The organism is Nonomuraea sp. NPDC051191, from assembly GCF_044455665.1.
In the GTDB taxonomy this organism is placed as follows: Bacteria; Actinomycetota; Actinomycetes; order Streptosporangiales; family Streptosporangiaceae; genus Nonomuraea.
The window spans coordinates 276450-332790 of record NZ_JBITEZ010000014.1; the positions used below are offsets into that span (position 1 = coordinate 276450).

General features: G+C 73.2%; 51 protein-coding genes and 1 pseudogene (2 of these 52 only partly in view). 29 read left to right on the plus strand and 23 right to left on the minus strand.

The annotated features are described in order from the left end of the window. Positions 1-1254, minus strand: partial view of a hypothetical protein gene (locus ACIA8R_RS37340; protein WP_364090461.1) — the 5' portion only. The gene continues 582 nt to the left of window position 1, outside the view; the window shows 1254 of its 1836 coding nt (coding positions 1-1254); it begins with the start codon at positions 1252-1254; the stop codon falls past the left edge of the window. A 210-nt stretch (positions 1255-1464) separates the two neighbouring features. Between ACIA8R_RS37340 and ACIA8R_RS37345 the strand changes: the two genes are divergently transcribed. After that, positions 1465-1932, plus strand: coding sequence for a GNAT family N-acetyltransferase (locus ACIA8R_RS37345; RefSeq protein ID WP_364090458.1), 468 nt, complete (start codon positions 1465-1467; stop codon positions 1930-1932). A 62-nt stretch (positions 1933-1994) separates the two neighbouring features. Here the strand turns inward: ACIA8R_RS37345 and ACIA8R_RS37350 are convergent, their stop codons facing one another. After that, positions 1995-2285, minus strand: a complete 291-nt coding sequence (locus ACIA8R_RS37350; protein WP_397042359.1) for a hypothetical protein — start codon at positions 2283-2285, stop codon at positions 1995-1997. A 214-nt stretch (positions 2286-2499) separates the two neighbouring features. Between ACIA8R_RS37350 and ACIA8R_RS37355 the strand changes: the two genes are divergently transcribed. From ACIA8R_RS37355 to ACIA8R_RS37390, 8 genes are read left to right on the plus strand one after another with little or no spacing between them, the layout of a single operon-like run. Continuing rightward, complete coding sequence (locus ACIA8R_RS37355; RefSeq protein ID WP_397042360.1) at positions 2500-3810, plus strand: MFS transporter; 1311 nt, start codon at positions 2500-2502, stop codon at positions 3808-3810. Between the two features lies 1 nt (position 3811). Continuing rightward, complete coding sequence (locus ACIA8R_RS37360) at positions 3812-5824, plus strand: molybdopterin oxidoreductase family protein (RefSeq protein WP_397042361.1); 2013 nt, start codon at positions 3812-3814, stop codon at positions 5822-5824. Continuing rightward, positions 5821-7215 (plus strand): FAD-dependent oxidoreductase, encoded by a 1395-nt coding sequence (locus ACIA8R_RS37365; protein WP_397042362.1) that lies wholly within the window; start codon positions 5821-5823, stop codon positions 7213-7215. Before ACIA8R_RS37360 ends, ACIA8R_RS37365 begins: the two co-directional genes overlap by 4 nt. Then, positions 7212-9641 carry a nitrite reductase large subunit NirB gene (gene nirB, locus ACIA8R_RS37370; RefSeq protein WP_397042363.1) on the plus strand — a complete coding sequence of 810 codons (2430 nt, stop codon included), beginning with the start codon at positions 7212-7214 and terminating at the stop codon, positions 9639-9641. The genes ACIA8R_RS37365 and nirB overlap by 4 nt, the downstream gene beginning before the upstream one ends. Then, positions 9638-9958: a nitrite reductase small subunit NirD gene (gene nirD / locus ACIA8R_RS37375; protein WP_397042364.1), complete on the plus strand. Its 321-nt coding sequence runs from the start codon at positions 9638-9640 to the stop codon at positions 9956-9958. The genes nirB and nirD overlap by 4 nt, the downstream gene beginning before the upstream one ends. A gap of 52 nt (positions 9959-10010) precedes the next feature. Beyond that, positions 10011-10742: a class I SAM-dependent DNA methyltransferase gene (locus tag ACIA8R_RS37380; protein ID WP_397042365.1), complete on the plus strand. Its 732-nt coding sequence runs from the start codon at positions 10011-10013 to the stop codon at positions 10740-10742. Then, positions 10742-11725, plus strand: coding sequence for an iron-containing redox enzyme family protein (locus ACIA8R_RS37385; RefSeq protein ID WP_397042366.1), 984 nt, complete (start codon positions 10742-10744; stop codon positions 11723-11725). The genes ACIA8R_RS37380 and ACIA8R_RS37385 overlap by 1 nt, the downstream gene beginning before the upstream one ends. Continuing rightward, positions 11722-12810 carry a glycosyltransferase gene (locus ACIA8R_RS37390; RefSeq protein WP_397042367.1) on the plus strand — a complete coding sequence of 363 codons (1089 nt, stop codon included), beginning with the start codon at positions 11722-11724 and terminating at the stop codon, positions 12808-12810. Before ACIA8R_RS37385 ends, ACIA8R_RS37390 begins: the two co-directional genes overlap by 4 nt. Here ACIA8R_RS37390 and ACIA8R_RS37395 read toward each other — a convergent pair. Further along, positions 12774-12887, minus strand: a pseudogene (locus tag ACIA8R_RS37395) (hypothetical protein); the annotation flags it as partial. The gene ACIA8R_RS37390 and the pseudogene ACIA8R_RS37395 sit on opposite strands and share 37 nt — an antisense overlap. A gap of 356 nt (positions 12888-13243) precedes the next feature. Here ACIA8R_RS37395 and ACIA8R_RS37400 point away from each other — a divergent pair. The 3 genes from ACIA8R_RS37400 to ACIA8R_RS37410 all read left to right on the plus strand — a co-directional run bounded on the left by ACIA8R_RS37400 (position 13244) and on the right by ACIA8R_RS37410 (position 14855). Then, positions 13244-13819: a nuclear transport factor 2 family protein gene (locus ACIA8R_RS37400; RefSeq protein WP_357698341.1), complete on the plus strand. Its 576-nt coding sequence runs from the start codon at positions 13244-13246 to the stop codon at positions 13817-13819. Positions 13820-13889: 70 nt separating this feature from the next. Beyond that, the gene (locus ACIA8R_RS37405; RefSeq protein WP_352322745.1) at positions 13890-14171 is read left to right on the plus strand and encodes a metal-sensitive transcriptional regulator; all 282 of its coding nucleotides are present in this window, start codon (positions 13890-13892) and stop codon (positions 14169-14171) included. Positions 14172-14213: 42 nt separating this feature from the next. Then, positions 14214-14855, plus strand: a complete 642-nt coding sequence (locus ACIA8R_RS37410) for a class I SAM-dependent methyltransferase (protein ID WP_357698339.1) — start codon at positions 14214-14216, stop codon at positions 14853-14855. A 202-nt stretch (positions 14856-15057) separates the two neighbouring features. Here the strand turns inward: ACIA8R_RS37410 and ACIA8R_RS37415 are convergent, their stop codons facing one another. Next, positions 15058-15408 carry a hypothetical protein gene (locus tag ACIA8R_RS37415; protein ID WP_397042368.1) on the minus strand — a complete coding sequence of 117 codons (351 nt, stop codon included), beginning with the start codon at positions 15406-15408 and terminating at the stop codon, positions 15058-15060. Between the two features lie 204 nt (positions 15409-15612). Here ACIA8R_RS37415 and ACIA8R_RS37420 point away from each other — a divergent pair, with 204 nt between their 5' ends. From ACIA8R_RS37420 to ACIA8R_RS37460, 9 genes are all read left to right on the plus strand, one after another. Continuing rightward, a complete protein-coding gene (locus ACIA8R_RS37420) occupies positions 15613-16500 on the plus strand; it encodes a hypothetical protein (protein WP_397042369.1) in 888 nt (295 codons plus the stop codon). A 197-nt stretch (positions 16501-16697) separates the two neighbouring features. After that, positions 16698-17036 (plus strand): NADH-quinone oxidoreductase subunit A, encoded by a 339-nt coding sequence (locus tag ACIA8R_RS37425; RefSeq protein WP_364090425.1) that lies wholly within the window; start codon positions 16698-16700, stop codon positions 17034-17036. Between the two features lie 266 nt (positions 17037-17302). Further along, positions 17303-18169, plus strand: a complete 867-nt coding sequence (locus tag ACIA8R_RS37430; RefSeq protein WP_397042370.1) for a hypothetical protein — start codon at positions 17303-17305, stop codon at positions 18167-18169. 85 nt (positions 18170-18254) lie between these two features. Next, positions 18255-19121 (plus strand): NADH-quinone oxidoreductase subunit H, encoded by an 867-nt coding sequence (locus ACIA8R_RS37435; RefSeq protein WP_397042390.1) that lies wholly within the window; start codon positions 18255-18257, stop codon positions 19119-19121. After that, positions 19118-19615 (plus strand): NADH-quinone oxidoreductase subunit J, encoded by a 498-nt coding sequence (locus tag ACIA8R_RS37440; protein WP_357698326.1) that lies wholly within the window; start codon positions 19118-19120, stop codon positions 19613-19615. Before ACIA8R_RS37435 ends, ACIA8R_RS37440 begins: the two co-directional genes overlap by 4 nt. Further along, a complete protein-coding gene (gene nuoK / locus ACIA8R_RS37445; protein WP_357698325.1) occupies positions 19612-19917 on the plus strand; it encodes an NADH-quinone oxidoreductase subunit NuoK in 306 nt (101 codons plus the stop codon). Before ACIA8R_RS37440 ends, nuoK begins: the two co-directional genes overlap by 4 nt. Then, positions 19914-21791: a proton-conducting transporter membrane subunit gene (locus ACIA8R_RS37450; protein WP_397042371.1), complete on the plus strand. Its 1878-nt coding sequence runs from the start codon at positions 19914-19916 to the stop codon at positions 21789-21791. Before nuoK ends, ACIA8R_RS37450 begins: the two co-directional genes overlap by 4 nt. 3 nt (positions 21792-21794) lie before the next feature. Beyond that, on the plus strand, positions 21795-23258 hold the full coding sequence (locus ACIA8R_RS37455; RefSeq protein ID WP_397042372.1) for a NuoM family protein: 1464 nt from the start codon (positions 21795-21797) through the stop codon (positions 23256-23258). Beyond that, the gene (locus tag ACIA8R_RS37460; RefSeq protein ID WP_397042373.1) at positions 23255-24604 is read left to right on the plus strand and encodes an NADH-quinone oxidoreductase subunit N; all 1350 of its coding nucleotides are present in this window, start codon (positions 23255-23257) and stop codon (positions 24602-24604) included. Before ACIA8R_RS37455 ends, ACIA8R_RS37460 begins: the two co-directional genes overlap by 4 nt. 25 nt (positions 24605-24629) lie before the next feature. Here ACIA8R_RS37460 and ACIA8R_RS37465 read toward each other — a convergent pair whose 3' ends face one another. Further along, positions 24630-25289: a FadR/GntR family transcriptional regulator gene (locus ACIA8R_RS37465; protein ID WP_364090404.1), complete on the minus strand. Its 660-nt coding sequence runs from the start codon at positions 25287-25289 to the stop codon at positions 24630-24632. A gap of 31 nt (positions 25290-25320) precedes the next feature. Then, the gene (locus ACIA8R_RS37470) at positions 25321-26310 is read right to left on the minus strand and encodes an ADP-ribosylglycohydrolase family protein (RefSeq protein WP_397042374.1); all 990 of its coding nucleotides are present in this window, start codon (positions 26308-26310) and stop codon (positions 25321-25323) included. Between the two features lie 76 nt (positions 26311-26386). On the opposite strand from ACIA8R_RS37470, the gene ACIA8R_RS37475 reads away from it, so the two are divergent. Then, entirely contained in the window at positions 26387-28309 is a 1923-nt protein-coding gene (locus ACIA8R_RS37475; RefSeq protein ID WP_397042375.1) for a Xaa-Pro dipeptidyl-peptidase, read from the plus strand. 31 nt (positions 28310-28340) lie between these two features. Here the strand turns inward: ACIA8R_RS37475 and ACIA8R_RS37480 are convergent, their stop codons facing one another. From ACIA8R_RS37480 to ACIA8R_RS37500, 5 genes are all read right to left on the minus strand, one after another. Further along, positions 28341-30176, minus strand: a complete 1836-nt coding sequence (locus tag ACIA8R_RS37480) for a hypothetical protein (RefSeq protein ID WP_397042376.1) — start codon at positions 30174-30176, stop codon at positions 28341-28343. A gap of 27 nt (positions 30177-30203) precedes the next feature. Then, on the minus strand, positions 30204-31388 hold the full coding sequence (locus ACIA8R_RS37485) for an FAD-dependent oxidoreductase (RefSeq protein ID WP_357697782.1): 1185 nt from the start codon (positions 31386-31388) through the stop codon (positions 30204-30206). Then, positions 31385-32125 carry a hypothetical protein gene (locus ACIA8R_RS37490; protein ID WP_357697784.1) on the minus strand — a complete coding sequence of 247 codons (741 nt, stop codon included), beginning with the start codon at positions 32123-32125 and terminating at the stop codon, positions 31385-31387. Before ACIA8R_RS37490 ends, ACIA8R_RS37485 begins: the two co-directional genes overlap by 4 nt. Before the next feature lie 37 nt (positions 32126-32162). Next, complete coding sequence (locus tag ACIA8R_RS37495; protein ID WP_364090389.1) at positions 32163-32363, minus strand: hypothetical protein; 201 nt, start codon at positions 32361-32363, stop codon at positions 32163-32165. A 495-nt stretch (positions 32364-32858) separates the two neighbouring features. Then, positions 32859-33590 (minus strand): hypothetical protein, encoded by a 732-nt coding sequence (locus tag ACIA8R_RS37500; protein WP_357697788.1) that lies wholly within the window; start codon positions 33588-33590, stop codon positions 32859-32861. A gap of 222 nt (positions 33591-33812) precedes the next feature. Here ACIA8R_RS37500 and ACIA8R_RS37505 point away from each other — a divergent pair, with 222 nt between their 5' ends. Both ACIA8R_RS37505 and ACIA8R_RS37510 read left to right on the plus strand, forming a co-directional pair. Continuing rightward, on the plus strand, positions 33813-35069 hold the full coding sequence (locus ACIA8R_RS37505) for a Scr1 family TA system antitoxin-like transcriptional regulator (RefSeq protein ID WP_364090385.1): 1257 nt from the start codon (positions 33813-33815) through the stop codon (positions 35067-35069). Between the two features lie 190 nt (positions 35070-35259). Continuing rightward, positions 35260-36069 carry an SAM-dependent methyltransferase gene (locus ACIA8R_RS37510; protein ID WP_397042377.1) on the plus strand — a complete coding sequence of 270 codons (810 nt, stop codon included), beginning with the start codon at positions 35260-35262 and terminating at the stop codon, positions 36067-36069. 50 nt (positions 36070-36119) lie between these two features. Here the strand turns inward: ACIA8R_RS37510 and ACIA8R_RS37515 are convergent, their stop codons facing one another. From ACIA8R_RS37515 to ACIA8R_RS37530, 4 genes are read right to left on the minus strand one after another with little or no spacing between them, the layout of a single operon-like run. Further along, the gene (locus tag ACIA8R_RS37515; protein ID WP_397042378.1) at positions 36120-37739 is read right to left on the minus strand and encodes an MFS transporter; all 1620 of its coding nucleotides are present in this window, start codon (positions 37737-37739) and stop codon (positions 36120-36122) included. Between the two features lie 37 nt (positions 37740-37776). After that, a complete protein-coding gene (locus tag ACIA8R_RS37520; RefSeq protein ID WP_357697796.1) occupies positions 37777-38196 on the minus strand; it encodes a hypothetical protein in 420 nt (139 codons plus the stop codon). Next, positions 38193-39710: a hypothetical protein gene (locus ACIA8R_RS37525; protein ID WP_357697798.1), complete on the minus strand. Its 1518-nt coding sequence runs from the start codon at positions 39708-39710 to the stop codon at positions 38193-38195. The genes ACIA8R_RS37520 and ACIA8R_RS37525 overlap by 4 nt, the downstream gene beginning before the upstream one ends. Before the next feature lie 53 nt (positions 39711-39763). Further along, complete coding sequence (locus ACIA8R_RS37530; RefSeq protein ID WP_364090374.1) at positions 39764-40582, minus strand: DUF4253 domain-containing protein; 819 nt, start codon at positions 40580-40582, stop codon at positions 39764-39766. A 126-nt stretch (positions 40583-40708) separates the two neighbouring features. On the opposite strand from ACIA8R_RS37530, the gene ACIA8R_RS37535 reads away from it, so the two are divergent. Beyond that, entirely contained in the window at positions 40709-41293 is a 585-nt protein-coding gene (locus ACIA8R_RS37535) for an HAD-IA family hydrolase (RefSeq protein ID WP_364090371.1), read from the plus strand. Positions 41294-41348: 55 nt separating this feature from the next. Here ACIA8R_RS37535 and ACIA8R_RS37540 read toward each other — a convergent pair whose 3' ends face one another. Then, a complete protein-coding gene (locus tag ACIA8R_RS37540) occupies positions 41349-41711 on the minus strand; it encodes a hypothetical protein (RefSeq protein WP_364090368.1) in 363 nt (120 codons plus the stop codon). A gap of 244 nt (positions 41712-41955) precedes the next feature. Next, positions 41956-43077, minus strand: a complete 1122-nt coding sequence (locus ACIA8R_RS37545) for a TIGR03118 family protein (protein ID WP_357697806.1) — start codon at positions 43075-43077, stop codon at positions 41956-41958. Between the two features lie 119 nt (positions 43078-43196). On the opposite strand from ACIA8R_RS37545, the gene ppgK reads away from it, so the two are divergent. The 3 genes from ppgK (at position 43197) to ACIA8R_RS37560 (ending at position 48599) form a co-directional block, all read left to right on the plus strand. Next, positions 43197-43925, plus strand: coding sequence for a polyphosphate--glucose phosphotransferase (gene ppgK / locus ACIA8R_RS37550; protein ID WP_397042379.1), 729 nt, complete (start codon positions 43197-43199; stop codon positions 43923-43925). A 104-nt stretch (positions 43926-44029) separates the two neighbouring features. Then, positions 44030-47902, plus strand: a complete 3873-nt coding sequence (hrpA, locus tag ACIA8R_RS37555; RefSeq protein ID WP_357697810.1) for an ATP-dependent RNA helicase HrpA — start codon at positions 44030-44032, stop codon at positions 47900-47902. A 31-nt stretch (positions 47903-47933) separates the two neighbouring features. Continuing rightward, the gene (locus ACIA8R_RS37560; protein ID WP_364090359.1) at positions 47934-48599 is read left to right on the plus strand and encodes an HAD family hydrolase; all 666 of its coding nucleotides are present in this window, start codon (positions 47934-47936) and stop codon (positions 48597-48599) included. A gap of 18 nt (positions 48600-48617) precedes the next feature. Here ACIA8R_RS37560 and ACIA8R_RS37565 read toward each other — a convergent pair whose 3' ends face one another. The 4 genes from ACIA8R_RS37565 to ACIA8R_RS37580 all read right to left on the minus strand — a co-directional run bounded on the left by ACIA8R_RS37565 (position 48618) and on the right by ACIA8R_RS37580 (position 53694). Then, a complete protein-coding gene (locus ACIA8R_RS37565) occupies positions 48618-48944 on the minus strand; it encodes a DUF5709 domain-containing protein (RefSeq protein WP_357697814.1) in 327 nt (108 codons plus the stop codon). A gap of 81 nt (positions 48945-49025) precedes the next feature. After that, positions 49026-50564: a gamma-glutamyltransferase family protein gene (locus ACIA8R_RS37570; protein WP_397042380.1), complete on the minus strand. Its 1539-nt coding sequence runs from the start codon at positions 50562-50564 to the stop codon at positions 49026-49028. A 26-nt stretch (positions 50565-50590) separates the two neighbouring features. Next, positions 50591-51841: an MFS transporter gene (locus tag ACIA8R_RS37575; RefSeq protein WP_397042381.1), complete on the minus strand. Its 1251-nt coding sequence runs from the start codon at positions 51839-51841 to the stop codon at positions 50591-50593. Positions 51842-51960: 119 nt separating this feature from the next. Then, the gene (locus ACIA8R_RS37580; RefSeq protein WP_397042382.1) at positions 51961-53694 is read right to left on the minus strand and encodes an ABC transporter ATP-binding protein; all 1734 of its coding nucleotides are present in this window, start codon (positions 53692-53694) and stop codon (positions 51961-51963) included. 70 nt (positions 53695-53764) lie between these two features. Here ACIA8R_RS37580 and ACIA8R_RS37585 point away from each other — a divergent pair, with 70 nt between their 5' ends. Beyond that, a complete protein-coding gene (locus tag ACIA8R_RS37585; protein WP_357697821.1) occupies positions 53765-54184 on the plus strand; it encodes a MarR family transcriptional regulator in 420 nt (139 codons plus the stop codon). 62 nt (positions 54185-54246) lie between these two features. Here the strand turns inward: ACIA8R_RS37585 and ACIA8R_RS37590 are convergent, their stop codons facing one another. Together ACIA8R_RS37590 and ACIA8R_RS37595 are read right to left on the minus strand one after the other, a co-directional pair. Further along, positions 54247-55326, minus strand: a complete 1080-nt coding sequence (locus tag ACIA8R_RS37590) for an amidohydrolase family protein (protein WP_364090349.1) — start codon at positions 55324-55326, stop codon at positions 54247-54249. Between the two features lie 60 nt (positions 55327-55386). Continuing rightward, a protein-coding gene (locus tag ACIA8R_RS37595; RefSeq protein ID WP_397042383.1) for a PucR family transcriptional regulator crosses the window boundary here: on the minus strand, positions 55387-56341 show its 3' portion. Its footprint extends 200 nt past the window's final position; the window shows 955 of its 1155 coding nt (coding positions 201-1155); its start codon lies off the right edge, out of view; the stop codon is at positions 55387-55389.

Here is a 56341-nt window from a genome sequence, read left to right on the forward strand (position 1 = left end):
CGCGGCGGTGCTCTGGGCGGCCCGCGCCGTCCTGTCCTGCGGCCCGTCGCGCAGCGCGAGCGCCTGCCCGAGCCGCCAGCGCGACAGCGTCGCGGCGGGCCAGTGGCCGAGCGCGAGATCGGCCCGTACGGCCTCCGCCAGGTGCCCGGCGGCCCGGTCCACGTCACCGGTCGTGAGCGCGGCCATGCCGAGGCTGTGCTGCACCGAGCCGAGGCAGAGCACGCCCAGGCTGGCCACCACCGGCAGAGCGGCGAACGGCAGCAGCAGCGCGTACGCCTCGGCGGCGACGGCGGCGTCCTGGAGCAGGTGGGCGGTCTCGACGACGCAGTACATCGAGAACAGCCACGTGCTCGACCTCGGCAGGTCGGCCAGGTCCCGGCCGCGCAGCCGGGCCAGGTGGCCGGCCGCCGCCCTGCGGTCGCCCGAGGTGGCCGCGGACAGCGCGAGGCCCGCCAGGTAGGAGTTGTCGACCGGGCTGAGCGTGGGCGAGCTGACCAGGTCGGCCAGCACCGGCAGCAGCTCGGCCGTGCGGCCCTGGTACCAGCGGATGGCGGCGATCTGGCCGCCGTACCAGCCGGTGGCGTCCATGTCGCCGGCCTTGAGGCCACGCTCGAAGCAGTCGCCGGCCATCTTCTCCGCCTGGTCGAACAGGCCCGCCCTGATGGCCAGCATCACCCTGATCACGTCCGTCACGAACCCGACCGCCAGGTGGTCGTGCTCGGCCAGCAGGCCCTGCAACTCCTCCAGGCAGCGTCCGGCGTGCGGGTCGGCGGCCAGGTAGAGGTCGACCGTCCGCCACAGCAGGCCCATCAGCAGGTCGCCCCTGCGCCCGGTGACCGCCGCCTGGCCGATCAGCTCCCTGGCCAGCTCCAGCCGCGCCGGCCCGTGCTCCGGGCCGAGCAGGCAGTGGTGGGCCAGGCTCAGCGCCTCGGCCAGCGCCGCCGGCTCGCCCGCGCTCCTGGCCCGCTCGACCAGCCGCAGGATCTCCTCGTGTTCGCCCGCGCTGTAGTCCTCCTCCCCGCTCATCCTGATCCGCAGCCGCAGCGCCAGCGGCGAGTACGGGTCGACCAGCGACAACGCGTGCCGCTGGCGCGCCCGCACCATCTCCGACTCCGCGCACGTGCGGTGCTCCTGCACCCACACCCCGCCCAGGCCGACCGCGGCCCTGGCCAGGGCCGGCACGTCGCCGCACGACTCGGCCTGCCGGTAGGCCGAGTCGAACCAGCGCCTGGCGGTCTGCAGATCCCCGTTCACGTACAAAGCGCGCTCACCGAGCACGAGCGCGAGCCTGATGTCCGGACACGAGGGCAGGCGAACCCTCAGCTCCTCTAAAACGCCCACGGTTTCCGTCCCCATTCGGTCATCCGGGCTGAGCTTCCAGACGGTCCCCCGAATACCGTTCTGCTGTAACGACGTGCGGGGGCGGTGGACGGTTCAACCGAATGCGCTGGTTACCCTGTGCGCATGATTCGCCCCGCCACCCCAGAAGACGTCCCGGCCGTCGTGAGCATGATCCGTGAGCTGGCCGCGTACGAGAACGCCGTCCACGAGGTCCGCGTGACCGAGGACATGCTGCGCGACTCGCTGTTCGGCGAGCGGCCCGCCGCGTTCGCCCACATGGCGGAGGAGAACGGCGAGCCCGTCGGCTTCACGATCTGGTTCCTGACCTACTCCACCTGGCGCGGCGTGCACGGCATCTACATGGAGGACCTGTACGTGCGCCCCGAGCACCGGGGCGGCGGCCACGGCCGCGCGCTGATGGCGGAGCTGGCGAGGATCTGCGCCGAACGCGGCTACCAGCGCCTGGAGTGGTCGGTGCTCGACTGGAACGAGCCGTCCATCGCCTTCTACGACAAGCTCGGCGCCGTGCGGCAGGACGAGTGGCTGAAGTACCGGCTGACCGACGAGCCGCTGGAACGGCTGTCGCGCTGAGCCCGCCGGCGGCCAGGCGTGCCGCGCAGGTCGCCCCCCGGCATGACCTGCGCGGCCTCCCGTCACACGCCGACGTGCGACCTGGACCGCTGGCCCTGGGCGCTGTCGAACATCTCGGTGCCCTGCTCTTCGAGGTCCTTGTGGGTCTCCTCGATCCGCAGCGCGACGCCCATCGCGAAGAACGTGGGCGCCCACTCGCCGATGAAGATCCCCCACCGGTCGGCGCGGTCGAGGCCCGCGCCCTCGTTGTTCTTGGAGATCATCCAGGAACAGAAGGACAGGCCGATGGACGCCAGCCCCGCGGCGTACATGTGGCCTGACTTGATCCCCATCTGGTGCAGCTTCTTGATCATTATTTCCCCCTTTGCCATGAGTGCTGTTACCCCGGGGAAGACCGCGTAACCAGCGAGAACTGCGTTCATGTCCGGCATGTTTCGCAGGTGACGGTTGTGCGCGCCTTGTTACAGCGGTGAATCACCTGTAACCGGCACACCGCCGGCGGCTGCCGGAACGCGTAACGCGCCCTTCCTACCGTGGTGCTCCCGACGCCGAGCGGAGGAGAGAGTGATGGCGCGCTGGATCACCGAGTGGCACCCCGACGACCCGGCCTTCTGGGAGCGGACCGGCAGGCACGTCGCCCGGCGCAACCTGGTCTTCTCCATCGTGGCCGAGCATCTCGGGTTCACCGTCTGGACCCTGTGGAGCGTCGTGGCCACCAGGATGGGCGCCTACGACTTCTCCACCGACCAGCTCTTCTGGCTCGTCGCGCTGCCGAACCTGGTCGGGTCGGCGCTGCGGGTGCCCTACACGTTCGGGCCCGGCCGGTTCGGCGGGCGCGACTTCACCGTGGCCGGCGCGGTGCTGCTGCTGGTCCCGGCCGTGCTGCTCGGGGTGGCGGTGAACGATCCCGGGACGCCGTACTGGCTGTTCCTGGTGATCGCGGCGCTGGCGGGGGTGGGCGGCGGCAACTTCGCCTCCAGCATGGCCAACATCACCTACTTCTACCCGCGTGGCCGGCAGGGGCTGGCGCTCGGGCTGAACGCGGCGGGCGGCAACGTCGGGGTCAGCTCGGTGCAGCTCGTCGTGCCGCTGGTGATCGGCTCGCTGGGACTGGCCGCCGCCGGGTGGTTCTGGATCCCGTTCATCGTGGTGGCCGCGGCCTGCGCGTGGTTCTTCATGGACAACCTGGCCGGCGCCAGGGCCGAGCCGCGCGAGCAGCTCGCGGTGGCCGGACGGGCGCAGACCTGGATCATGTCCTTCCTGTACGTCGGCACGTTCGGGTCGTTCATCGGCTACTCGACGGCGTTCCCGCTGCTGAGCAAGAGCCTGTTCCCCGATGCGCCGTACGCGGCGGTGGCGTTCGCCGGGCCGTTGCTCGGCTCGCTGGTCAGGCCGGTGGGCGGCTGGCTGGCCGACCGGCTCGGCGGCGCGCCGGTGACGCAGTGGAACTTCGCGGCCATGGGCGCCGGGGTGCTGCTGGTGTGGCTCGCCAGCGCCTCCGGCGGCTTCTGGCTGTTCTTCCTGGCCTTCCAGCTGCTGTTCCTCACCGCGGGCATCGGCAACGGCTCGACGTACCGGATGATCCCGGCGATCTTCCAGGCCAAGGCGGTCGCCGAGCGCGGCACCGGCGAGGAGGCCCTGCTGCACGGCAGACGTCAGGCCGCGGCGGCGATCGGCATCATCTCGGCGGTCGGCGCGCTCGGCGGGTTCCTCGTCAACCGGGCCTTCGGGATGGCCTACGCCGCGGCCGGCACCCCCGCACCGGCGTTCCTGGCCTTCGCCGCCTTCTACGCCGCCTGCCTGGCGCTGACCTGGTGGTGCTACAAGCGCACCGTCGGCGTCAAGGTCGTCGCCAACCTCGCCCACGCCCAGGTCTGACATGACCAGGACACACTGCCCCTACTGCGCGCTGCAGTGCGGCATGGAGATCGGGCCGGGGCTGGAGATCAGCCCCAGGACCGACATCCCGGCCAACGCCCCCGGCGCGCTGTGCCAGAAGGGATGGACGGCGGCCGAGCTGCTGACCAACGGCGAACGCCTGACGACGCCGCTGCTGCACGGCGAGCCGGTGGAGTGGGAGGCCGCCCTCGACCACGTCGCCGACCGGCTGGCCGGGATCCGCGCCGAGCACGGCCCCGACGCCGTGGCCGTGTTCGGCGGCGGCGGCCTGACCAACGAGAAGGCCTACCAGCTCGGCAAGTTCGCCCGGGTCGCGCTCGGCACCAGCCAGATCGACTACAACGGCCGCTTCTGCATGTCCTCGGCCGCCGCCGCCTCCATCCGCGCCTTCGGCCTGGACCGGGGCCTGCCGTTCCCGGTCACCGACCTGGACGACGCCGACGTCGTGCTGCTGGCCGGCGCGAACGTGGCCGAGACCATGCCGCCGCTGGTCCGCCACCTGTCGGGGCCGCGGCTGATCGTCGTCGATCCGCGCCGCACCCCGACCGCCGGGCTCGCCTGGCTGCACCTGCAACCCGCGCCCGGCACCGACCTGGCCCTCGCGCTCGGGCTGCTGCACCTGGCGATCGCCGACGACCTCGTGGACGCCGACTACGTGGCCGCCAGGACCACCGGGTTCGACGACGTGCGCACCTCGCTGGCCTCCTGGTGGCCCGAACGCGTCGAGCGGGTCACCGGGGTGCCGGTGCACCGGATGCGGCAGGCCGTCCGCGCGCTGGCCGCCGCCCGCAACGCCTACGTCCTGACCGGACGCGGCGCCGAACAGCACGCCAAGGGCACCGACACCGTCACCGCGTACGTCAACCTGGCCCTCGCGCTCGGGCTGCCCGGCCGGTACGGCTCCGGCTTCGGCTGCCTGACCGGCCAGGGCAACGGCCAGGGCGGCAGGGAGCACGGCCAGAAGGCCGACCAGCTCCCCGGGTACCGCAGGATCGACGACCCGGCCGCCCGCGCGCACGTCGCCGAGGTGTGGGGCGTGCGGGCCGAGGACCTGCCGGGGCCGGGGCGGTCGGCGTACGAGCTGCTGGACGCGCTCGGCACCCCGCGGGGGCCGCGGGCGCTGCTGCTGTTCGGGTCCAACCCGGTGGTCTCGGCTCCGGGGTCCGCGCGCGTCGGCGGCCGGATCGCCGGGCTGGACCTGCTGGTGGTGGCCGACGTGGTGCTGTCGGAGACCGCGGCGCGGGCCGACGTGGTGCTCCCGGTCACCCAGTGGGCCGAGGAGGACGGCACGATGACCAACCTGGAAGGCCGCGTGCTGCTCCGCCGCCGGGCCGTCGCGCCGCCGGAGGGCGTCCGCAGCGACCTGGACGTCGTCGCCGGGCTGGCCGCCAGGCTCGGGCACCGCTTCGACGCCGAGCCGGCCGCCGTCTTCGACGAGCTGCGCCGGGCCACCGCGGGCGGCGTCGCCGACTACTCCGGCATCACCTACGAGCGCATCGCCGCCGAGACGGGCGTCTTCTGGCCCTGCCCGTCCGCCGGCCACCCCGGCACGCCCCGCCCGTTCCTGGACCGCTTCGCCCACCCGGACGGCCGCGCCAGGTTCGTCCCGGTCGAGCACCGGCCCGCGGCGGAGGAGCCCGACCAGGACTACCCGGTGTACCTGAGCACCGGCCGGATCCTGTCCCACTACCAGAGCGGCGCCCAGACCCGCCGGATCGCGTCGCTGGTGCGGGCCGCCCCCGAGCCGTTCGTGGAGCTGCATCCCGACCTGGCCGAGCAGCTCGGCGTCGCCGCGGGCGACCTGGTGCGGGTCAGCAGCCGCCGGGGCCACAGCAGGGCGGTGGCCAGGATCAGCGACGCCATCAGGCGCGACACCGTGTTCATGCCCTTCCACTGGGAGGGCGCCAACCGGCTCACCAACCCGGCGCTCGACCCGGTCTCCGGGATGCCGGAGTTCAAGGTCTGCGCGGTCAGGGTGGAGAGGGACTCATGAGGCTCGTCGTCGTGGGGAACGGAATGGCCGGGTCGCGCCTGGTCAGCGAGGTGCGGGCGCGCGACCCGCGGATGCGGGTGACCGTGTTCGGGGCCGAGGCGGGGCCGCCGTACAACCGGGTGCTGCTGTCGGACGTGCTGGCCGGCGGTTCGCGCCCCGACCAGGTGCGCCTGCTCGACCCGTCCTGGTACGCCGCGCACGCCGTCGAGGCCGTGCCCGGCGCGGAGGTCGTCCGCGTCGACCGGGACACCAGGCACGTGGTGACCGCGGACGGGCGGCGCGAGCCGTACGACGTGCTGGTCCTGGCCACCGGCAGCGAGGCGGTCGTGCCGCCGCTCCCCGGCGCGGGGCGGGCCGTCCCGTTCCGCACGCTGGAGGACTGCGAGCGGATCATGGAGGCCGCCGGGCGGGCGCGCCGGGCGGCCGTCGTCGGCGGCGGGCTGCTCGGCGTCGAGGCCGCCCGCGGCCTGGCCGGGCGCGGCCTGCCGGTCACGCTGCTGCACCTGGCCGGGCACCTGATGGAACGCCAGCTCGACGCCGAGGCGGGCCAGGTGCTGGGCGAGACCCTGGCCGGGCTCGGCGTGGCGACCCGAACCGGCGTCAGCGCGGCCGCGGTCGAGCCGGACGGCGTCCGGCTGGCCGACGGCGAGCTGGTCGAGGCCGACCTGGTCGTCCTGGCCTGCGGCGTGCGCCCGGTCACCGGGCTCGCCGCCGAGGCGGGGCTGGAGGTGCGGCGCGGCGTCGTCGTGGACGACGAGCTGCGCACCGACGACCCCTCGATCTTCGCCATAGGCGAGTGCGCCGAGCACCACGGCACGGTGTACGGCCTGGTCGCCCCCGCCTGGGAGCAGGCCGCCGTGGCCGCCGAGGTGATCACCGGCGGCAAGGCCCGCTACCGCGGCTCCCGGCTGGTCACCAGGCTCAAGGCCGAGAGCGTCGAGCTGGCCGCCATGGGCGAGACGCACCTCGGCGAGGAGCACGCCGAGGTGGTGCGCTTCAGCCACCGCGCCCGCGGCACCTACCGCAAGCTCGTCATCCGCGACGGGCGGCTGGTGGGCGCGATCCTGCTGGGCGAGAGCGACGCCGTCGGCACCCTCACCCAGCTCTTCGACCGCGGCGGCCCGGTGCCCGGCGACCGCGCGGGGCTGCTGTTCCCGGGCCTGTCCTCGGCGCCGGTCGCCGGCAGCCCGGTGCTGATGCCGGACGCCGCCGTGGTCTGCCGGTGCAACGACGTGACCAAGGGACGCATCCGGGCGTGCTGGGAGGCCGGCGCCCGCGACGTGGCCGGGGTGGCCGCCGCCACCAGGGCCACCACCGGCTGCGGCACCTGCCGCGACGCCGTGGAGGGCATCGTCGGCTGGCTGTGTGAGCAGGAAGGAGTTCCGGTATGAGGAGGATCGTCGTCGTCGGGTACGGCCCGGCCGCGCACCGCTTCGTGGAGACCCTGGCGAGCCGGGGCTTCGACGGACGGGTCACCGTCATCGGGGAGGAGCCGCGCCCGGCCTACGACCGGGTGGCGCTGACCTCGTACCTGTCGGGGACCAGCGTGGCCGACCTCACCTATCCGGTGCCCGGCGGGACCGTGACCAGGCTGGGCAGCCGGGCCGTGGCCGTCGACCGGGAGGCGCGGACGGTGACCGTCGAGGGCGGGCCCGCCGAGCCGTACGACGTGCTCGTGCTGGCCACCGGGTCGGCGCCGTTCGTGCCGCCGGTGCCCGGACGCGAGCACGCCCACGTCTACCGCACCATCGAAGACCTGGACGCCATCCGCGCGGCGGCCGCCGACGCGGCCGAAGGCGTCGTGGTCGGCGGCGGCCTGCTCGGTCTGGAGGCGGCCGACGCGCTGCGGACGCTCGGTCTGCGGACGCACATCGTCGAGATGAGCCCCTGGCTGATGCCGCGCCAGGTGGACGAGGGCGGCGGCGCGGTGCTCAGGGGCCACGTCGAGGCCCTCGGGCTGGGCGTGCACGCCGGCGCGGGCGTCCGGGAGGTCGTCACCGGCCCGGACGGCCGGGTCGCCGGGCTGCGCACGCCGGACGGCACGCTGATCGAGGCCCAGGTGGTGGTGTTCTCGGCGGGCGTCAGGCCGCGCGACGAGCTGGCCAGGGCGTTCGGGCTGGAGGTGGGCGAGCGGGGCGGCATCGTGGTGGACGCCGGGATGCGCACCTCCGACCCGTCGATCTACGCGATCGGGGAGTGCGCGCTGGCCGGCGGCATGGTCTACGGCCTGGCCGGGCCGTGCAACACGATGGCCGAGGTGGCCGCCGACCGGATCACGGGCGGGACGTCCTCGTTCGCGGGCGCGGACCTGTCCACCAGGCTCAAGCTGCTCGGCGTCGAGGTCGCCCAGTTCGGCGCGATGGACGGCGCCCTCGACGTCACCTACATGGACCCGGTGGCCGGGGTCTACAAGAAGCTGTTCATCAGCGACGACGCCCGGACCCTGCTCGGCGGCATCTGCGTGGGGGACGCGGGGCCGTACGCGGCGTTGCGGCCGTTCGTCGGCAAGCCGTTGCCCGCGCCGCCCTCCGACCTGCTGTTCAGCGGCTCGGGGGCGCGGCTCGACCTGCCCGACGACGCCCAGGTCTGCTCGTGCAACAACGTGTGCGCGGGGGACGTCCGGCACGCCGTCACCGGCCTGGGCGTGACCGACGTGCCGGGGCTCAAGGCGTGCACGCGGGCGGGCACCACGTGCGGGAGCTGCGTGCCGATGCTCAGGCAGTTGCTGGAGAGCTCCGGCGTCGAGGTCGGCAAGGCGCTGTGCGAGCACTTCGCGTTCTCGCGGGCCGAGCTGTTCGACATCGTCCGGGTACGGAAGATCACGACGTTCTCCCGGCTCGTCACCGAGCACGGGCAGGGACGCGGCTGCGACGTCTGCAAGCCGGCCGTGGCCTCGATCCTGGCCTCGCTGCACAACGGGCACGTGCTGGACGGCGAACGGGCCGCGTTGCAGGACACCAACGACGCCTTCCTCGCCAACATCCAGAAGAACGGCACGTACTCGGTCGTCCCGCGCATCCCGGGCGGCGAGATCACGCCGGACAAGCTCATCGTGATCGGCGAGGTCGCCCGCGACTTCGGGCTCTACACGAAGATCACCGGCGGGCAGCGCATCGACCTGTTCGGCGCCCGCGTGGAGCAGCTCCCGGACATCTGGCGGCGGCTCGTGGACGTCGGCTTCGAGTCCGGCCACGCCTACGGCAAGGCCCTGCGCACGGTGAAGTCCTGCGTGGGCTCCACCTGGTGCCGCTACGGCGTCCAGGACGCGGTCGGCCTGGCCATCGCCCTGGAGCTGCGCTACCGCGGCCTGCGCTCGCCGCACAAGCTCAAGTCGGCCGTGTCCGGCTGCGCCCGCGAGTGCGCCGAGGCCAGATCGAAGGACTTCGGCGTCATCGCCACCGAGCAAGGCTGGAACCTGTACGTCGGCGGCAACGGCGGCTTCCGTCCCCGCCACGCCGACCTGCTGGCCACCGACCTGAGCACCGACGACCTGATCAGGACCGTCGACCGGTTCCTGATGTTCTACGTCCGCACCGCCGACCGGCTGCAACGCACCGCCGCCTGGCTGGAGACGCTGGACGGCGGCCTCGACCACCTACGGAAGGTGATCATGGAAGACTCGCTCGGCATCTGCGCCGACCTCGACGCCCAGATGGAACAGCACGTCGCCACGTACGCCGACGAGTGGGCGGCGACCCTGGACGACCCGGAGAAGCTGGGCAGGTTCGTCAGCTTCGTCAACGCCCCCGGCGTGCCCGACCCGTCGATCGTGTTCGCCGCCGAGCGCGGCCAGATCAGGCCGGTGACGGCCCGATGAGCTGGACCGCGGTCTGCGAGTACGCGGCCCTGCTGCCGGAGCGCGGCGTCTGCGCGCTGGTCGCCGGCCGGCAGGTGGCGCTGTTCCGCACCCACGACGGGCACGTGCACGCCCTGGACAACCTCGACCCGTTCAGCGGCGCGTACGTGCTCTCGCGCGGCATCGTCGGCACCAGGCGGGGCGAGCCCACCGTGGCCTCGCCGCTGCACAAGCAGGTCTTCTCGCTGGTGTCGGGGACCTGCCTGGACGAGGAGGCCGTCCAGGTGCCCGTGTACGCCGTACGGGTGGCGGGCGGGCGGGTGGAGGTCAGCGTTTAGCCGATCAGGACACGGGCATTGACCTGCTGAAACACGGGGACAGGGGGTGTGCGTGGCCTACGACCCCTCCGCCTACGGGCGCCGGATCGCCGACATCTACGACGCCACGGTGACGGAGCTGCCGACCGGCGACGCCGTCGAGCGGCTGGCCGCGCTGGCCGACGGCGGCCCGGTGCTGGAGTTCGGCATCGGCACCGGACGGCTGGCGCTCCCGCTGGCCGCCCGCGGCCTGACCGTCGCCGGGATCGACGCCTCTCCGGAGATGACGCGCGAGCTGCGCGCCAAACCCGGCGGCGAGGCCGTCCCCGTGACGGTGGGCGACTTCTCGACCGTGCGGGTCGAGGGCTCGTACGGGCTGGTGGTGCTGGCGATCAACACGATCTTCGCGCTGCCCACCCAGGAGGCGCAGGTCAACTGCTTCGCCAACGCGGCGCGGCATCTGCGCGCGGGCGGGCGGTTCGTGGTCGAGGCGTGGGTGCCCGATCCGGCCGCCTTCCGCGACGGCTCGGCCCTGCGGCTGCTGTCGCTGGCGCAGGACGTCGTCCTCGTCGAGGCGGCCACCCTCGCCCCCGCCACCCAGCACATGCGCACCACCCGCGTACGGCTGACGGACCAGGGCGTGCGGCTACTGCCCGCCGACCACCGCTACGCCTGGCCGTGCGAGCTCGACCTGATGGCCAGGCTGGCCGGGATGGCCCTGGAACACCGCTGGGCCGACTGGATCGGCACCCCGTTCACCGACGAGAGCCGCGCGCACGTCTCCGTCTACCGCAAGGCCGCGTGATGCGCCTGCCGCCCGCGCGTGGCCCGCTCACCGACCTGCTCTTCGACCGGCTCGCCCGGCCGCCCGCGACGCTGCCCGAGCCGCCCGCCCCCGCCGATGACGAGGATCTCCAGCTCGCCCTGTTCGCCTGCTACGAGCTGCACTACCAGGGCTTCGACGAGGTCGACGACCGCTGGGAGTGGGAGCCGTCGCTGCTGCGCCTGCGCGGCCTGCTGGAGGGCCGCTTCGAGCGGGAGCTGGCCGAGGCCGTGCCGCGTCCCGGGCCGGTGCCGCCCGGCGAGGTGCGGCGCGCGCTCACCGCGATGACCGCCGAGGACGAGGACGAGCCGTCGGTCTCCCTGTTCCTCCAGCGCGAGGCCGGGATCGAGACCTTCCGCGAGTTCGTCGTCCACCGCTCGATCTACCACCTGAAGGAGGCCGACCCGCACACCTGGGCGATCCCGCGCCTGCGCGGCCGGTCCAAGGCCGCCCTGGTGGAGATCCAGGCCGACGAGTACGGCGGGGGCCGCCACGAGCGCATGCACTGCGAGCTGTTCGGCCACACCATGCGCGGCCTCGGCCTCGACGACTCCTACGGCGCGTACCTGCCGAGGGTGCCGGCGGTCACGCTGGCCGTCAGCAACGCCATGTCGCTGTTCGGGCTGCACCGGCGGCTGCGCGGCGCGCTGGTCGGACATCTGGCCGCGATCGAGATGACCTCGTCGCTGCCCAACCGCCGCTACGCCATGGGCCTGCGCCGGCTGGGCGGCGACGCGGCGACGGCCCGCTTCTTCGAGGAGCACGTGCAGGCGGACGCCGTCCACGAGCAGATCGCCGCGGGCGACCTGTGCGGCGGCTTCGCGTCCGCCTGCCCCGCCCTGACCGGCGACGTCCTGTACGGCGCCGCCTGCGCCCTGGCCCTCGAACGCCGCTGGGCCGGGCACGTGCTCGACCGCTGGGAACGCGGCGCCTCCTCCCTGCTCGACCGGCCGGTGCCCGCGTGATCGACCTCGACTACGTGATCCCGCTGCGCTGGCAGGACGACTCCGGCCTCGACGAGCTGACCGGATACCTGCGCGCCCTCGCCCCGCATGTACGCGTGACCGTGGTGGACGGCAGCCCGCCCCAGCTGTACGCCCGGCACGCCCGCCGATGGCGCTGCCTGGTCCGGCACGTCGGCCCGGCGGCCGGACTGTCCTTCGCCAACGGCAAGGTCAACGGCGTGACGACCGGGCTGCGGCTGGCCCGGGGCGACCGCGTCGTGATCGCCGACGACGACGTGCGCTACGACCTGGCCGCCCTGGCCGAGACGCACGCCCTGCTCGCCGACGCCGAGCTGGTCAGGCCGCAGAACTACTTCGACCCCGCCCCCTGGCACGCCCGCTGGGACACCGCCCGCACCCTGCTCAACCGGGCGTTCGGCGCCGACTACCCGGGCACGTTCGGCGTCCGGCGGTCGTTCTTCCTGGCCATGGGCGGCTACGACGGCGACGTGTTGTTCGAGAACCTGGAGCTCGTCCGCACCGTGCGCGCCCACGGCGGCCGCGAGCTGCGACCGCCCGGCCTGTACGTCCGCCGCCTGCCGTGCGACGCGCGGCGGTTCTGGTCGCAGCGGGTGCGGCAGGCCTACGACGACCTCGCGCAGCCGGTGCGGCTGGCGTCCTTCCTGGCGGTGCTGCCCGCGCTGGCCCTGGTACGCAGGCCGCTGCCGCTGCTGGCCGCCGCCGGGGCCGCCGTCGGGCTGGCCGAGGCCGGGCGGCGGCGGGCCGGAGGGAGGCGCGTCTTCCCCGCCTCGGCCTCGCTGTTCGCGCCGGTGTGGGTGCTGGAGCGGGCGGTGTGCTCCTGGCTGGCGGTGGGCGCGGCGTGCACGGGCGGCGTGCCGTACGCGGGAGGCAGGCTCGCTCGGGCCGCCCACTCGGCGCGGTGGCTGCGCGAGCGGGCTCAGGAGCCGGCGGGCGGGTCGGGCTCGCTGGACGCCTGGAAGCCGACGGACTTGTGCGAACCATCGCAGAACGGCTTGGTCGACGATCGGCCGCACCGGCACAGCGCGACCGTGGCCCTTCCCGGGTCGATCGGCTCGCCGTCCTGAGTCAGCAGCTCGAAGGAGCCCCGGATCAGCAGCGGTCCGTCCGCACAGGGCGTGACGGTGGTCGTCGGCTCGTCCATCGCCGTCACCTGCCCCGCCGACCGGCCGGCTACACGGCCCCGACCGGTGGAAAGACGTGCGGGGAACGGTGAGCCGCAGGCAGGACGCACCGCCGCCCGGACCGGACGCTGGCGCAGCGTTCGGCGTCCTCGCGCTGGGGCAGTGGCTCGGGGTTCGCCTGTGTTGGCCGCACTGGAGGGACGCTATAGGCGGGCCTTCCCCGTCCGGTCTCGGCGCGGCAACGATCGTGGCTCTGAACGATCACACCAATGACAGTGAAGCGTGACCGTGAGTAATACCGGCCCGAGGTAAAGGGGTCGTGCGGAGTGCCTAAACCGGGCATTCGGTGACGACTGGCGCGGGCATCAACCCGGCCATGAGCAAGATTTTTCAGCGCAGGGCACTCCTGCTGGCCGCTGTCGTCCCCGTCGTCCTGGTCGCGGGCTGCTCCTCGGGGAGCAACACGCAGGCGATGAAGGGCGAGGCCAGCCCGGCGACGCCGACCGAGACCATGATGACGCCCACCGAGACCGGCATGGAGTCGCCGACCGCGACCGAGACCACCACCGAGACCGCCACGCCGACGGGCACCGCGCCGGCCGCCACCCAGCCGCGCGCCGCCGTCCAGAACTACTTCAACGCCCTGAAGTCCGGGGACGTGAACCAGATCGTGAAGTCGTTCACCGACGACGCCGTGGTGGCCATGGACGGGGAGGCGACGGCCACGGGCGCGCAGGCCATCCGCACCGTGTTCCAGCAGAAGCTCCAGGACGGCAACGACGTGAAGAACGCCACGCACACCATCGACGAGACGCGCAACATGGGGAGCCAGGACGCCTTCGCGCGCTCGACCAGCAAGCAGGGCGACACCAACTACCGCGAGTTCTTCGTGCTCACGCACCAGGGCAGCCAGTGGCTGATCTCGCGCTTCATGAACAACCAGGGCGGCTGACGGGTCTCGCTCGGAATACGGTAGGGGGGTACCGTGTTGCGGTCGGTGTAGCGAGCGAGAGGACCGGGAGATGGCCGGGTACACCGACGGCAAGCAGGACCACCTCCGGCGGCTGCGCCGGATCGAGGGCCAGGCGCGGGGCATCCAGCGCATGGTGGAGGACGACAAGTACTGCATCGACATCCTGACCCAGGTGTCGGCGACGACCAGCGCGTTGCAGTCGTTCGCGCTGTCGCTGCTGGAGGAGCACATGGCGCATTGTGTGGTCGAGGCGGCGCGCAAGGGCGGGGCCGAGGCGGAGGCCAAGGTCAAGGAGGCGGCCGACGCCATCGCCCGCCTCGTCCGTTCGTGACGGCCCGCGCGGCCTTCCCGGGGGCGGGTTAGCTTGGGGGACGTGCAGGATCTCTCGCGGTTCCAGAATCCCCGCTTCGCCCAGGCGTACGAGCGCATGAGCGCCGAGTCGGAGCGGCGCGGCGCGGCCGAGCACCGGCGGCGCCTGCTGGCCGGGCTGGGCGGCCGGGTGCTGGAGCTCGGTGCGGGCAACGGGATGAACTTCGCGCACTACCCGGCCACGGTGCGCGAGGTGGTGGCCGTCGAGCCCGAGGACCGGCTGCGTGAGCTGGCCGGCCGGGCCGCGGCCGGTGCGCCGGTGCCCGTGCGGGTCGTGGCCGGGCATGACGCGGACCTGCGGTTCGAGGACGCCTCCTTCGACGCCGTGGTGCTCTCGCTGGTGCTGTGCTCGGTGCCGGACCAGCGGGTGACGCTCGGCGAGGTGTCCAGGGTGCTCAGGCCCGGGGGTGAGGTGCGGTTCTACGAGCACGTGCGCTCCTCGCGGGCCGCCGGCGCGCTGGTGCAGGATCTCGTGACGCCGCTGTGGCGGCGGATGGCCGGCGGGTGCCGGCTCAACCGCGACACCGAGCGCGCCATGACCGACTGCGGCCTGGTGGTCGAGGAGCGCGAACGGTTCGCCTTCCGGCCGTTGCCGTTGTCGCCGAGTATGCCGCACATTCTGGGACGCGCCAGAAAACCGGCTTGACCGGCCGATCCGAACCTGCGCCAAAAAACCGGCTTGACCAGCCGATCCGAACCTGCGGCAAAAGCCGGTTTGACCGGTTGTCTGGCCGGCCCGAATCTGCGGCACATTCCGGGACGTACCGGAAAACCCGCTTGACCGGCCGGTTCCGTCGCGGTGGCTTTGGCGATAAATCGGGAAATATGGGCTTTTGTTGTTGTGCGCGTTATTGTGCTGCGGTGTCGCCGGGGATGCGCGGAGTGATGCGACGCTGATCCACCAACGCCAGATAGACCGCGAACGCCCCTTGCGCCCACATCCCGGCCTGCTGCGCGGTCAGCCGGACCTCCTCGCCCTCATGCGTGACGATCAGATAACCGCCCGGCGCGCGTCGCCAGGCCACCAATACGTTCTCGTAAACCAGAACGTCGAGCATCGCGGTCAGATATTCGCCTCCGGTGGCGGACACGGCGTAAGCCTCCTCGCTCCTCGCCGAATTCTCGCCCTGATTCGTGCTGACTCCATTGTGCTCGCCGTACCAGAAATTGTCGCACCCGACTGGCAGGGTTTCCGGCATGCACGCCGTCTCCGTTCCCGGCTTCCGCCGGCACACCGTCTCAGGCCTCCACGTCGCCGAGGGCGGTGAGGGGCCGCCCGTCCTGGTCACTTCCTGCCCGAGTCCCAGCCGGAGGCCGTGGCCGAGGCGATCGGCGAGCTGCTCCTCTGATCGGCGGGTGGAACCTGGCGGGGCCGGGCGGTGTATGGGGTGCGGAGGTGCACGATGACGAGAGCTCTGGCCGTACCGATGGTTGCGGCCGTTGTGCCGACCGTCCGGCTGTCCGTCGTGTCGGCGGTTCGGGTGGTCGCCGTGGTGGCTGTTGTGCTGGCCGCTCTGGCGGCGTCCGTCCGGTGGGAGGCTCCGGCCTTCGCGTCCGTACGCGGGGGATGGGCGGTGACCTACCTCGATCCGCCGCCGACGGTGTTCGCGGGCGGGACTCCGTACACGGTGGGGTTCTGGGTGTTGCAGCACGGCACGCATCCGTACGTGGGCAGGCTCGACCCCGTCGGCCTGCGCCTCACCCGTGCCGACGGCAGGACCGTCACCTTCCCCGGCACCCCGCTCCCGGAGGCCGGCCACTACGCCACCTCGGTGGTCGTGCCGGACGGGGTGTGGAAGGTGACGGGCGTCCAGGGCTGGTTCGAGCCTTATGCGGTGGGGACGCTCACGGTTCCGGGGCGGCTGGTGGTCGACCCGGTGCCGCCGGACAGGGTGGCGACGTTCGGCGGGGGAGGGGAGGACCCTTGGGGCGCGGTCCGGCCACCGGGGTTCCCTGCGGGCAAGACCGCGCCCGTGTTGACGAGGGGCGAGGCGGAGGCCGAAGGAAGCGCGACCACCGGGGGCCCGTCCGGGCAGGTTCCGTCCGGGCAGGTTCCGTCCGTGGAGGCTCCGGGCGCCGGGGCTGCGGGGCGTGAGGGGTCGGCCGGTGGGGTTCTGGGGGGTGAGGTTCCGGCGTACGCGCTGCTGCCGGCGGCGGTGGGCGGCGCCTTGGTGATGCTCTTGGCGTTACGCCTGCCTCGTCCGGTGGGCAGGTCCCGCCGTCCCGGTTCGAATGCTGAGGATCCTCCCGGTGCGGATGGCTCGACGGAGACCCTCACCATCGGACGCTGACCTCGACCTCGACCTCGACCCCGGCTCCGGTCGGCGGGCTGCGCCGGGTGCGGGCGCGCTCGCCGAGGGGCCGTCGTGTTTGGGCTGGTGAGGGGGGTGTTCGTAGGTGGATGTCGGTCGTGGGGAAGGTGGTTCTCGGTTGCTACGGTGATGAGCAGGTTGTTCTGATCTTCGGGGCTCTGCGGCAGGTGAGAGCGGTGGGCGCTGTGCTGGGGCTCGTGGCGCTGCTCGCCGCCGGGGTCGCCGGAGTGTATCTGGCCTCCCTGGTCCTGTCGCCTCGGGGAGTCGTGCGGGTGGGGCCGTTCCTGTCCGGGGCGCGGGCGCGGGAGCACGCCGTCTCGCGCTTCCACGTCCGCTGGTACGCCATGACGCTGGTCTTCCTGGCCTTCGACATGGAGATGGTCTTCATGTACCCGTGGGCGCTCGTGGTGGCCGAGGTGGGGGTCCCGGCGGTGGTGGAGATGTTCGCCTTCCTGGGGCTCCTCCTGGTCGGGGTGCTGTACGCGTGGCGGGAAGGGGCGTTCCGGTGGGCCTGAGGGGGTGGCTCCTTCGGCAGGCGGCGCTTCGGCCCCGGGTGCTCGTCGTCGCCTCCCCGTACGGGACGTGGGCGCGGCTGCTGGTGGAGGCGGAGGTGGGCCGTCGTGGCTGGCCGGTGGCTGTGTCTCCGGCGGAGGCGAGCTTGGTGGTGGTGTGCGGGCGTCCGGGGCCGGAGCTGGCGGGGGCCGTACGGGGGGTCTGGGGGGCCGTTCCGGTCCCGAGGGCGTTGGTGGGACTGCCGCCGGACGTCTCGGGTGGTGAGGTCGTGGCCGCGTTGGACGGGGCGGTTCGCGTCCTGGGGGATGAGCGGGGGCAGTGGGAGGACGCCCGTGACATGGCCTCGGGTTCGTCCGGGGACGGCGCGGGCGAACCGCCCATGGCTGAGCGAGGGGCCGATCGGGACGGGCTGAAGCTGGATCGGCTGCATGTTCCGTTGGGGCCCGTACTCGTGGACTGGCCTGCTGGGCTGGTGGTGGAGACCGTCCTGCAAGGGGATGTGATCCAGGAGGCGCAGGTGAGGGCCCTTCCTGCCGAGGTCGCGCGGGGTGCGTTCTGGGAAGCGAGGCCGGGGGAGCGCCGGGAGGAGACGCGGCGGCGTACGGCGGCGGCCCGTCTGGACAGCCTCGGCAGGCTGCTCGGCGTGGCCGGGTGGCCGGCCGCCGCGAGAGAGGCCCGTCGTCTGAGGGATCGCCTGCTCGCGGGCGCCGTCGATGACGGGGACAGGCGTCGGTGCGTCCGGTTCACGCGGCGGGTGCGTCGGTCGTGGGTGCTGCGGTGGATGCTGCGCGGCGCGGGCCAGATCGGCCCCGACGCCCCGAGACAGCTTCAGGGGGACGCCCTGGATCGCCTGCACCGGTGGCTCGACGAGATCGAAGCCATGGTCGGGGTGGCGGAGCCCGGGGAGGTGGGTGAGCGTGACGGGGGTTCCAGGGTGGTGAGGGAGTGGGGTGGGCGCGAAGGGATCGTCGGGGCCTTCGGCGGCGGGAGGGGGTCGGTGGGTGAGGTGCTGGCGTTGTTGCCGGGTCTTCTGGTCGGTGCCGAGCTCGCTGTGGCACGGCTGATCGTGGCCGGTCTCGATCCGGACCTCGACCGACTTCCAGCGGGGGCGGAGGCCGGAACGCGGGACGGGTGAGTCCGGGCGGGCAGCCGGCGAAGGGGTGCTGATGGCAGCGGGGGTGATGGCCTTGGGGATGGCTGCGGGGGTGGTGGCCTTGGGGATGGCGGTGTTGGTGTGGGGGGCGGCGGCCTTTGACGCGGCGCTCGGTGGGGCCCGGGGGGGCCGGGGGGTGATGGGGGCGCCGTTCAGGGAGGGGGCGCGGTTGGTGGTGCAGCAGCGGCGGCGGACGGATCGGGCCGACGTCCTGCTCACCCGGGCCGGGGTCGTGGTGTTGCCGCTGGCCGCGTTGCTGGCCGCCGTCGTCCTGCCGGTAGGGGGTGCGCCGGTGCTGGACATGGGGGCGGGGGTGGTGTGGTTCAACGCCATGGAGGTGTGCGTCTGGGGGGCTCTGTGGCTGGTCGGATGGGGGGTCAACGCCGTGTGGCCGCTGGTCGGCGGCTACCGGTTCCTGGCCCAGGGCATGGCGTACGAGCTGCCGCACATGTTCGTGCTGATCACCGCGGGCGTGGGGGCGGGGTCGTTGCGGTTCGCGGACGTCGTGGCGGCGCAGCGGGGGTTGTGGTTCGTGGTGTGGATGCCGGTCGCGTTCGTGGTCTATCTCGTCTCGGCGGTGGCGATGGCGTTCTGGGGGCCGATGGGGCAGCCGGTCGGCCGGGACGTGTGCGGCGGCGTGCCGGGCGAGCTGGGCGGGCCGGACCGGCTGGTCTTCCTGGCCGGACGGTACGCGCTGCTGGTCGTGGCGGCGGCCGGGGCGGTGCCGTTGTTCCTCGGGGGCGCGGCGGGGCCCGTGCTGCCCGGCTGGGGGTGGGGGCTGCTCAAGACCGTGGCGGTGCTGGCCGTGCTGGTGGTGGTCAGGCATCGGGTGCCGGTTGTGCGGATGGATCGGTTCGTGCAGTTCTCGTGGGTGGTGCTGATCCCGGTCACGCTCGCACAACTGCTGGTCGTCGCGATGGCGGTGCTGCCGTGAGCGGGGCGTTCTGGGGGCTGGCGGTCGTCGCGGTGGCGGGTGGGGTGGCGGTGTTCGTGGTGGACTCGATGGCGCGGGCGACGTTCGCGCTGCTGGTCTCCTTGCTGGCCGTGGGCGGGACGCTGCTGCTGATCGACCTGGAGTACCTGGGGGTGCTGGTCGTCCTCATGATGGTCATGGAGATGCTGGTCATGGCCGTCTTCATGATCATGTACATGATGAACCCGGCCGGGCTCATGCCGATGAAGATGGTGCACAACCGGCGGGGCGCGGCGGCCATCGCCGGGACGGTGTTCGTCCTGCTGGCGGCCGGGGCGCTGCTCGCGGCCCCGCCGAGCCGGCGCGGACGGCCGCCGGCCGACCCCACGCACGCGCTCGGCCTGTCCCTGATGGGGCCGAAGATGCTGGTCATGATGGTCGTCGGGGTGTCCATCCTGGCGACGATGATCTCGGCCGTGCTGCTGGCCACCCACCGGGGACGGTACGACCGGTGACGCTCCAGGCCTTCCTGCTGCTGGCCGCCGCCCTGTTCTCCGTCGGCCTGTACGGCGTCCTGTCCCAGCAGTCGATCGTCATGCTCATGATGGGCCTCGAACTCATGATCAACGGCCTGATCGCGGCCGGCGGCGCCTTCTGGTACCACGTCGCCCCGGCAGCCGCGGACGGCCAGGTCCTCGTCCTGGTGGCGGTCACCGTGATGGCGCTGGAGATGGCGATGGGCTTCGCGGTCACCACGGCCGTCTTCCGCGCCCGCGACGTGGACATGACCGACGCCGCGGGAGACCTCAAAGGATGAGCCCGTCCCTGTGGCTGCTGCCCGCGCTGCCCGCCACCGCCGGCGCGCTCCTGATCCCGGTACGCCGCGCCGCCCCCGCCCTGTCCGTCGCCACGGCCGTCGCGACGCTCGGGCTGGCCGTGCACGCGGTGGTGACCAGGCCCTCGGCGACGGCCCGGTTGATCTCCGGCGAAGGGCTGGCCGTGGACGGGCTCTCGGCGGTCATGGTGGTCACCGTGGCGGCGGTCGGGCTGGCCGTGCTGGTGTTCGCGGCCGGGGAACGGCGGTCGGGGCGCTTCCACGGGCTCATGCTGATCTTCCTGGGCGCGATGCTGGCGACGGTGACCGCGACGGACCTCGTCCTGCTGCTGATGGGCTGGGAGGTCATGGGGGCGATGTCGTACGCGCTGATCGGCTACCGCTGGCGTGACCGGGAGCACGTACGGTCGGGCGCCGTCGCCTTCGTCACCACCCGGGCCGGCGACCTGGGCCTGTACGTCGCCTGCGGCGCGGCGCTGGCCGGCGGCGGCGGGCTGGCGCTCGCCGGGCTGCCGGGGCTGCCGCCGCCGTGGCGCGACCTGGTGGCGGGCGGGGTCGTGCTGGCGGCGCTGGGCAAGTCGGCGCAGGGGCCGTTCGCGTTCTGGTTGTCGCGGGCGATGGTGGGCCCGAGTCCGGTGTCGGCCTTCCTGCACGCGGCGACCATGGTGGTGGCGGGGGCGTACCTGCTGATGCGGCTGCACGCCCTGCTCGCGGTCACCGGCTGGGCGGCGGCGGTGGTGGCCTGGACGGGGGCCGTGACGGCGCTGCTGCTCGGGCTGGTGGCGGTGGCGCAGCGGGACCTCAAGCAGCTCCTGGCCGCCTCGACGTGCGCGCAGGTCGGGTTCATGGTGCTGGCGGCCGGGGTGTCGGCGGTGTCGGGCGGGGCGGCCCACCTGGTCGCGCACGCGGCGGTCAAGAGCCTGCTGTTCCTCGCGGCGGGGGCCTGGCTGGCGGCGCTCGGCACCAAGGACCTGGCCGGGCTGCACGGCGCGGCGCGGCGGTTCCCGCTGGTGGGGGTGGTGTTCGCGGTGGGGGCGGCGGCCTTGGCGGGGGTGCCGCCGCTGTCGTTGTGGGTGACGAAGGACGCCGTCCTCGCCGGGGTCGGGCAGCCGGGCCTGCGCGTGGTGGCGTTCGCGGCGGGGTTGGTGGCCGCCCTGTACGCGGGTAAGGCGCTGGCCGAGGTCTGGCGACCCGCCGACACGGCGATCGCGACCGGGACCGCGACCGGGACCGCGACCGGGGCCGGGGCAGGGGCAGGGACCGCGACCGGGGCCGAGCGGCGGGCCTCGGGTGGGGTGGCGGGGGCGGAGCTGCTGCCGCTGCCGGTGCTCGCCCTGGTGGCGGCCGGGTTCGGGGTGGTCGGGCTGCCCGCGGTGCACGGCTGGTGGTCCCGGCTGGTCGGGGATCCGGGCGCGCCCGGCCTCACCGCGGGTGAGCTGGCCCTGTCCGGGATCCCGGCGCTCGCCCTGGTGACCGCCGCGATCGCGGTGCGGCCCGGGACGTCCGCGTTTCCGTACGCGGGCGGGGTGTTCGGGCGGTGGCTGGGGTTGGAGAGGGTGGCGCGGGGTGTGGTGTGGGGGCCGCTGCTGGGGGCGGCGCGGTGGGTGGCGTGGTTCGACGAGCGGGTCGTGCAGGGTGCGGTCGAGGCCGTCGCGCGGGCGGGGCTGGGGGCCGCGCGGCTGGCCGGGAGCCCGTTCGAGGCAGGGCTGGACGACCTCGTACGGCGGGCCGGCGGCGCCGTACGACGCCTCGGCGGGCTGGCCAGACGCCCTCAGACCGGGCAGGTCCACACCTACTTCGCCCAGGCCGTCGTCGCCCTCGTCGTTCTGGCCGTCGTGTTCGCGATCGTGAGGTGAGGCGTGCTCAACGTCGTCGTGTTCCTGCCGCTGGCCGCCGCCGCCCTGCTCGTCCTGCCGGGCGTCACCGCGCGCGCGGCCGGCCGGATCTGGCTGGCCGCCTCCGCCGCCGACCTGGCCCTGGTCATCGCCCTGTGGACCGGGTACGGAGGCGGCCTGGCGTACGAGACCAGGGTGCGCTGGATCCCCACGGCGGGCGCCGGCTACCACGTCGGCGTGGACGGCCTGTCGCTCCCGCTGATCGCCATGACCGCGGTGCTGTTCCTGCTCTGCGCCGTCCAGTCGCTGCGCGAGCCCACCAGGCCCAAGGCGTACGCGGCGCTGTTCCTGTTCCTCCAGACCGTCTCGACCGGGCTGTTCGCGGCGCTCGACCTGCTGCTGTTCTTCGTCTTCTTCGACCTGTCCATCGTCGGCATGTACTTCGTGATCGTCGGCTGGGGGCACGGCGACCGGGCCAGGTCCGCGCTGACGTTCTTCCTCTACACGTTCCTGGGCTCGCTGGCGCTGCTGCTCGGGTTCATCGGCCTGTACCTGGCCGCCGACCCGCACACCTTCGACCTCGCCGACCTCACCCGCCGCCCGCCGGACGCGGGCGCGGCGGTGCTGCTCGCGATCGGGATCGGCCTGGGGGTCAAGACGCCGGTTGTGCCCGTGCACACCTGGCTGCCGCCCGCGCACACCGACGCCCCGGCCGCGGGCTCGGCCATCCTCGCCGGGGTGCTGCTGAAGATGGGCACGTACGGGCTGGCCCGCATCGCCGTGCCGCTGCTGCCCGGCCCGTGGCGCTCGTACGCCTGGCTGGTCATCCTGATCGGCCTGGTCAGCGTCTTGTACGGCGCCCTGGTCGCGCTCGCCCAGGAGAACCTCAAACGGCTGATCGCCTACACCTCGGTCAACCACATGGGCTACGTCGTCCTCGCCCTGGGCGCCGCCGGGCTGGCCGGCGGGCCGGCGCGGGCCAAGGAGCTGGCGGTCACCGGCGCGGTCACCCAGATGGTCAGCCACGGCCTGGTCACCGGCGCGCTGTTCCTGATCACCGGCGTGCTGTGGGACCGCGCGGGCGGCTACGCCCTCGGCCGGTACGGCGGCATCGCCGGACGGGCCCCCGTGCTGGCCTGGCTCACGGCGGTGGCGGCGTTCGCCTCGCTCGGGCTTCCGGGACTGTCCGGGTTCATCGCGGAGTTCCAGATCTTCACCGGGGTGATCGGCTCGGGGGCCGTGGTCGCGGGCGCGCTGTCCGTCGTCGGCATCCTGATCACCGCGGCGCTGTTCCTGCGGGTGCTGCAGCGCGCGTTCCTCGGCGAGCCGGGCGAGCTGACGCCGCGGGTCACCGACGTGCGGCCGCGCGAGCTGGCCGCGATCGCGCCGCTGCTCGTCCTGTCGGTGCTCATCGGCCTGGCCCCGCGCCCGCTGCTCGACCTGATCGAGCCCGCCGCCCGCGCCGTCGTCGCCCTGGCGGGCCGATGACCGCACCCCATGGCGGCGCGGCGGTCACCGGCCTGCTGCCGGAGGTCCTGATGCTGGCGGGAGCCGTGGCGGCGCTGGTCGCGGGGCTGTTCGTGCCGCGCCACCGGCAGCGCGTGGCCGCCTGGATCTGCATGGCGGCGCTCGCCGGGGCCATCGCGGCGAGCGCCGACGCCCTGCGCCGCCCCGCCGCCCTCGCCTTCGACGCCTACGCCGTCGATCCGCCGACCGGCGCGGCCCGCCTGACCGTCTGCCTGGCCACCCTGCTCAGCGTGTGGCTCGCCACCGGACGGGCCAGGGGGAACAGCAGGGAGACCGAGCTGTACACGCTGATGGTGCTGGCCGCGCTGGGGTCCGTCCTCATGGCGGGGGCCGACGACCTGCTCGTGCTCGTGGCGGCGTACCTGCTGGCGAGCATCCCGGCGTACGCGCTGGCGGGCTTCGCCAAGGACGCGTCCGGCACGGAGGCGGCGCTCAAGTACTACCTGATGGGCGCCTTCCTCGGCGTGCTCATGCTGGCCGGGGTCACCCTCGTGTACGGCTGGTCCGGCGCCACCGCCTACCCCGCCGCGCGGGCCCCGGCCGTGGGCGCGGTGCTGCTGCTGGCCGGGCCGCTGTTCAAGGCCGGGGGAGCGCCCGCGCACTTCTGGGTGCCCGACGTCACCGAGGGCACGTCGGCGCCGGTGGCGGCGTTCGTCACCACGGTGCCCAAGATCGGGGCGCTGGTGGCGCTGTACCGGCTGGCGACGACGGTGCTGGACGAGCCCGCGCTGCTCGCCGTGCTGGCCGCGGGCACGATGACGCTGGGCAACCTGGCCGCCTGCCAGCAGGAGAACGTACGGCGGCTGCTGGCGTACTCGACGGTGAGCCAGGCCGGTTACCTGCTGGTCCCGGTCGCGGTGGCGGGACGCACCGGCCTGGCCGCGCCCGCGCTGCTGTTCTACCTGGCCGCCTACGCGGTGACGAACCTGGGCGCGTTCGCCGTCGTGGTCGCCACCGGGGCCGAGCGGCTGCGGGACTACGCGGGGCTCGGCCGGCGGTCGCCGTGGACGGCGTTCGCGCTGGTGGTCTGCCTGCTGGGGCTGGTCGGGACGCCGCCGACCGCCGTGTTCGCCGGGAAGCTGCTGATGTTCGCGGCGGCCTGGGACGGCGGGTACGCCTGGCTCGCGGTGGTCGCCGCCGCCAACACGGTCGCCAGCCTCTTCTACTACCTGCGCTGGATCCGCCCGGTCTTCGCCGCGGAGGGCCCGGCGCGGCCCGCCGTGCCGAGCCCGGTCGCGCAGGTGTGCGCCGCCGCCTCGATCCTGCTGGGCCCGGCCGCCGGGCTCGCCGTGCTGATCGCCCGCTGACCGTCCGCTGCGACGGGCGCGCGGGTCACAGGTCGCTCTCCTGGACGTCGAGGATGGCGACCGCGACCTCGACCGCCCTGGCCGCGTCGCCCGCCTCGATCGCCTCCAGCAGGTCGTCGTGCGACGGGTCGGGCGCCAGCGCCGCCTGCTCCTTGTCCCTGACGCTCTCGCGCAGCGCGTCGCGCATGCTGCGGTAGAGGTCGGCCAGCAGCGGGTTGTGCGCCGCGTCGGCCACCAGCAGGTGGAAGTCGGCGTCGGCGTCGGCGAAGCCGTCGAGGTCGCCGGTGCGCGCGGCCGACCCGCGGCGGGTCAGCGCCTCGCGCATCGCGGCCACGTCGTCGCCGGTGCGCTTGACCGCCGCCAGCCGGGCGGCCACCAGGTCGAGCCCGCGGCGCACGTCGATGATGTCCATCGCGGTCGCCCGGTCTAGCCGCCGGCGCAGCGCCACCTGCGACTCGTCGGTGGCGGTCACGTACGTGCCGTCGCCCTGCCTGGTCTGCAGCAGCCCGGCGTGGGCCAGCACCCGCACCGCCTCGCGCACCGACAGCCGGCTCATGCCGAGGCTCTCGGCGAGCCGGCTCTCGGACGGGATCTTCGTCCCGACCGGCCACGCCCCGCTGCCGATCTCCCTGCGCAGCTCCTCGATGGCGGAGTCGACGAGCGAGGTCCGCGCGACGTTACGCATGCGATCCCTTCCGTCCCGGTGGGCCTCCAGCCTAGAGGAGGGCGGCGGCCAGCCGCTCGATCGTCTCGCGTCCCTCCAGCGGTGTCAGCCAGGCGGCCGGTAGCGCCGCCGCGCCGCGCACGGCGCCCACCAGGTTGCCGCAGACCGAGCCGGTGGAGTCGCTGTCGCCCGAGTGGTTGACCGACAGCAGCAGCGCCCGCTCGGGCGACGGCTCGGCCAGGGCGCAGTAGACGCCGATGGCCAGCGCCTCCTCGGCCACCCAGGCGCCGCCCAGCGACTCGACCCGCTCGGCGGAGTGCGGGCCGGACGCGGCCAGGTCGAGCGCCGCGCGCAGGGCGCCGGACGTCTCCTCGTGCCGCGGCCGACCGGCCAGCAGGCCGAGGGCGCGGTGGACGGCGTCCTCCAGGGGCTCGCCGGTCATCACGCGGGCGACGATCGCGGCGAACGCGCCCGCGGCCAGGTAGCCCGTCGGGTGGCCGTGGGTGATCTGCGCGCAAACCGCCGCCAGCTCGAACGCGGCGCCCGCGTCGTACGGCGCGAGCAGGCCGAACGGCGCCGAGCGCATGACCGTGCCGCAGCCCTTGGAGCCGGGGTTCACCGGGCCGGGTGTGCCCAACGGCGACGGGCCGGGGAAGGGCCGGCGCAGCCCGGACAGGCAGGCGTTGCCCGGGGCCCGCCGCGAGTACAGCCAGCCCTCCTCGCGCAGCGCGCCGGTCCGGTGGGGACGGTCGCCGGGCGGGGGCGCCCGGTGCTCCTGGGTGTCGAGCCAGCGCAGGTACGCCTGCCGCACCCCGCCGGGCGTCGGATCGCGGGTCAGCGCCTCGACGGTGAAGAGGGTCATCTGGGTGTCGTCGGTGACGAGCGCGCTCGTGCCCCGCCAGGTGGCGACATATCCGGTGATGCCGTCCTGGCCGTGATGCCGGCGGATCTCCCGCAGCGACTCGAACTCGATGGGCGCCCCGAGCGCGTCGCCGATCGCGCCGCCGAGCAGGCAGCCCCGGATCCGGTCCTGTACGTCCATAGCTGGGATCTTGTCAGCTTTGGGGGCGGGTGAGAGATTGCGGGGGAAATCTAGACACTTGTCACGGAGGTCACGCGTGCCACAATTACGCCCGGCCCTCTTCGCGGTCGCCCTCACTCTGGCGATCGCGACCCCGGCACAAGCCGCTGCCGGACCCACGATCACCGTCAAGGACGGCCGGACGCAGCCGGTCTTCTCCTACGCCGACGCCGTCCGCGAGCACGTGTACGTCGAGTCCACCGTGGACAGCGACCTCGACGGCGCGCTCGACAGGGTCAGGGTGGACATCATCCGTCCCAAGGAGTCCGGTCCGGGCCTCAAGGTGCCCGTGATCATCGACGAGAGTCCGTACTACGACAACTCCGGGCGCGGGAACGAGGGGGAGCGCAAGCAGTACGACGCCTCCGGCAACGTCACGAAATTCCCCCTGTTCTACGACAACTACTTCGTCCCGCGCGGCTACGCCGTCCTCAACGTGGACATGCTCGGCACCACCAGGTCCGACGGCTGCCCCGACATGGGCGGCAAGGCCGACGTACTGGGCGGCAAGGCGGTCATCGACTGGCTGAACGGCCGCGCCAAGGCGACCAGGGCCGACGGCACCCCGGCCGTGGCCGACTGGACCACCGGCAAGGCCGCCATGATCGGCAAGTCGTACGACGGCACGCTCGCCAACGCCGTGGCCGCCACCGGCGTCGAGGGCCTGAAGACGATCGTCCCCATCTCGGCCATCAGCTCCTGGTACAAGTACCAGCGCTCGAACGGCGTGGTCTACAACTACGACTACGCCTCCTGGCTGACGAACTACGTCGACACCGACCCCGAGGCCAAGTGCCAGGCCGTCCGCGACCGCATGGACGCCGAGGACGGCGACGACACCGGTGACTACAACGCCTTCTGGAACGAACGCGACTACCTCAAGGGCCTGCTCGGCGACGCCTCCAAGGTCAAGGCCAGCGTCTTCGTCGTGCACACCGTCAACGACCTCAACGTCCGGCCGGACAACTTCTCCGCCTGGTGGCAGGCCCTGGCCCAGCGGAACGTGCCGCGCAAGATCTGGGTCGGCCAGTACCAGCACGTGGACCCGTTCGACTTCGAGGGCCGCAGGGACCTGTGGGTGGACACCCTGCACCGCTGGTTCGACTACTGGCTGCACGGCGTCCGCAACGGGATCACGAACGAGCCCCGCGCCGACGTGCAGCTCGGCCCGGCGCAGTGGACCACCCAGCGCGACTGGCCGGCCCCGTACGCGCTCAAGGCCGTGCTGCGGCCCGCCGCCGACGGCTCGCTCGGCCTGCTCAAGGCCCGCGGGAACAGCACCGCCACCTTCACCGACCTCGCGCTGAGCGAGAACGAGATGGTGGCCGACGTCGGCACGGCGCAGCCGGGCCGCGCGGCCTTCACCACCGGCGCGCTCCCGCTCGACCTGCGCCTGTCCGGCGTCCCCACCGCCGACCTGCGGGTCAAGCTCGACAAGCCCACCGCCAACCTGACCGCCCTGCTCGTCGACTTCGGCGAGGACACCCGCGTCGACTGGCGGCGCGGCCAGGGCGTCACCACGCTCACCGAGGAGGACTGCCACGGCGAGAGCACCGCGGCCGACGACGCCTGCTACAAGAAGGTGACCACGAACGTGGCCACCCGCCCGCTGGAGATCGTCGCCCGCGGCTGGATCGACGTCCAGAACCGCGACTCGCTCAGCCAGGCCCGGCCGCTGCCCGTCGGCACGTACGGGACGGTCAAGTGGCTGACGCTGCCGCAGGACTACACGTTCAGGAAGGGGCACCGGATCGGCCTGGTGCTGGCCGGGACCGACACCACCTACACCAGTGAGGAGGGCACCGGCGCGATCGTCACCGTCGACCTGGCCGGCAGCAGCGTGGCCGTGCCGTTCGTGCTCGGGACGCCGCTGACCGACGTGCCCAAGGACGGCGCCACGTTCAGGGGACCGCGGCAGCTCGACCTGCCGGAGCCCGAGCCCGGGTTCCAGTTCTTCTAGCCGCGCGTGAGGCCCCGGCGCGTCCGGGGCCTCATCGGCAGTTGCTCCAGTGGACGCCGCGCTCGGCGTCCAGCCGCCGTACGCCCTTGTCCCTGGCGATCGTCCAGCTCACCGGCAGGGTGAGCGTGCCGCCGGCGGTCGCCGTGCCGCCGGTGCGCAGGCCGTCGCCGGTGGCGCGGGCCGTCCAGACGATGGTGATCCGGCCGCGCCGCACGTCGGGCCCTCCGGGGCAGCCGGGCCGCGACCGCGGGTCCGTGACCCGGAACGTCGTGCCGTCCACGACGATGCCGCGCGTGCCGGTGGCCGAGACGACGCGGCAGGTCCCGGTGCACGACAGGGAGAACGACCCGGCGCGCCCGGACCCCAGCGAGACCGACCGGGGGGACACCCGGGCCGTGGGCGGGTCCGGTTTCGGCAGTTCGACCTTCCTGTCCTGGGACGACAGGCCGGAGCCGGCGGCCGGGCCGATCGCGGCCGTCCAGCGCGTGGGCGTCTCGGCCGGGAGGCTCGACTGCGCCGCCGTCCTGGTGACCGTCGTCGCGGGGTGGGCGCGGGCGTTGAGCACGGCCCAGACCAGGCCCACCACCAGCAGGCCGACGCCCAGGAGCAGGCCGAGCCTGGCCACCGCGCGGATCGGGGCCTCGGCCTCCTGCTCGGGCTCCTCGGGCTGCTCGCGCCAGAACTCCTGCCAGGGCGCCTCGCCGTCGAGCCGGTCGAGGGCGCCGGGCTCGCCGTTCCAGCCGATGCCGCCGTACCGGATGATCATGGCGCCGGGCGGGGCGGCGGCGCCGTCGCCGCCGCTCTCACCGGCAGCTCCACCGGCAGCTCCACCGACGGGGCCACCGACGGCGCTGCCGTTGGCCGTGCCGTTGACGACGGTGCCGCTCAGGCCGCCTTCGGCGCGGTCGCCGTAGACGAGTTTGTCGCCCGGCGAGCCGCGGAAGGGCCGGGTGCGGCTCGTCGGGGTGAACGGGTGCCGCCCGCGCGCCGCCGGTCCCGGAGGCTCCTGGTCGGCGGCGGCCGCGCCCGCCGCCGACCAGGGCTTTCCCGGTGTCGCCGTCGTGGGGTCGGCGACCGGGGGCATCGGCGTTGCCTCCACGCCCGGCGGGGCCCCGAGGGGCTCCACCAGGGTGCGTGCCTGCACGGGGAAGCCGTCAGCCCGCCAGAAAGGTGCGTCGGCGGGCAGCGGCTGCGCCGAGGCGAGCCGGGTGGGCAGTGTGCCGGGCAGCGCCGCGATCGGCAGCCGGCGCAGCAGCGTGGCGGCCGACATGGTGCGGGGCGCGGCCCGGCAGGCGGCGCAGCCCTGGATGTGACGGCTGATCCGGGCGCGGGCCCGCCGCCCCGGCGAGGTGACCCAGGCCGCCACCCGCGTGGTCAGATCAGGACATCCCGTACGGCCGCGCGCGGCGATGATCGCGGCGAACCAGCCCTCCAGCCCGTCGGACGCCCGCGTCACGACGGCTCGGACCTCGTCCCGGGTCAGGCTGAAGACGGTGGCCAGCTCGGCGTCGGACAGGCCGTGGCGCAGGGACAGGTCGAGCAGCTCGCGCAGCGGCCGGTCGAGGGAGAGCAGCGCCTCGGGCAGCAGCTCCGACATCCGCCCGGGACGCGACCACGAGCCGATGCTGGCCGGCTTGGCCACGAACGCGCGATGGGCGCGGGCCAGGGCGTAGAGCCAGGGCCGGTGCAGGGCGGGGTCGGGCAGCCGGCCCGCGTAGAGGTGGGCGGACACCAGCGCGCCCGCGACCGCCTGCTCGGCGTCGCCCGCGGCCAGCTCGGTGCGGCAGTAGTCGTAGAGGCCGGAGCCGTGCGTGTCGCACAGCTCGCGGATGGACTGGCGCGCTTCGTCCGAGAGCGTTCGCCACATGCGGTGTCACACCTCCTCAGCGGTGTCTCAGACGGGCCGGGCTCCGCCGGTGGATCCGGGAACGGTGTCGAGCAGCGAGGCCTGCGCGAGATAGGCCCGCGTGGCCTCCGGGTCGCCGGCGATGGCCCGCAGCCCGGCCATCGCCGCGGCCAGCCGGGCGCTGTCGCGCTCGCGCACGCCGGCCGGCCGCGTCCCGCCGCGCGGCATCACCCGCTGCAGCAGCACGGACCGCCGCCGCCACGCCCACGCCTCCAGCGCGGTGGGCGGCGCGAAACCGCCGAGCACGGCCGCGATCACCTGGCCGACCTCGGCGGCGTCGTGGATGCCGGCGTTCATGTTGAGGCCGCCGACCGTGGAGGTCAGGTGGGCGGCGTCGCCGACGAACAGCACCCGTCCGCAGCGGTAGGAGGTCAGCACGCCCCTGGACAGCCCGAACCGGTCGGCCCCGGTCACGTGGATGGGCCCGCTCGCCCCCGGCAGGGCGCGGCGGACCAGCATCGAGACGTTGGGCGAGGACAGCGGCTCGGTGGCGTCGCAAGGGATCCTGAAGATGATCCGCCAGTGGTCGGGCAGCGCGAGCAGCGTGCACGACTGCTGCACGTCGCGGACGTGGGTGAGCGGCGCCAGGCTCGGCAGCAGCCGGTCGAGCGGCGAGTCGGTGAACACACGCAGCGCCTGTGTCGGGTAGGCCGACCGGGGGAAGGGCAGCCCGAGCGAGCCGCGTACCGTGCTGTGGCCGCCGTCGGCGGCGATCATGTACCGGGCCCGCGTCCAGGTGTGGCCGACGCGGACCCGGATGCCGGTGCCCCCCTCGGAGACCCCGTCGACGCGCGTGCCGAAGCGCACGTCGACGTCGGGGTAGGCGTTCAGGGCCGCGAGCAGCAGCGGGGTGAGCGCGGCCTGGTCGGCGTGGAGCTTGAACGGGTGCTTGGTCAGGCCGTTGAGCCGGTTCATGCCCATCTCGGCCAGCACGATCCCCGAGCGGTCACGCCACTGCACCCGGTCGACCACGCGGCCCTTGGCGACGAGTTGCGAGGCCACGCCCAGCTCGTCGAGCAGGTCGAGCGTGGCCGGGTGGAAGGTGCAGGCCCGCGCCTGCACGGCGAGCTCGTTCTCCCGTTCCAGCACGGTGACCGGGATCCCGGCCCTGGCCAGCGAGAGCGCCGCGGTCAGCCCCGCCGGGCCGGCCCCGACCACGATGACGCCGTTCATGCGGGGCGCCTCCCCTGTTCCGCCATGTGGCGGCGGTAGGGCACCCGGCTGAGCGTGACGTGCTCGCCGATGGCCCGCGACAGGGCCCACCAGGCGGTGCAGAGGTTGGACGTGAGCAGCGTGCGGTCGTTGCCGGCGCTGAGCGGCCCGAGCACGGGCAGCGTGGCCATGCCGGTGCCGGTGAACAGCAGCACCGCGTCGCCGGGCACCTCGGCCCGCTCGACCTGGGTGATCAGCTCGGCCGGGGTGACCGCGTAGGAGGAGTAGCCGCCCTTGGCGGCCCGCACCTGGACGACCTGCGTGACGTTGAGCCCCGCCGTCTTCCAGAAGCGCTCGGCCAGCTCGGTCAGCCACGGCTGGTACGGCGAGACCAGCACGATGTCGCTCGCGCCGACGTGCTCGACCGCCTCCCTGGTGGCCTGTGTGGAGGACGCGAACGGCACGCCGGTCGAGGCCGACAGCCGGGCGCACTGGTCGCCGTCCTCGTCGGGCCCCAGCAGGTAGCGCGCCTCGCTGCAGGCCATGACCAGGGCGTCGAGCGGCAGGCCGTCGAACGCGCAGACCATGCCGGGCAGCGCCTCGTTGTAGCTCTCCAGTCGTTCGGCGAGCGCCACTCCCCGGTGCACGGGGAAGCGGGTGACGTGCATGTCGGCGCGCGAGCCGAGCAGGCGGGTCAGCTCGGGCTCCGCCGAGGGATTGGCGGGGGCGACGATCACGCCCACCCTGCCGCGGCTCATCTCACACCTTCCGGGTCGTGGACCGTGCGCATGACGGTCAGGCCAGCGCCTGGTCGATCTCGCCGATCGCCTGGACGGACACCTGCCGGATCCGGCGCAGCCGGTGGACGGTGCGCGCCGGGGCCTCGGCCCGTGCCGGCTCGTCCCGGCCCTCGCCCCTGGACTCCGCGGGCTGGGGCCGCGCGCCCCGGGCGTGCACTTCGTGCGGCTGCCGCCTGGACACCTCGTCGGTGAGCATGATCACTCCTGTCAGTCGCGGATCCGGGTGAAGCGGGCCGGGCGCGGCCCGCGGAGGTCATGGCCACCGGCACGGGGGCCCGCACGGATGCCGGCCCCCGGAGGGGGCGGTCGATCAGAGTCGTGGCGCCCGTCACGCCGATCGTCGCGCCCGGCGTCGCCGCCGTGCCGGTGGGGTCGATCGGGGAGCCGGGCGGGCCCGCCTCCCCGATCGAGGAGGCCGCCGCCCGATCACGGGCGGACGACCGCGAGGAAAGCCGGCCCCAGGCACTACCCCTTGAGTTGGCCAGCACGCCAGCCGCTACCGCGCCGGCCGTCAGCACCGTGCCGACTTTGTCGAGCACGTGACACACGGTGCCGGAGGGATGGGGTAGAGCCGGAGCCGGCCGCATGAGGGCCGCCACCTTGGCCGTCGCAGCGGCAGCCGACGTGGCCGCGTGCCGGGTCGGCGGGTCGGTGGGCGGCGAGGCCCGGCGTCGGGCGAGGAAGATCGGCGTCATCGCGCAGTCTCCGGATCGAGCGCGGCGGCAGTCCTGTTGGGCACGCTGACGCAGACCATGCGCTCGGTCAGCCCCGCACGCGGCCCGGAGGCGCGCGAGCGGACGGGCGGCGCGTCGCCGGCCACCGTGCGCGCGACCCTGGAGGCCAGCGCGAGGTGCTCGGCGCAGCGCCGGCCCACCTTCGACTCCAGCCCGGCCACCTGGGCCAGCCTGAGCCTGATGGGTTCCAGCGACGACCTGCGTTCGAGGCCGTCGAGGTCGGCCAGCCGGGCGGGCCAGCGCAGCGCGTCGCGGCAGCGGTCGACCACCGCGGCGGGCAGCTCGGCGGCGGGCAGCCCCTCGTGCCGCAGCCGGGTGGCGATCATGACGGCCGCGAACGACGTGCGGTCGAAGTGGGCCAGCCGGCCGGACAGGGCCGCGCCCAGCATCCTGGCGCGGTGGCCCAGGCAGACCGCGCTCCAGCCGAGCAGCAGCAGCCGGTCGGCCCCGGGCTCGGTGTGCCAGCCGGCCAGCCGCAGCTCGCGGGCCATGCGGTGGTGGAGCCGCCAGCGGTGGCGCGGGCTGTCCAGCCAGACCTCGACCCCGCCGAGCGGCAGCTCGGCGACATGGACGTCACGGCTCGTCAGCGGGCCGGCGACCCGCGCGCAGATGCGCCGGACCACCTGCTCCTGCCCCCGGGAGACCGGATCTTCCAGGAAGCGCGAGCCGCCGAGGGAGTCCATGGTCACGTCCGGCCACCTCCTCCCCGGAGACTCTCGCGAATCGTCCGGGCTGTTAAGCCACAGTTACCACGCGCTCCGATACTGTGCTGGAAAGAGGGGCTATGTCAACTCACACTTTGCGAATAAGTTGGTACCTACCCGCCGGGCAGAGCTGGCCCGCGTGGCAGGGGACAGTGGGGGTCTCGTACCTTAGGCTGGGAAAAGTTCACGGGCGGTAGGAGGTGCGCCGTGGCGAACTTCGCCGAACGGCTCGATCTCGCGCTGACCAAGCGCGGCTTCACAGGCGCGCAGGTCGCCTCCGCCCTCACCGAGGCGGGCATACCCATCACGCGCGCCTACGTCAGCCAGCTCCGCACCGGCAAGCAGACCAACCCGACGCTCCAGGTGCTCCGGGCGCTGGCCGCCTGCCTCCAGGTGAGCGTCGGCTGGCTGGTCGGCGACGAGCACTACGAGTCCGGCGCGGTCGAGGACCTGCAACTCCGGGCGGCCGCGATCGGCCTGTCGGCCTCCGGGCTGTCCGAGGGGTCGCTGGCCGTCCTGCGCGGCGTGGTCGAGCTCGCGCGCCGGGCCGAGGGGCTGCCCGGTGAGCCGGAGCCGGCCCCCGAGATCCCCGACGCCGCCACGCCGCTCAACGACTCCCAGCGCCGCGCGCTCGGCAAGCGGCTCCACGGCCTGCGCATGGGCGTGCAGCTCTCGGTCGAGCAGGTCGAGATCGCGCTCGGCAGGGGCGCCGCCGCGATCCCCGCCATCGAGGAGGGCCGCCTCGCGCCCACGCCGATCACCGTCGAGCGCCTGCTCGGCCTCTACGGCGTCACCGCCCCGCCCGTCCGTGAGTACGTGCTCTCCCTGGCCAGGGGCGAGCGCGAGGCCGCCTGGTACGACGCCCAGTCGGTGCCCGTCTGGCTGGCCACCGCGTACGCGCTGGAGCAGCGGGCCACGGTGATCCGCACGTACCATCCGCAGTTCGTCCCGCCGATGTTGCAGACCGAGGACTACGCGCGGGCCGCGCTCACCGTGGCCGGGCCCGCCACGCTCGGGCAGCCTTCGGTGGAGGAGGCCCTGGCGCTGGTCATGGCCCGCCAGGAGGTGCTGTCCGCGGCCGGTGACACGGTGTTGTGGGCGGTGATCGACGAGGCCGTGCTGCTGCGCTCGATCGTCGGCCCGCACGCCCAGCTCCGCCAGCTCGACCTGCTGCTCGACCACGCCAAGCGGCCCAACGTCTCGCTGCACGTCGTGCCGGTCGACGACCCCGCGTACGTGCCGCGCACCGGCCCGTTCACGCTGTGGCGCTTCGCCGAGGCGTTCGAGCCCGACGTCGCCTGCGCCCACGGTATCGAGTCCGACGAGCTGATCACCGACGTCGCCGCGGTCGAGACCTACCACCAGGCGTTCACGAAGTTGTCGGTGACGACCACCACCCGCGAGGAGACGTACGAGGTGCTGGAGGCCCACCGCGAACGCCTCTCACGCTCGATCGGAAAATGATCTCCTGATGGGCGGGCCATTCAGGTAAGGCATATTTCCGTAGAATTAATGCTTTTCCTGTTGTCTTCCGGCGCGTATCGAGGATCATATGGTCTGGGTCATCGAGTGGGGTCCGAAAGGACATCTTTTCCCGAGATAGTGGGCGAGGGGAAAGGGGCAACACTCAATGCGTCAGCGTGCCATCCGAAACTTGGCAAAGCTGGAGATGACCCGAGCGACGACAACCCGGGTGCTCGACGCGGCCGCGGGCGGGAAGAACAACTTCTCGGCCGACCGCGATCTGGTGCGCCGATATGACCAGGCCGCGTCCGTGACGACCACCGCCGCACGGGCCGTCCTGCAATTCCTGGTGCGCGTGGTCCGTCATTTGGCGGCGGAAGGCGTGGACCAGTTCATCATTGTGGGAAGCGGCGTGCCCAGCGGTCTTCCCGCGGGCCGGCAATTGCACGACGTGGCCATGGGAGGCCCAGGCGGCGCGCCCGCCCGGGTGGTCTACGTGGAGAACGATCCCATGGTGCTGGCCCTCGCGCGGGCCACCATCGAGCCGATCACCGACCTGGTCCGCGTGGTCGAGGGCGACGTGCGGGAGATCGACGCCATCCTCGACGACGGGGTGGTGCGGCGCTTCCTCGACTGGGACCGTCCCTTGGCCGTGCTGCTGCTGTCCACCCACAGCCTGGCCGACGACGCGTACGTCCACTACGCGCTCGAACGGGTCCGCCGGGCGGCGCCGGTCGGCAGTTACCTGTCGCTGGTGCAGACGACGTTCGACGGCGTGCCCGGCGAACTGCTGCCGGCGATCCGCGACCTGCTGGCCATGACGTTGCCCGGCCACGCGATCCGCGGCAGGCAGCAGGTGGCGGCGCTGCTCGACGGTCTGGTGCTGGTCGACCCGGGACTGGTGTGGGTCCCGGAGTGGCGGCCCGACGGCTCCGGCGTCGCCTGCTCCGACCGGCCGAGCTCGTCGGGCACGTACGGCGCCGTGGCCCGCGTCCCCTGAAGCCGGGGCCGGGGCCGGGGGCTGGGGCCGCGGCGCGGCGTCTCCGGGTGTCAGGCGCCGGTGGAGGCGGTGGCGGGCGTGGCCGGTTCGCCGGCCGCGCCCTTGGACGGCTCGACCCCGAACGCCAGCACCGCCACCACGGCCAGGACCAGCGGGACCGCCCCGAGCAGCGCGGTCGTGCCGATCGACGGCGCCGCGGCCCCGGCCACCAGCACGGCGGTCACGGCCACGCCGCCCGCCTTGCCCATCCCCGCCGACAACCCCGAGCCGCGCGAGCGCACCCGGGTCGGGTAGATCTCCGAGCTGTAGGCCGCCAGCACCGCCGCGATCGTCGCCGTCCCCACGATCGGCCCGGCCAGCAGCAGGTACAGCCAGGTACGGTCGTGCGCCAGCGTCTCGCCGGAGAAGGCCAGCACCGCCAGCGCCGCCCCCACCAGCGCCGACAGCGTGACGATCGTCTTCTTCGCGCTCCACAGGCCGTACATGGCGGCCGAGATGAAGATCAGCGGCAGGCCCAGCAGCGTCGAGTCGCGCAGCGCCCGGTCGGCCGTCTGCTGGTCGAGGCCCAGTTTCTGCAGGTTCGACGGGATCCAGAGCTGGAAGCCGTACGTGACCAGGCCGATGCTCAGCCCGAGGACCACGACCGCCACCGTCAGCCCGGTGAACGGGCGGCGGAACAGCCGCGAGTAGCCGCCCGCGTGCTCGTCCTCGACGCGCTCGACGTCGGCGGTGACCTCCTGCGCGGCCTCCTCGGTGGTGGCGGCCGCGCCGTACCGGGCCAGGACCGCGCGGGCCTCGGCGTCGCGGCCGTGCGCGAGCAGGAAGCGCGGCGACTCGGGGATGAACCGGTTGAGCAGGATGAGGAACACGCCGGTCGGCAGCCCGACCAGCCACAGGACCCGCCAGGAGAACGTCGGCGCCAGCGACGCCGACAGCCAGCTCGCCGCCAGGTAGGCGACGGCCAGGTTACCGCCGATGAGCACCATCACCCAGCCCTTGTGCCGGGGCGGGATCGTCTCGGCCAGCAGCGAGAACGTGATCGGCAGCATGCCGCCCGCGCCCAGCCCCATGGCCACGCACATGGCCAGGTTCCATTCGAAGTCGGGCATGACGCCGCAGATCGCGGTGCCGATGAACAGCACCCCGGCGAACAGGATCGACGGCTTGCGCCCGATCTTGTCGCCCATCCAGCCCCACAGCAGCGAGCCGAGCACCGTCCCGGTTAGCCCGGCCAGCGGCAGCAGCGCCACGGGCAGCTCGCCGGCCGGGTTGAGCGCGGACTTCAGGCCGTACTCCTTGGCCATGCCGGGTGCGACGAAGCCGAGCGTGATCGGCTTCATGGCATCGATGATCACCGCGACCGACATGACCACGATCAGCCCGATGTGCGCCGGCCGCATGCGCGCGTCGTCCAGCGCGCGGACGCGTACCTCGGCGGCGGGCCGGGCGGTGAGCGCGCCGGGCGGGATCAGCCCGTACGCGGTGACCGCCAGCCCCGCCACGATCAGCGCCATGCCGATCGCCATCGGCGGGTCCATCGGCATGCCCGCCAGGCGGTAGTGCATGTCGGCGCCGTGCAGGTACATCGGCAGATGCAGCACGACCCCGGCCACCGTGGCCAGGAAACCGAGCCAGAAGTACAGCGGTCGAGCCAGCTCGACGCCCCCCATTGCCCCTCCGTGAGCAGATCAGTGAGCAGATCCGTGATCAGAGCAGGCGGCCGCCGCGCAGCCGCCATTCGACGAACAACACCCGCATCGGCCCGTTCACGAACAACCACTGGCCGAGCCAGACGAAGGCGAACATCACCGCGAACGCCCCCACGCCGACCGGGCCGGTGACCCCGGGAACGAGCCCGCCGTCCAGCAGCAGCCACGTCAGCAGCCCCTCGGGCACGGCCGTGACCAGCCCGAACAGCGTCGGCCAGTCCTTGTCCCAGCGGAACTGCATGAGCAGGTGGTACAGCAGCTCCCAGCCGACGCCCGCGACGGCGACGGCCAGCAGCACGAGATAGGCGTCCTTGAAGGACATCGGCAGCACCAGGGTGATCAGCGCGGTCAGCGCCGCGCCCACGGTGGCCAGCGTGAACAGCCGGGTCTGCAACCGCCCGGCCAGCGTCGGGATCAAGCGGGCCTCCTGTTCGCCGCCCACCGCAGCCACTGGGCGGCGGACCTCATCGGCCCGAGCCCCTTGCAGAACCCGCGCCTGGTCAGGTCGGCGGCGATGTCGAGCGCGGCGGTCTGCATGCCCAGGAAGCTGTCCACGGCCAGGAAGTGGTTGCCGGCCGTGGCGGCGCCCGAGGCGTACAGGACACCGCCCTCGCTCTCGGCGCCGAGCACCTCGAAATGCGGGCCGACGCGCAGCCGGCCGGCCTTGTTGGGCTGGGCGCCGCCGTGCCGCAGCAGGTCGTCGAGCACGCGGTGCTCCGGCATGTCGGCCTCCAGCCCGGTGCAGTCGATGATGAAGTCGGACACGTACTGCATGGCGGCGGCGTGCACGCTGCTGGTGTGGGTGACCAGGCGGCCGTCGGGGGCCTGCTCGATGCGGTCGACCACGGCCTGGGTGGGGTGGTACCAGTTGCCCTGGCGGCCCCTGCGCATCTGCTCCTGCCAGCGGGCCAGCTTCGGGGTGGTGGTGCCGGCCACCGTCTTGGAGATCGCGGCGCGCTGCTCGGGCGTGGCCTTCCTGAAACGGGCCTTGAGCTGGCCGCCGAAGGCCGACTTGGGCATCGTGAACGCCTGGTAGGCCCAGCCGTCGCCGCCCTGGCGCCGCATGAAGACGCTGGGGCCGTGCGGGCCGGCCACGTACGTGCGGAACAGGTGGACGATCTGGGTGTGCAGGCCGTACCGCTCACGGTCGTCCATCAGGCGCTGGAGCACCCGCGAGGCCACGATCCCGGCGCCGCGCACGACCACCACCCCGGGACGCTTGCGCAACTGGTCGTAGACGTGCTCGTGCGGCTCGTACGCGTTGACCACCCGGTACCGCTCGCCCTTGGCCTGCCGGAACTCCTGGAGGTCGTCGAGGAACTTCAGCCCCGGGTAGCCGACGGCCAGGTGCACGTACTGGGAGCGCAGCACCACCCGCTTGGTCGGCGAGGTGCCCGACGGCGGCGTGAGCACGGTGAAGTACCCGCCGCCCAGCCGTTTCCTGACCATGCGCACCTGGCCCTTGGCCAGCATGTGCCAGTAGCCGATGCGGTCGGCCTCGCGCCGCACGGTCTGCGTGACCAGCCCGGCGCGCGGGCTGTAGAAGTCGGTGAACAGCGGCTCGGCGAGCACCTGGAGGATCGGCTTGAGCGAGCCGTCCTGCCACGCCTCCTGCACCGCGTACGAGGGGAAGCCCCAGATGTTGTCGGGACGCGCGCCGGCGTCGGAGCGGATGCGCTCGTGCGCGGGCAACTGGGAGACGCGGGTCAGGTACTCCCACGTCTGCCACGGTGTGTCGCTGGTGGACAGCACCCGCATCGCGGGGATCGGCACGCCCCGGACGCGCAACACGTCGACCAGGGTGAACGAGCCCAGCCCGCCGCCCACCGACACCAGCGGCACGTCATGGACGGGGATGCCGGCCGCCTGCACCAGCCGGTCCGTCCAGGACGAGGAATGCAGTAGCTCCGGAGTCAGGTCTCCCCGTGACATTCTGTGACCGAGCCCTCCCTGTCGCGGTTAAAGCTAGCGTAAAAGCCGGGCATTCAGTCCCACCAGAACGACCAGGCGTGTTGCCCGATGATCTGCTCGGCGTACCCCTGGAGGTCGCCCGGCCCCTGCACGACGTTGTCGGGGCAGAACGCCCAGTGCTCGGCGGCGACGTGCAGGGCGTGCTCGGGGTCGGCGGGCGGCGCGGCCACGCTCAGGTCGAGCGTGTTGAACCCGACGCTCACCACGCGGGCCCCGAACCGGTCCTCCCAGCTCCGCACCACGGCCGCCAGCGGCACCATCCACTCGTTGTGGTGCAGCGCGCCCTGCCAGCCCATGACCGCCAGCGCGTCGGCCCCCCGCCCGGCCGCCACCAGCCCGAGCGGCATGCCCTTGGGCGCCAGCTCGCGGGCCAGCCAGTCGGCCACGTCGCCGGGGTCGGCGCGGGGCACCCCCGGCGGCGCCAGCCCCGGGCAGAGCGCCCCGTACGGCTCTAACTCCGCCAGTGCGTCGCGCGGCATCTGCGACACCCACTCCTGCCACACCTCGGTCATGAACCCCTCGGCGGTGAAGTGGCCGATCAGCAGCGGGTCGTCGGGCACGATCTGCCCGATCGCCCACGGCTGGGCCGACTCGTCGAGCAGGACCGGCCACAGGCCGCTGTGCGGATGCCAGACCCGCATGAACGACCAGTCCTCGCCCGCGGCGCGCTCGTCGCTCATCCAGAACGCCGGCCGGGCCGCCGCGACCTGCCGGGTGTAGGCCGGGTCGGGCCAGACCACGTCGCCTTCGGGCAGGCCCGGGGGCAGTCTGCGCCCCTTGCCGCCGTCGGCGAACAGCTGGCACAACTCAGGTGGCAGCTGGTGATCGTCCATGCCCTACCGTTCCGATACCGAATCCCGTCTCGGAGATGGTAGTGCCGCGGGTCGCCCCGGGTCTTTGGTGGCACGCGAAACCTTCTCGGACCAGCGGATGCGGTGCTTCACGGCACAATGATGGCTGTGATCCCCTTCGACGCGGTTCTCACCGATCTTGATGGCGTGCTCCGCCTCTTCGACCACACCGTCCAGGCCGAGATCGAGGCCAGGTACGCCCTGCCGCTCATGGCCACGGCCTTCGCCCCGGAGCTGATCGAGCCCGCCACGCTGGGCCGGATGACCGAGCGCGAGTGGCTGGACGCGGTCGCGGTCGCCCTCGGCGGCGACGAACGCGCCAGGCAGGCGGTGGCCGAGTTCGGGGCGGTGCCGTTCCGGGTGGACGAGGAGGTCAGGGCGCTGCTGGCCAAGGCGCAGCAGCACGTGCCGGTGATCATCGTGACCAATGCCATGGACACCGTGGAGGAGCACCTCGACCGGCTGGGCCTCACCTACTTCGCCGACGACCTGGTCAGCAGCGCCAGGGTCGGGGTGGCCAAGCCCGATCCGCGCATCTACGAGATCGCCGCCGAACGCGCCGGGGCCGACCCCGCGCGCTGCCTGTTCGTCGACGACCGGCTGCCGAACGTGGAGGCCGCCAGGGCGCTCGGCATGACGGGCGTGCACTACCGGAGCGTCGCCGACCTGGCGGCCGTCCTCGGTCACCTCTGAGCGAGGACATGCGACGGCCCCGCCCGCGGGGAAGCGGGCGGGGCCGTCGGCGAGGTCAGTCGGCGCAGATGGCGAACACGCTGATGCCGACGTCGTTGTAGCCGATCTGGCGGCCGAGGGCGATCCAGCCGCGGGCGTCATCGGTGGGGAACGACCCCACCAGGATCGCGCCGTTGCCGCGGGCCTCGCCGCCGCCGCCGAGGACGTGCTTGCCCCCCGGGCAGTAGACCGTGCGGCGCTGGAAGTTGGGGACGTTCGCGTTGGGCAGGGTGACGAGCTGGTAGCCGGGCGGCAGCGCCGCCTGCCGGGTGGCCGCCGAGACGGGGCTGGACGCCTGGAGCGCCACGACGGTGGCCGTCACGCAGGCCGCGGTGGCGAGGGCGGCGACGGAAAGGAACAGAGACTTCTTCGATGGCATGGTCTCTCCTTGGCCTGTTCCCTGACGGTCACGGTTTCCGGGCAGCACGCGGCACGCCGGCTTGTGCGGTGCTGTGGGGGGAGACGTGAGAGCAGGGACGAGGGTGCTGACACGTTGAGTATCTGCTCCGTCGCATTCCGTGTCCATACGTGATTCGCAGGTTTTCCGGAGATCCCGCCAGGTGGGAGGTGTTTCCGGCGCGGCTCGCGCCGGCCGCGCCGGAAACGTCGAGGGCCCCCGGGGGTCAGTAACCACCGCCGCCGTAGGGCGACTTCGTCTTGGGGGCGGAGCGCGGCGTGGGCGCCGGCGTGCTCGCGGGGGCGGCCGAGGAGGTGGGCTTGGTGCCGGCGGGGGCGATCATCCCGATCAGGCCGTGCTTGGCGCCGTCGATGCCGGCCGAGAACCACAGCGTGTTGACGCCGCCGGTGGCCGCGGTACCGGGTTCGAGGTCCCACAGGCCGGGGAGCGTGACGGGACGGCCGTTGGACGTGGTGATCGCGCCCAGGTGGCGGTTGTTCTTGTAGGCGTGCACGGTGCCGTCGCCGAAGTTGCCGACCAGCAGGGCGCCCGCGTACTGGCCCCAGCCGCGCGGCGCGGCGGTCATGGCCCAGGGGGCGTTGAGCCCGACCTTGGAGATGCGGCCGGTCAGGCGGCCGTCGGCGTTGAAACGGCTCACGAAGCCCTTGCCGGCGCCGAAGACGGGCTTGCCGGTGGCACGGTCGCGCAGCGCGTACGACACCCAGACGCTGCCGTTGACCACGGCCACGTTGTAGGCGTTGTAGCCGCGCGGGACCTGCGAGTCCTGGAACTGCCAGCCGGCCAGGCGGATGCGCCGGAAGTTCTCGTCGAAGGCGTGCACGCGCCCGTGGGCGAAGTCGGCGGCCAGCAGGAAGTCGCCGTCGCCGGTCCGGACGAGCTCCAGGCCCTTGTAGTCGGCGCCGCGGGTGAACGCGGCGATGACGGCGTTGGCCGGGTCCGCCTCGGCGTTCCAGCCGGTGATCGCGCCGCTCGGGCTGCAGAAGATGAACGTGGCGGGCCGCCCCTTCACGGTGAAGCCGTCACCCGGGTTGAACACCTGGCCGGTCGGGGAGCCGCCCGGGATCCACACCTCGGTCTTCTCCTTCTTGCCCGTGCCGGAGTAGACGGTGGCGGTGCCGGTGCCCGCGTTGGAGACCCACAACGTCTTGCCCATGGCCAGGCCCCACGGGTTGACGACCTTGGGGTCGGTGACCGGGGCCTTGCCCTTGACGTCCGACACCAGGTTGATGACGTCGAAACGGGTCCTGGTGGTCGCGTGTGCGGGGGCGGTGAGAGTCGCTCCCGCGACGGCCGCGACAGCGCAGAGTGTGATGATGCGGAGTCGCATCCGTGCCTCCTAGTTAGCGCTTGTGACGCGAGATACGCGGAGGGCGTGGAGCGGGTTCAGCCGGGCCGGAAATATCGGTAGGCGAGTTTTCCCGTCCAGGGCGGGGGAGAAGGAGAGTCATGAACGTGTTGGGCATCGACATCGGCGGCTCGGGAATCAAGGGCGCCCCGGTCGACACCGAGGCCGGAGAGCTCGTCAAGGAGCGGTTGCGCATCGCCACGCCCCAGCCGGCCAAGCCCGAAGGGGTGGCCGAGGTGGTGGGTCAGATCGTCGAGCACTTCGACTGGGACGGCCCGGTCGGCGTGACCTTCCCCGGCGTCGTCGTCGACGGGGTCGTGCACACGGCGGCCAACGTCCACCACTCGTGGATCGGCGTCGACGCCGCCCGGCTGTTCGGTGGCGCGACGGTGCTGAACGACGCCGACGCCGCCGGCATCGCCGAGATGACCTTCGGCAGGGGCCGCGACCAGAAGGGGACCGTGCTGATCCTGACCTTCGGCACGGGCATCGGCAGCGCCCTGTTCGCCGACGGCACACTCGTCTGCAACACCGAGCTCGGCCACCTGGAACTGCGCGGCAAGGACGCCGAGGAGCGCGCGTCGGCGCGGGCCCGCGAGGAGCACGACTTGAGCTGGGAGAAGTGGGCCGATCGGGTCGAGGAGTACCTCAGGCACGTGGAGATGCTGTTCTCGCCGGGCCTGATCGTGATCGGCGGCGGCGTGAGCAAGAAGGCCGACAAGTTCCTGCCGCACGTCACCCTCGACACGCCCGTGGTCCCCGCCGCCCTGCAGAACGAGGCCGGCATCATCGGGGCCGCCCGCCACGCCGCCAGCCGGACGGCCGGATAGGGGGACGGGCGGCGCGGCGATATTGGGATGCGGGAGGCGGCCCGTGTCGGGCACCATGGGCCGTTGGCTCCGGGGCCACGGGGCTCAAATATCCTGAAAGCAGTATGGGAACGCCTCCGTTGTCCTCTCCGCTCGCCGACCTCCAGTCCCGCCTGCCCGAGCTCATGCCGCGCGACCAGCGGCGGCTGCGGCGCAGGCTCGACGGCATGCGCCGGGTCCGCTCCCGTGACGCCCGGGACAAGATCGCCACCGAGATCCTCGCCGACGTCGAGCGGGCCGAGCAGCGGCTGGCGCGCCGCCGCGAGGCCGTGCCGCAGGTCCGGTATCCGGAGAACCTGCCGGTCTCCCAGCGCAAGGACGACATCCTGGCCGCCATCCGCGACCACCAGGTCGTGATCGTCGCGGGCGAGACCGGGTCCGGCAAGACCACCCAGATCCCCAAGATCTGCCTTGAGCTCGGGCGCGGCGTGCGCGGCCTGATCGGCCACACCCAGCCGCGCCGCATCGCCGCCCGCACCGTCGCCGAGCGCGTCGCCGAGGAGCTCGGCACCGAGCTCGGCGAGGTCGTCGGCTACAAGGTGCGCTTCACCGACCAGGCGAGCGACCGCACCCTGGTCAAGCTGATGACCGACGGCATCCTGCTGGCCGAGCTGCAGAACGACCGCATGCTCGACCAGTACGACACGCTGATCATCGACGAGGCCCACGAGCGCAGCCTCAACATCGACTTCATCCTCGGCTACCTCAAGCAGCTCCTCCCGCAGCGCCCCGACCTCAAGGTCATCATCACCAGCGCCACCATCGACCCCGAGCGTTTCTCCCGCCACTTCGGCGACGCGCCGATCATCGAGGTCTCCGGCCGCACCTACCCGGTCGAGGTCCGCTACCGCCCGCTGGCGGAGGACGACGACCAGACCGGCGGCATCGTCGACGCCTGCCGCGAGCTGGTCACCGAGGGGCCCGGCGACATCCTGGTCTTCCTGTCCGGCGAGCGGGAGATCCGCGACGCCGCCGACGCCCTGACCAAGGCCGACTTCCGCAACACCGAGATCCTGCCGCTCTATGCCCGGCTGAGCGCCGCCGAGCAGCACCGCGTCTTCCAGCGCCACACCGGCCGCCGGATCGTCCTGGCGACCAACGTGGCCGAGACCTCGCTGACCGTCCCCGGCATCAAGTACGTGGTCGACCCGGGCTTCGCGCGCATCTCCCGCTACAGCCATCGCACCAAGGTGCAGCGCCTGCCCATCGAGCCCATCTCGCAGGCCAGTGCCAACCAGCGCAAGGGCCGCTCGGGCCGCACCTCCGACGGCATCTGCATCCGGCTCTACGAGGAGGAGGACTTCCTCGGCAGGCCGGAGTTCACCGACCCGGAGATCCTGCGCACCAACCTGGCCTCGGTCATCCTGCAGATGACCTCGATCGGGCTGGGCGACATCGAGGCGTTCCCGTTCGTCGAGCCGCCCGACCGCCGCCAGGTCAAGGACGGCGTCAACCTGCTCCACGAGCTGGGTGCGTTCGACGCCCAGGGCAAGCTCACCGGCGTCGGCCGCAAGCTGGCGACCCTGCCGGTCGACCCGCGCCTGGGCCGCATGGTGCTGGAGGCCGAGAAGAACGGCTGCCTGCGCGAGGTGATGGTGATCGCCTCCGCGCTGTCCATCCAGGACCCGCGCGAGCGGCCGTCCGACAAGCAGCAGCAGGCCGACGAGAAGCACCGGCGCTTCGCCGACCCCGAGTCCGACTTCCTGACCTACCTCAACCTGTGGAACTACCTGCGCGACAAGCAGAAGGAGCTGTCCTCCAGCGCGTTCCGGCGGCTGTGCAAGGCCGAGTTCCTCAACTACCTGCGGGTCCGCGAGTGGCAGGACATCTACAGCCAGGTCCGACAGGCGCTCGGCGCACAGCCCGGCAGCGTGGCCGCCGACCCCTACCAGGTGCACGTGTCGCTGCTGGTCGGCCTGCTGTCGCACATCGGCGTCAAGGACGTCATGGACAAGCAGCGCGCCGCCGACGGGCGGCGGCCCATGCAGGAGTACATCGGCGCGCGCAACGCCCGCTTCGCCATCTTCCCGGGCTCGGCGCTGGCCAAGAAGCAGCCGCAGTGGGTGATGTCGGCCGAGCTGGTCGAGACCTCGCGGCTGTGGGCCCGGGTCAACGCCAAGATCGAGCCCGACTGGGTCGAGCCGCTGGCCCAGCACCTGGTCAAGCGCACCTACTCCGAGCCCCACTGGGAGAAGAACCAGGGCGCGGTGATCGCCCTGGAGAAGGTCACCCTCTACGGCGTGCCGCTCGTCGTCGGCCGCAAGGTCAACTACGGTCGCGTCGACCCCGACCTGTCGCGCGAGCTGTTCATCCGGCACGCCCTGGTCGAGGGCGACTGGGACACCCACCACCGCTTCCTGAAGGACAACCGCCGGCTGCTCGAAGAGGTCGAGGAGCTGGAGAACCGGGCCCGCCGCCGCGACATCATGGTCGACGAGGAGGTCCTGTACGACTTCTACGACCAGCGCGTCCCCGCCGACGTCGTCTCGGCCAGGCACTTCGACTCCTGGTGGAAGAAGGCCGGGCGGGAGCAGCCCGAGCTGCTCACGTTCTCGCCGGAGATGCTGGTCAACGAGGGCGCCGACATCAGCGCCCGCGACTATCCCGACACCTGGAAGCAGCTCGGTCAGCGGATGAAGCTGACCTACCAGTTCGAGCCGGGCGCCAACGCCGACGGCGTCACCGTCCACGTGCCGTTGCAGGTGCTCAACCAGGTCAACGCCGACGGGTTCGACTGGCAGATCCCGGGCCTGCGCGAAGATCTGATCACCGCGTTGATCCGGTCGCTGCCCAAACACGTGCGCCGCAACTTCGTGCCCGCCCCCAACTACGCCAAGCAGGTGCTGGCCGGGGTCAGGCAGGGCGGCGAGCCGCTGCTGGAGGCCGTCGAGCGCGAGCTGCTGCGGCTCACCGGCGTCCGGGTGCCGCACGACGCCTGGCAGCTCGACCAGGTGCCCGACCACCTGCGCATCACCTACCGGGTGATCGACGAGCGCAAGCGCACGGTCGCCGAGGACAAGGACCTCGACGCGCTCAAACGCCGGCTCGCGCCGCGCCTGCGCAAGACGCTGTCGGAGGCCGGCGACGACCTGGAGCGCACGGGCCTGCGGACCTGGAGCTTCGGCACCCTGCCCAAGGTGTTCGAGCAGGGCCGGATGAAGGGCTACCCGGCGCTCGTCGACGCGGGCGACTCGGTCTCCGTCAAGATCTTCGAGACGGCCGCCGAGCAGCGCCGCGCCCACTGGCCCGGCACCCGCCGGCTGCTCCTGCTCAACGTCACCAACCCGGCCAGGTCCCTGCTCGGCGGCCTGTCCAACCAGGCCAAGCTGGCCCTGTCCCGCAGCCCCCACGGCGGCGCCGTGGCGCTGTTCGACGACGTGGTCAACGCGGCCGTCGACAAGCTGATGCTCGACCTCGGCGGCCCGGCCTGGGACCCGGCCGGGTTCGACCGCCTCTACCAGCACGTCCGGGCCGAGCTGCACGACACGGCGGCCGACGTGCTGGCCAAGGTCGAGCAGATCCTGAGCGTCTGGCACGCCGTGGGCACCCGCCTCGACGGCCTGCGCGCGAGCGCCTCGACCGACGACGTGCGCGACCAGCTCGGCAAGCTCGTCTTCAAGGGCTTCGTCACCGCCACCGGCACCCGCCGCCTGCCCGACGTCCTGCGTTACCTGCGGGCCATCGAGCGCCGTCTCACCAAGCTCCCCGAGGAGCCCTGGCGGGACGAGGAGTGGATGGACCGCGTGCACAAGATCGAGGACGACTACCAGGACCTGCTGGCGAGCCTCCACCCGGCCCGCCGGGGCGACCCCGACGTGACGGAGATCCGCTGGATGATCGAGGAGCTGCGGGTCAGCTTCTTCGCCCAGACCCTCGGCACCCCCACGCCGGTGTCGGAGAAGCGCATCACCAAGGCGATGGAGAAGCTGCGGCCCTGAGCTCGGGGCGGCACACGGACGAACAGGGGGAATGATGGTCAAGGCCGTCAAGGCCGTCGTGCTCGACGTCGGCGAGACGCTGATCGACGAGACGCGCATCTGGTCGCGCTGGGCCGACCGGCTGGGGGTGAGCAGGTTCGTGCTCATGGGCGCGCTCGGCGGCATGGCGGCGCTCGACCGTTCCCACCGGGAGGCGTTCGAGCTGGTCCGGCCGGGGCTCGACGTGAAGGCCGAGATCGCCGCCTGGGAGCGCGACGACCCCGACGGCCTGCGCAACCACTTCGACGCCGACGACCTCTACCCCGACGTGCGGGTGGCCCTGGCGGCGCTGCGCGCGGCCGGGTTCCAGGTGATCATCGCCGGCAACCAGCCCCGCCGGGCCTTCGACGCCCTGGTGGCGATGGACCTGCCGGTGGACTCCGTGCACACCTCCGAGGGCTGGGGGTTGTCCAAGCCCGCTCCGGAGTTCTTCGCCAAGGTGGCCTCGGTGGCCGGGCGCGAGCCGGCCGAGATCCTCTACGTCGGCGACCGGCTCGACAACGACGTGCTGCCCGCCGCCCGCGCGGGCATGCGCACCGCGTTGCTGCGCCGCGGTCCGTGGGGCTTCCTGCACGCCGAGCGGCCGCAGGCCAAGACCGCCGACGTGATCGTCGACGACCTGCACGACCTGCTGCCGGCGCTGCGGCGGCTCATGTGAGGGTTTCCGGCACCCCCCTCAGGTGAGGTCCTCGTCGGGGTCGATGCGCAGGGCGCGTTCCTCGGCCGACAGGTCCTCCCGGTCGGCGTCCCAGTCCACGCCGATGGCCTCGTCCTCGGTGTCGGGGTGGGCGCCCTCGTCGGGCTCGGTCAGGCGGTGTTCCGCCCGCGGGGCGCGCCGCGGGCGGTCGGGCAGCTCCTGGCGCAGCCGCTCGTCGAGCGTGGCCTCGCGCTGGGGGTCGTCCTCTTTGACCTCGTGGTGCAGGCCGAGGTCGTCGGTCCACTCCCTGACCTCGATGTCCTGCTCGTCGGCCATGCCGAATCGGTCCGGAGGTAGTTCGCTCATACTGCGCCCCTACCCACCATGCGGACCGAAATCCTATGACTTGGCCCGGTTTAGGGCGTCCGGTAGCGCATCCTTGTCCATTCAGCGGCCGATCGCGGCGCCGACGAGGGAGCGGGGGTCGGCGGCGCCCGCCAGCATGCCGTCGGGACGCACGTCGATGAGGTGGGCGTGGCCGAAGGCGCCCCCGTACGGCAGCGTGCGCACCGGGTGGCCGAGCGCGGTCAGGCCGTCGGCCCAGGTGGTGCCCTCCTCCAGGTCGAGCACGGCGTCGTCGGGGGCGTCCCAGGTGTCGAAGCCGTTGCCGCCGCCCAGCCGCCAGCGCGGGGCGGCCAGCGCCTGGCCGGGCTCCTCGCCGTGGTGCAGCAGGCGGGTGATGACCTGGGCCAGGATCTGCGGCTGCGCGTCGCCGCCCATCGTGCCCACGACCGTGCGCAGCCCGCCGCCGGGACGGGTGATCAGCGCGGGGGCCAGGGTGTGCGGCGGACGGCGGCCGGGGCCGTACTCGGCCGGGTGGCCGGGACGCAGCGAGAAGCCGATGCCGCGATTGTGGAGGTTGATCCCGGTACGCGGCTCGAAGAGCATGCCGCCGAACCCGGACGCGTTCGACTGGATCAGCGACACGCCCATGCCGTCGCCGTCGACCGCGCACAGGTACGTCGTGTCGCCGTCGGCGGACGGCGCCCGCAGCCGGTTGCGCCTGACCGGGTCGACCAGCGCCCGGCGGCGGGCGATCTCGCCGGGGTCGAGCAGGTCCTTGGCGTCTTCGTGCAACAGGGCGAGCCGGTCGTGCCCGGCGGCCCTGGCGGCCTCGGCCAGCAGGTGCGCCCAGGCCGGATGGCGGGGCGAGCCGGGCAGGTCGAGCCCGTCGAGGACGGCCAGGGACATCAGCAGCAGGTAGCCCTGCGAGTTGGGCGGCATCGACCAGACGTCGTGGCCGAAGGCGCGCACCCGCAGCGGCTCGGCCCAGTCGGCGCCGGGGGCGGCCAGGTCGGATTCGGTGAACTCGCCCGCGCCGAGCTCGATCAGGCCCTGCCCGAACTCGCCGAGGTAGAAGCCGTCGCGGCCGCCGTCGGCCACGGCCTGGAGGGCGCGGGCCACGCCGGGGCGGGTGATCCGGTCGCCGGCCTGACGTACGTGGGCGAAGTCGCCGCCGCCGGGCCGCCCGGCCGCCGTACGGGCGCCGGGGAGCAGCAGCGGGGAGGCGGGGAAGCCGTCACGGGCCAGCGCGATCGCGGGCCGCAGCAGCTCGGCCATGGGCAGGCGGCCGTGCCTGGCGTGCAGGGCGAACCACCCGTCGATGCAGCCGGGCACCGGCGTCGACCGGATGTCGTGCAGGTGCGGCATGCGGGTGTGCCCCTCGGCGCGCAGCCGGGCGGGGTCGGCGCCGGCCCCGGCCCGGCCGGAGGCGTTGAGCGCGGTGACCGTGCCGTCGTGGACGAGCGCGAACAGGTCGCCGCCGAGGCCGCACATGTGGGGTGCGACCACGGCGAGCACGGCGTTGGCCGCGATCGCCGCGTCGGCCGCCGAACCGCCGCGGTCCAGCGCGCCCACCCCGGCGGCCGAGGCCAGGTGGTCGACGCTGGACACCATGCCGTTCGGGGCGTATCTGGTGTTGTGCACGTGAAGAGACTAAGCCCGTCCCGGAGTCAGGCGTTCTCCAGCCGTGGACGGAAGGCCGCCTGACGGACGGTCCGGCCGGACAGGCGGGCCAGCACGAGCGCCGCGAGCAGCGTCGCGGCCACGCACGACACGCCGCCGACGCCCAGCGACAGGCGCGGCCCGAACGCGTCGCTCAGCCAGCCGAGCAGCGGGCCGCCGATCGCGCCCGCGCCCGCGCTCACCATGCCGAGCGCGGCGAGGACCCGCCCGCGCATCTCCTCGGGGCTGTCGAGCTGCGCCCGTGCCGAGACCGTGGTGTCGATGATCATCGCGCCCGCCGCGATCGGCAGCATCATCGTGGCGAACGTCCCCAGGGCGGGCATCAGGCCGCTCAGCGCCTGCGCGACCCCGGTCAGGAACGCGGTGACCAGCAGCAGCCGGATCGTCAGGTGCGGCCGGGCAGCGGCCAGGAAGCCGCCCACGACGGTGCCGACGGCGAACACGGTGGACAGCAGGCCGTACCCGCCGGCTCCGGCGGCCAGCGGGCCCGCGCTCATGGCGGCCATGGTGACCTGGTAGTTGCGGCCGAGGCTGCCCAGCACGAGCGAGAGCGCCAGCACCACCAGCAGCCAGGGGGTGCGCAGGACGTACCGCAGGCCGGCGGCGACCGCGCCGGGCTGCCGCTCGGAGGCGGCGAGCCGGTGGAACTCCGCGCGCCGCATGGCCGCGACGGCCCCGATCACGACGAAGAAGGTGGCCGCGTTGAGCAGGAAGAGCCCGCCGTTCCCGGTCAACGGCAGCAGCACGCCGGCCAGGCTCATGCCGAGGATGCGCCCGGCCGAGTTCAGGACCGAGCCGAGCGCCATGGCGTTGGGCAGGTCGTCCGGGGGCACCACCTCGGCCCCGAAGCGTCCCAGCGCCGGGCCGCCGAGCGCGGAGACCACGCCGCCCGCCAGCGCCACCGCGTAGATCGGCACGACGGAGTCGACGCCGGAGAAGGCGATCAGCGCCAGCACGGCGGCCAGCGCGGCCTGCGCGAGCTGCGCGGCGACGACGACGGGCCGGGTCGGCAGCCGGTCGGCCAGCGCGCCGCCCCACATGCCCAGCAGCAGCGTCGGCAGCGCCTGCATGACCAGGCTCAGCCCCACGCTGGTGGCCGACCCCGTCATGGTGAGGATGAGCCAGTTCACGCCCAGCACCTGCATCCAGGTCCCGGTGACGGAGACGATGTCGGCTCCGGCCCAGAGCCGGTAGTTGTGGTGGCGCAGGGCGCGGAAGGTGGAGGAGCGCGGTGGCAAGACTGGTCCTAGCCTCGGAAGGGGCAAACGGGGGAGTCAACGCGCGGCTCGATCGCGACGATACCGATTTGCCTGAAATGTGAGGTAAGACACGTTTAAAACTGGTTTAGGGCGAAATTTCAGACCAATTCGAGCGGGCGGTCCCGGTCCACCAGGGCCGCGTAGTGGCCGCCGAGGGCCATCAGCCCGTCGTGAGTGCCGCGTTCGACGACCTTCCCGCGGTCGAGCACGACGATCTGGTCCGCGTCGCGGACGGTCGACAGGCGGTGGGCGATCGTGATCGTCGTACGGCCCCGCGCGAGCGTGTCCAGGGCCTCCTGCACGGCTCGCTCGGTCTGGGTGTCGAGGGCGCTGGTGGCCTCGTCGAGGATCAGCACCGGCGGGTTGCGCAGCAGCGTGCGGGCGATGGCCAGGCGCTGCTTCTCGCCGCCGGAGAACCGGTAGCCGCGCTCGCCCACCATCGTGTCGTAGCCGTCGGGCAGCGAGGCGATGTGGTCGTGGATGCGCGCGGCCCGCGCCGCCTCCTCCAGCTCCTCGTCGGTGGCCGCCGGGCGGGCGAAGCGCAGGTTGTCCGCGATCGAGGCGTGGAACAGGTACGTCTCCTGCGAGACCACCCCGACCACCTCGCTCAGCGTCTCGAACGTCAGGTCGCGCACGTCCACGCCGTCGATGGTGACCCGGCCGCCGGTCACGTCGTACAGGCGGGGGAGAAGGTAGCTCAGGGTGGTCTTGCCCGAGCCGGTCTCGCCCACGACGGCCAGCGTCGTGCCCGCGGGGACGGTGACGTCGACGGCGTCGAGCGTGCGCTCGTCCTCGTAGGCGAAGTCGACCCGCTCGAAGCGCACCTCGCCGTGTACGCGGTCCAGGGTGCGGGTTCCGGGGTGGATGTCCACCGACAGGTCCAGGTACTCGAAGATGCGGCCGAACAGCGCCAGCGAGCTCTGCACCTCGACGCCCAGCCGCAGCAGCGACACCGTCGGCCGGAACAGGCTCGACTGCAGCGTGGTGAAGGCCACGAGGGTGCCGACGGAGATGACGCCGGTGTGGCCGACGGCCCAGTAGATCAGGGCGGGCATCGCGGCCATGATGATCTGGATCGACGACTGCCGCCAGCGTCCGGCCATGCTCGTCCGCACGCCCAGCTCGGCCAGCTCGTCGGAGGCGCGGCCGAACCGTTCGGTCAGCTCGGCGGAGCGGCCCATGGTCCGGCCCAGCAGGACGCCGCTGATCGACAACGACTCCTGGACCATCGAGGAGATCACGGCGAGCTTGCGCTGCCGTTCGCCGGTGATGCGCTTGCGCTCGCTGCCGACCTTCCTGCTGATCCACACGAACACCGGCAGCAGCAGGAGCGAGATCACCGTCAGCCGCCAGTCGAGGGCGAGCATCGCCACGATCGTGGCGAACACGGTGGTGAGGTTGGAGATGATCGAGGTGGCGGTCGAGGTGACCACCGACTGCATGCCGCCGATGTCGTTGGCGATGCGCGACTGCACCTCGCCCGTCCTGGTGCGGGTGAAGAAGGCCAGCGACATGCGCTGCAGGTGGGAGTAGACCGAGATGCGCAGGTCGTGCATCACCCGCTGGCCCACCGTGGTGGAGATCAGCGTCTGCAGCACGTCGAACACGCTCGTGGTGACCGCGACGGCGATCATGCCGAGCGCCAGCAGCGTGAGCAGCAGCGCGTCGCGGGACGGGATCGCCACGTCCAGCACCTCGCGCAGCAGGAACGGCGAGGCCAGCCCGACCAGGGACGACAGCAGGATGAACGCGCCCACCAGGGCCAGCCGGCCGCGGTAGGGGGTGAAGAGCCCGATGATGCGCCGCAGTGGCGCGCGTGGTTCGTCGGCCAAATGGGGCCTCCTTTCGGATGTCCACTCAAACAGAGGCTAACTCATAATTGTTCCGGCTAAACTCATCGGCATGGGAGAGAAGGAGCTGGCGGAGCTCTTGCACCTGGTCGGCAGGCGTCTACGGCACGGATACGTGCATGGGCTGGTGCCGCTCGGGCTCAATCCGGGGCAGGCGCGGGCGTTGCGGGTGCTCGGCGACGCCGACCGGCCGCTGCGCATGGTGCAACTGGCCGACGAACTGCGGATCGTGCCGCGCTCGCTGACCCCCGTCGTGGACGCGCTGGAGGAGGCCGGGCTGGTGCGCAGGGAGGTCGATCCGGCCAACCGCCGCTCGACGCTCGTCGTGATCACCGACGCCGGCCGGGCCATGGCCGAACGGGCGAGGGACGCGCGCAGGGCGGCCGGCGAGGGCCTGTTCGCGGTGTTGTCGCAGGAGCAGCGGGACCAGCTCAGGGACCTCCTGGCCGTGGTGGACGGCCAGTTCGGATGAGCGTCGTGCCGAGGAGAGGTGGCCGGTCCGGATGACCGCCGTGTCCAGGGGAAGCCGCCGGTTCAGACGGGGGTGCCGCCGATGACCGTGCCCAGGCAGGGCGGGCGGGCCATCAGCGCCGAGTACGGGTAGCGCCCCCGGGCGTCGAAGACGGCGAAGTCGGCCCGGCTGCCCGGCCCGAGCGAGCCGACCCGGCCGGGACCGGCGTCCAGGCCCAGCGCCCGCGCCCCGCCCAGCGTCGCGGCCTCGACCAGGCGGCGGTCCAGCCCGCGTAACCGCAGGCCGAGCTCCCGGGCCCGCCGCCGGACGCCCGCCGCGAGCCCCAGCAGGTCGCCGGTGCCGCCAGGGTCGGGGTCCTGGCCGCCCGGGTTCCGGCCGTCCGGGGCGTGGCTGCCCAGGGCGAGGCGGTTGCCCTCCTCCAGGAGGGCCAGCACGTCGGCGGCCCGCGCGGGGTCCGGCGGGCAGACGGCGACCACGCTCCGCCGCAACCGCAGCAGCTTCCGCTCGCCGGGGTCGAGCGGCCGGGCGCAGGTCACGTGGCAGTGGGGGCCGAGCACGCCCGCCTCGTCCAGGGCCATGGGCGAGTGCCGGTCCAGCCCCGCCAGCAGCCGCAGGCCGAACGTCCTGGCCAGCACGGCGACGTCCTCCAGCACGTGGGGGTCGCGGGTGCGGGCCGCGATCCCGACCGGGCACGGCCGGTCCACCTCGCGCAGCGCCGTGATCAGCGCGTCCCGGTCGTGGTCCTCCCACTCCTGCTCCGAGGCGCTGGAGGCGGCGACGTACGCGATGCCCGGCACGCCCGGCACGCCCGTGAGGTCGGCGGGCTCGGCGGGGTCGGCCACCACGGAGGCCCGCGTGGTCACGCCCGGTCCCGGCGGCGCCGGGCCGCAGCAGGCGTCCACCAGCCCGGGCACGATCGCCCCCGGCCAGCGGATCTCCTCCGCGACGGGGAAGCAGGACAGCAGTTCGGCCCGCGAGCCCACCTGGAGCACCCGCTCGCCCCTGATCACCACCGTGCCGTCGCGCACGGGCTCGGCGCAGACCGGCAGCACGAGGGGAGCGGAGTGGGCCACGACGGGCGCGGGCGCGCGCCTGCCCAGAACCGGCCCGGAAGCCCGGACAGCACGCTTCGCACCCGCCATAGGCGCTCCCGTCGGATTTTCCCTTTTGGCATTAAACGCGAGCGATGCCGGGGAAGGCAATCAGTCGCCGCGGGCGCCTCGGGGCTGGTAGCGCCCGGACAGGCGGGCCAGTTTCAGGCCGAGGTGCAGGGCCAGCCGCTCGCCGCCGTCCTTCAGGTCCGTACGCGCCAGCTCCTCCACCCGTTGCAGCCGGTAGTACAGCGAGGTGCGGTGCAGTCGCAGCGCCCGGGACGTCGCCACCGCGCTGCCCGCCAGGTCCAGGTACGTCTCCAGCGTCTCCAGCAGCGGCAGGTACTGCTCGTCGGCCAGCAGCCCGTCGAGCCCGGGATGCACCTCCTGGTCGGGAAGCTGGGTGAGCATCCGGTAGACGCCGAGCCGGGCCCACTCGGCCGACCGGCCGAGCCCCGGCACCCGCGCGGTCACCTCGGCCGCGTGCCGGGCCTCCGTGTACGACCCCGCCGCCTGCGCCAGCTCGTCCCGGGTACGCCCCACCCCCACGACCACGGGCACCGGCATGGCCGCGTGCAGCTCGTCGGGCGGGACCGGCGGCCCGGCGGTGAGCAGCACCGCGTGGTCGTAGCGCACCAGGTGCAGCGGATGGTGGCCGCTCAGCCGCCGCCGCAGCGCCAGCAGCCCCTGTTCGAGCGCCAGGCGCAGCCCCTCGTCGGGCTCGGCCGAGCGGGGCCGCGCCACCAGCACGGTCACCGGCTGGCCCTGCGGGAACGCCCCGGCCTCGATGAGCTGCCTGGCCGCGTCCCGTTCGCCGCGCAGCAGCCCGGTGACCGCCTCCAGCTCCCGGTGCGAGGCCAGCCCGGTGGCCAGGCTCTCGTGGAACAGCGCGAGCGCCAGCCCGGGGACGGCCGCCACGGCCTCGGCCACCTGCTCGGCGGACATCGACGGCCCGGCGTCGATGAACCACAGGAAGCCGAGCAGGCCGTCGGAGTGCCGCAGGGGGACGCACACGCGTGGCAGCAGGCCCAGGTGCGGCGCGCCGGCCGTGCGCAGGGGGGCCTGT

Coding starts and splice junctions, on each gene's coding strand:
- ACIA8R_RS37350 (WP_397042359.1), bottom strand. CDS start 2,285: ATGATCAAGAAGCTGCACCAGATGGGGATCAAGTCAGGCCACATGTAC.
- ACIA8R_RS37480 (WP_397042376.1), bottom strand. CDS start 30,176: ATGTGGCGAACGCTCTCGGACGAAGCGCGCCAGTCCATCCGCGAGCTG.
- ACIA8R_RS37400 (WP_357698341.1), top strand. CDS start 13,244: ATGAGCAAGATTTTTCAGCGCAGGGCACTCCTGCTGGCCGCTGTCGTC.
- hrpA (WP_357697810.1), top strand. CDS start 44,030: ATGGGAACGCCTCCGTTGTCCTCTCCGCTCGCCGACCTCCAGTCCCGC.
- ACIA8R_RS37465 (WP_364090404.1), bottom strand. CDS start 25,289: ATGCGTAACGTCGCGCGGACCTCGCTCGTCGACTCCGCCATCGAGGAG.
- nirB (WP_397042363.1), top strand. CDS start 7,212: ATGAGGAGGATCGTCGTCGTCGGGTACGGCCCGGCCGCGCACCGCTTC.
- ACIA8R_RS37365 (WP_397042362.1), top strand. CDS start 5,821: ATGAGGCTCGTCGTCGTGGGGAACGGAATGGCCGGGTCGCGCCTGGTC.
- ACIA8R_RS37585 (WP_357697821.1), top strand. CDS start 53,765: ATGGGAGAGAAGGAGCTGGCGGAGCTCTTGCACCTGGTCGGCAGGCGT.
- ACIA8R_RS37560 (WP_364090359.1), top strand. CDS start 47,934: ATGATGGTCAAGGCCGTCAAGGCCGTCGTGCTCGACGTCGGCGAGACG.
- ACIA8R_RS37420 (WP_397042369.1), top strand. CDS start 15,613: ATGACGAGAGCTCTGGCCGTACCGATGGTTGCGGCCGTTGTGCCGACC.
- ACIA8R_RS37485 (WP_357697782.1), bottom strand. CDS start 31,388: ATGAACGGCGTCATCGTGGTCGGGGCCGGCCCGGCGGGGCTGACCGCG.
- ACIA8R_RS37530 (WP_364090374.1), bottom strand. CDS start 40,582: ATGGACGATCACCAGCTGCCACCTGAGTTGTGCCAGCTGTTCGCCGAC.
- ACIA8R_RS37515 (WP_397042378.1), bottom strand. CDS start 37,739: ATGGGGGGCGTCGAGCTGGCTCGACCGCTGTACTTCTGGCTCGGTTTC.
- ACIA8R_RS37525 (WP_357697798.1), bottom strand. CDS start 39,710: ATGTCACGGGGAGACCTGACTCCGGAGCTACTGCATTCCTCGTCCTGG.
- nirD (WP_397042364.1), top strand. CDS start 9,638: ATGAGCTGGACCGCGGTCTGCGAGTACGCGGCCCTGCTGCCGGAGCGC.
- ACIA8R_RS37590 (WP_364090349.1), bottom strand. CDS start 55,326: ATGGCGGGTGCGAAGCGTGCTGTCCGGGCTTCCGGGCCGGTTCTGGGC.
- ACIA8R_RS37540 (WP_364090368.1), bottom strand. CDS start 41,711: ATGCCATCGAAGAAGTCTCTGTTCCTTTCCGTCGCCGCCCTCGCCACC.
- ppgK (WP_397042379.1), top strand. CDS start 43,197: ATGAACGTGTTGGGCATCGACATCGGCGGCTCGGGAATCAAGGGCGCC.
- ACIA8R_RS37545 (WP_357697806.1), bottom strand. CDS start 43,077: ATGCGACTCCGCATCATCACACTCTGCGCTGTCGCGGCCGTCGCGGGA.
- ACIA8R_RS37345 (WP_364090458.1), top strand. CDS start 1,465: ATGATTCGCCCCGCCACCCCAGAAGACGTCCCGGCCGTCGTGAGCATG.
- ACIA8R_RS37360 (WP_397042361.1), top strand. CDS start 3,812: ATGACCAGGACACACTGCCCCTACTGCGCGCTGCAGTGCGGCATGGAG.
- ACIA8R_RS37385 (WP_397042366.1), top strand. CDS start 10,742: ATGCGCCTGCCGCCCGCGCGTGGCCCGCTCACCGACCTGCTCTTCGAC.
- ACIA8R_RS37450 (WP_397042371.1), top strand. CDS start 19,914: ATGAGCCCGTCCCTGTGGCTGCTGCCCGCGCTGCCCGCCACCGCCGGC.
- ACIA8R_RS37470 (WP_397042374.1), bottom strand. CDS start 26,310: ATGGACGTACAGGACCGGATCCGGGGCTGCCTGCTCGGCGGCGCGATC.
- ACIA8R_RS37435 (WP_397042390.1), top strand. CDS start 18,255: ATGGCGGTGTTGGTGTGGGGGGCGGCGGCCTTTGACGCGGCGCTCGGT.
- ACIA8R_RS37490 (WP_357697784.1), bottom strand. CDS start 32,125: ATGAGCCGCGGCAGGGTGGGCGTGATCGTCGCCCCCGCCAATCCCTCG.
- ACIA8R_RS37405 (WP_352322745.1), top strand. CDS start 13,890: ATGGCCGGGTACACCGACGGCAAGCAGGACCACCTCCGGCGGCTGCGC.
- ACIA8R_RS37460 (WP_397042373.1), top strand. CDS start 23,255: ATGACCGCACCCCATGGCGGCGCGGCGGTCACCGGCCTGCTGCCGGAG.
- ACIA8R_RS37415 (WP_397042368.1), bottom strand. CDS start 15,408: ATGCCGGAAACCCTGCCAGTCGGGTGCGACAATTTCTGGTACGGCGAG.
- ACIA8R_RS37495 (WP_364090389.1), bottom strand. CDS start 32,363: ATGCTCACCGACGAGGTGTCCAGGCGGCAGCCGCACGAAGTGCACGCC.
- ACIA8R_RS37565 (WP_357697814.1), bottom strand. CDS start 48,944: ATGAGCGAACTACCTCCGGACCGATTCGGCATGGCCGACGAGCAGGAC.
- ACIA8R_RS37355 (WP_397042360.1), top strand. CDS start 2,500: ATGGCGCGCTGGATCACCGAGTGGCACCCCGACGACCCGGCCTTCTGG.